Here is a 46,533-nt window from a genome sequence, read left to right on the forward strand (position 1 = left end):
AACGGACCGAGGCGGCGCGCCACGAGCTGCGAGTCGCCGAGCTCGCCGCTGCGAATCGCCACGTCCACGCCCTCGGCGATCACATCGACCAGCCGGTCGTTGAAGTCCAGGTCGAGCTCGATCTCGGGAAAGCGCGCCTTGAAGGCCGGCAGGATCGGCAACAGGAAGCGGTAGCCGATGGTTGGGAGGCTGACGCGCAGGCGCCCGCGCGGGGCTGCGACCGCGTCCTGCATCATGGCCCGCGCATCGTCGAGCTCATCGAGGATGCGGCGGCAGCGCTCGTGGAACATCGCGCCTTCTTGCGTGAGCCGCACATGGCGCGTGGTGCGGTTGAAGAGCCGCAGGCCCAACTGCTGCTCGAGCCGCGCGACGTTCTTGCCCACGGCCGAGGCCGAGATGCCCAGCAACCGCCCGGCCTTGGCGAAGCTCAACAGGTCGGCCGCCCGCACGAAGGATTCGAGTCCGCTGAAGCTGTCCATGGATTAACAACCTTGGGTTGGGAGTGTGAGGATCGAAGGCGCCATTTTCATTCGATTGATTCCTTTCTATCTTCTGTGCTTTCTTCTATCCCCTGCTCGAAAGCATTCCATGTCCTCCCCCTCCAACCAGAAGAACTGGCTGCTGGCCGCCGTCTGCCTCGCGGCGCTGGGCATGCCGCTGAGCTTCACCGGCCCGGCGGTGGTGCTGCCCGCGATCCGCGCGGCGCTGGGCGGCAGCCCGGTGCAGCTGAACTGGGTGACTAACGCCTTCATGCTGAGCTTTGGCGCAACGCTGATGGCGGCCGGCGCGCTCGCCGACGCCTACGGCCGCAAGCGCGTCTTCCTGATGGGGCTCGCGGTGGTCGCGCTCAGCAGTTCGCTGCTGACGCTCGCGCCCGGCATCGTCGCTTTCGATCTCGCGCGCGCCTTGCAGGGGCTGGGTTCGGCGGCGGCGTTCGCAGCGGGCACGGCGGCGCTGGCGCAGGTGTTCGACGGCGCGGCGCGCACGCGGGCGTTCAGCTTCATCGGCACCTCGTTCGGCGTGGGGCTGTCGTGCGGCTCGATCCTTTCGGGCTGGCTCGCCGAAAGCTTCGGCTGGCAGTCGGTGATGCTGAGCCCGGGGGCGATCAGCCTCGCGGCGCTCTGCATCGCCTCGCCGAGCATGCGCGAGTCGAGCAACCCGCATGCGATGAGGCTCGACATGCCGGGCACCGTCACCTTCACCGCCGCGCTGACGCTGCTCACGCTCGGCGTGCTGCAGGCGCCCGACAGCGGCTGGGGCAGCCCGTGGGTGATCGGTGCGCTCGCCGGTGCGGCGCTGATGGGCGCCGCCTTCATTGCCATCGAGCGGCGCGTGGCGCATCCGATGCTCGACCTGTCGCTGTTCCGCTTTCCGCGCTTCGTCGGCGTGCAACTGCTGGCCGCAGCGCCGGCCTATGGCTTTGTCGTGCTGCTGGTGCTGCTGCCGATCCGTTTCATCGGGCTGGAAGGGCGCAGCGCGATGGAGGCGGGCGTGTTCATGTTCGCGCTCTCGGGGCCGATCCTCGTGGTGCCGACGCTCGCTGCTTCGCTGGCGCACCGGTTCTCGGCGGGCGTGATCTCAGCGGTGGGACTGCTGGTGTGCGCAGTGGGCTTGCTCTGGCTCAGCTACTGCGCGCCGGGCACGCCGCTGCAGGCGATCGTGTGGCCGCTGCTCTTGATCGGCGCGGGCATCGGCCTGCCCTGGGGGCTGATGGACGGGCTCGCGGTGAGCGTGGTGCCGCGCGAGCGGGCGGGCATGGCGTCGGGCATCTTCAACACGGTGCGGGTGGCGGGCGAGGGCATTGCGCTCGCGCTGGTCGGGGCGGGGCTGACGGCGCTGGTCGCGCTGCAACTGGGGCGGTTGCCCGCGCATCCCGGTGCGACATCGCAGGCGGCGCAGCGGGTGACGACGGGCGACATGTCGCAGGCGCTCGCGCTGTTGCCGGGCGTGGATCGCGCGTCGCTGCTGCACGCCTACGGCGCGGCGTTCGGCACGCTGCTGTGCGTGCTGGCGGGTGTGACCGTGGTGACGGCGCTGGTGGTGTTCTTGTTCCTGCGGGGAGAGACGCACGCCGAAGCGGGCGCGGCGGCGTTGGAATCCTCAGCCTGTTGAATGCACATCTTGCTCCTTCCCCTCCCGGGGGAAGGCTGGGATGGGGGCACGCGGCCCGTTGCAACATCGCCGGTGCGTGATGCGCCGCTTGCCCTCACCCCGGCTCTCCCCCAGCGGGGGAGGGAGCCGATCCGGAGTCAGGGCTCCGCCGCCTCGAAGATGTCGCGCAGCCACTGCGTGAACACGCGCACGCGCGACGACAGCTGGCGGTTCTGCGAATAGAGCACCGACACCGGCATCGGCGGCGGCGCGAAATCGGGCATCAGCACCTTCAGCTTCCCATCCGCGAGCTCGGACGCCACGCGGTAGCGCGGCACCTGCACCAGCCCGAGGCCGGCGACAGAAGAGCCCGTGTAGAGATCGGTGCCGGTCACCGAGACGGTGGCGGGCAGGTCCACGGTCGTCACCCGGCCGTCGACCGTGAATTCGAGCGGCACCACCTTGCCCGTGCCGCTGGAGATGTAGTTGACTGCGCGATGCGAGGCCAGCGCTTCGATGCTGTCGGGCTCCCCGTAGCGCGCCAGGTAGTCGGGGCTCGCGACCGTCACCTGCGGCAGCAGCGCGACGCGGCGCCCGACCATCGACGAGTCCTGCAGCGTGCCCGCGCGCAGCACGCAGTCGACGCCTTCGCGCACCAGGTCGACGAGCCGGTCGTCCTCGCCGATGTGCAGTTGCAGCTCGGGGTAGCGCGCCAGAAAGCCGGGCAGGGCCGGCACTACGAAATGCCGCGCGAGCGTGCCCTGCAGGTTCACGCGCAAGAGGCCCTTGGGCGCCTCGTTGCGGAACGACCCCTCGGCCTCTTCCATGTCGGCCAAGAGGCGCACGCACCGGCGGTAGTAGGCCTCGCCGTCCTGCGTGAGGCGCACGGTGCGGGTGGTGCGCTCCAGGAGGCGCGTGCCGATGCGCTCTTCCATGCGCTTGATGAGCGTGGTGACGGTGGCGCGCGGGATCTGCAGGTCCTCGGAGGCCTGCGTGAAGCTCTGGCGCTCGGCGATGCGCACGAAGGCCTGCATTTCCTGGAAGCGGTCCATGGGCGTGAGTGCTGGATATTGTTTAAGTAAATGGAATTGTATTGACGAAGAGCGGGTGATTATCTTTTGGGCGGAACGATCGATCATTCGTTTCACCAACCAACCACTGCAAAGGAATCGCACCATGACCACCACCAGCAACACCGCCCGCATCGCCCGGGTCGCCATCGTCACCGGCGCATCGCGCGGCATCGGCGCCGCCGTCGCGCAGCGCCTCTCGAAGGACGGCTTCGCCGTCGCCGTCAACTACGCCTCGGGCGCCGCGCAGGCCGACGCACTGGTCGCCGAACTCACTGCGGCCGGCGGCAAGGCCATCGCGGTCAAGGCCGACGTGGCCAGCGCCGACGAAGTGCGCGCCATGTTCGACACCGTCGAAGCGCAGCTCGGCAAGGTCGACGTGCTGGTCAACAACGCCGGCGTGCTCAAGACCGTGCCGCTGGCCGACCACACCGACGCGCTCTACGACCAGACCTTCGACATCAACGTGCGCGGCACCTTCAACACGCTGCGCGAAGCCGCCACGCGGCTGAACGAAGGCGGGCGCATCGTCAATTTCTCGAGCACCACGCTCGCGCTGAACATGCCCGGCTACGCGATCTACAACGCCACCAAGGCGGCGGTCGAGGCCTTCACGCATGTGTTCGCCAAGGAGCTGCGCGGCCGCAACGTCACGGTGAACGCCGTGGCGCCGGGCCCGATCGCCACTTCGCTGTTCCTCGACGGCAAGACCGACGAGCAGATCCAGGCCTTCGCCAAGATGCCGCCCCTGCAGCGCCTGGGCCAGCCCGAGGACATCGCCTCGGTGGTGGCCTTCCTCACCGGTCCCGACGCGGGCTGGGTCAACGGCCAGATCCTGCGCGCCAACGGCGGCGTCGCCTGAATTCCCTTCCATCCATCCACGAACTCAATCCAGTCTTTCGGAGAAACACCATGCAAAAGCAAATCGTCCTGGTCACCGGCGCAGGCACCGGCATCGGCAAGCTCAGCGCCCAATCCCTGGCCGAGGCGGGCCACGTGGTCTACGCGTCGATGCGCGACATCGCGGGCCGCAACAGCGGCCGCGCCGCCGAAATGCGCAGCTACGCCGCCGCCAAGGGCCTGCAACTGCATCCGCTCGAACTCGACGTGCTCTCGCAGGAGTCCGCCGATGCGGCCGCGGCCACCATCGTTCGCGAGCAGGGCCACATCGACGTGGTGATGCAGAACGCCGGCCACCTCGTGGTCGGGCCGACCGAAGCCTTCACGCCCGAGGAAATTGCCCGGGTGTTCGACACCAACGTGCTCGGCGCCCAGCGCGTGAACCGCGCGGTGCTGCCGTACCTTCGCAAGCAGGAGTCCGGCCTGATGCTGTGGATCAGCAGCAGCACCACCAAGGGCGGCTTCCCGCCGTTTATGGGCCCCTACGGTGCGGCCAAGGCCGCGATGGATTCGCTGGCCGTCACGCTGGCCTACGAGATCGCGCGCTTCGGCATCGAGACCTCGATCATGGTGCCCGGCGCCTTCACCAAGGGCACCGACCATTTCCCGAGCGCCGGCAAGCCCGCCGACGCCGACACCACGGCCGCCTATGGCCGCTACGACGGTGTGATGGACCGGATCGGCCAGAGCCTCTCGGCGCTCACGCCCGACGACGCCGACCCGCAGGCCGTGGCCGACGAGATCGTGCGCATCGTGGGCCTGCCGGCCGGGCAGCGCCCGATGCGTTCGGTGATCGACTTCGTGGGCGATGGCGCCAGGGAAGTGTTCGAGGTGTCGGAGCGCGTGCGCATCGACTTCGCGCACCGCATCGGCATGGGTGACCTGCTCGAAGCGAAGATCAAGCGCTGAGCGGGATGTCACAAGGAACCGGTAGATCTTCCTGTCCAATAGCGGCATGGACTATCCACCGAACGAGCTCGCGGAGCGCCTCACCGAACTCGAGATCAAGTCGAGCTACGCCGACGACCTGCTGGAACAGCTGAACATGACGATCTACCGGCAACAGCAGCAGATCGACAGCCTGATCCAGCAGGTGGCGCATCTGCGGCAGCAGAGCCAGAACGCAGGACAGGACGGAGCGGCGCGCAATCTTCGCGACGAGCTACCGCCGCATTACTGACTCGATCGTTCGAGGAACGCCTTGGAGCCGGCTTTGCCGGGCCACTGGTCTTGCCCCGGCGAGGGGGTTGGCGAAGCGACACGAAGTGCGCGAAGCCTGGGGGAGTTACCCATGAGAATGCCAGAGCACGGCGAAGAAATGGCAGGTGCTGCCGGCCAGCACGAACAGGTGCCACACCGAATGCGCAAAGCGGATCCGGTTGTCGAACAGGAAGACGACGGCACCCGCCGTATAGAAGAGTCCGCCGGCCACGAGCCAGCCCAGCCCCGCCGGTGACATGCGCTCGTAGAGCGGCACCGCGGCCATCAGCGCCATCCATCCCATCGCCACATAGAGCCCGGTGGACCACAGCGGGTGCTGCAACCGGTTGAACAGCTTGGCGCCCACGCCCAACGCGGCCGCGGCGCAGATGGCGCCGAACAGGGTCCATCCCCAAGGCCCGCGCAGCACGCCGAACAGGAAGGGCATGTAGCTGCCCGCAATGAAGAGATAGATGGCCGCGTGGTCCAGCCGGTTGAACCAGGCCTTGGCTCGGCCGATGGGCAGCGCGTGGTACAGCGTGGAGATCAGGTACAGCACGATGGCCGTGCCGGCGAAGAGCGAGGCGCCGACCACGCTCGCGGCCTGGCCCTTCTGCGCGGCGCTGTAGATCAGGATCGGCAGCGAGGCGATCGCCAGCACGAGGCCGAGGCCGTGGCTCAGGGCATTGAAGAGCTCTTCCATCCCCGTCTGGTCTCGCGCCGCGGACACCGGCTTCTTCGGATCTGGGGAGAGGGGCTGCGGCTGCAGGAGCGGGCTATTCGTCATCAGGAACAGAACCTCACGAATCGGGTTTGGTTCCGCACTTACGCGAAACCGGCAGATCATGTTACTTGACCTGCTGTTTGCCGAGTTTGCGCGCCAATGTGCGCCGATGCATCCCGAGGCGCCGCGCGGTCTCGGAGATGTTGAAGCCGGTCTCTGCCAGCATCTCGTGGATGCGCTCCCATTCGAGGGTCTTGATCGAGGTCGAGCGGTTGGTCAGCTCCACCTCGGTGGTACCGGTCGCGCGGCCGAAGGCGGCCTCGATGTCGTCGGTGTTCGAAGGCTTGGCCAGGTAATGGCAGGCGCCCAGCTTGATGGCCTCCACCGCGGTGGCGATGCTGGCAAAACCCGTGAGCACCACGATCAGCATCTTTGGGTTGTGCTGGTGCAGCATCTGCACGCACGCCAGGCCCGAGGCCTCGCCGTTGAGCTTGAGGTCGACCACCGCATAACCGGGCGACTGGTCGGGCGAGCGGGTCTCCAGCAGCGCCTGCACCTCGTCGGCATTGCTCGCGTGCATCACCGCATAGCCGCGGCGCTCGAAGGAGCGGCTGAGCGTGCGCGCGAAGGCGCCGTCGTCCTCGACGATGAGCAACTGGCGCTGGGGTTCGGCGACTTCGGTCATGGCTTTGCTGTGGCGATGGGCTCGGCGCCCGCAATCTCCGCGTCGTCGCCTTCCTCTTCTTCCAGCACGATGGCTGCGAGCGGCAGCGTGACCGTGACGATGGCGCCGCCCTCGGGCCGGTTGCGGGCCGCAACGCGGCCGCCCAGGGTGCGCGCCACGTTGGCGACGAGGAAAAGCCCGAGCCCGCCGCCCGGGCGGCCCTTGCTCGACTGGTAGGGCTTGCCGAATTCCTTGAGGATCGCCGGCAGGAACCCGGGGCCTGCATCGGTGACCGTGATCGTGAGGTCGTCGGCGTCGTGCGCCGCTTCGAGGCGCAGCCAGTGCGGCGAGGCCTCCAGGGCGTTGTCGAGCACGTTGCAGATCATCTGCTTGAGCGCCGAGTCGGAGACCATCGGGAGGTCGTGCCCGAACCGGTTGTCGTAGTCGAACTCTTCCACCGGGCGCGTGGTGCGCCACTCTTGCACGAGGTCGTCGAGGAAGGTGCTCACGGTGGTTTCTTCGGACGACTCGCCGCGCGCCTCGCCGGCCGACAGCAGGATGCCGCTCACGATGCTCTTGCAGCGCTGGATCTGCAGCTCCATCTCGGCCACCTCGGTGAGCAGTTCGGGGTCGGAGCTGAAGTGCGGCAGCCGGCGCCAGTCGCCCAGGATCACCGCCAGCGTGGCGAGCGGCGTGCCCAGCTCGTGCGCGGCGCCCGAGGCGAGCAGGCCCATACGCACGATGTGTTCTTCTTCCGAGGCGCGCTGGCGCAGGTCGGCCAGCCGCGCGTCGCGCGCGCGCAGGTTGCGGCTGATGCGGGTGATGAAGATCACCAGCAGCGCCGCATTGAGCGCAAAGCACACCAGCATGCCCTGGATGTACGGGCTCCAGAGGCCACGGTCGTGGTCCAGCGGCAGCGCGAGCGGGCGCGAGAAAAGCGCCAGCCCGGCGAAGCACAGGCTGGTGATGACCACGATGGTCCAGGTCGACCAGGCCTTCAGCAGCACCGCGCCCAGGATCACCTGCAGCAGGTAGAGAAAGACGAACGGGTTGGTCGCGCCGCCGCTCAGGTAGAGCTGGGCCGTGAGCGTCGCCACGTCGACCAGGAGCGCCAGGAACAGCTCGCCGTTGGTCACCCGGCGGTGGGTGCGCGAGCGCAGCAGGCTCACCATGTTGAAGAGCGCGAGACAGGTGAGCACCTGCAGCATGTTGTCCAGCGGGAGCCGGATGCCGAAGCCGTAGTGCACCACCAGGATGGTGGCCACCTGTCCGACCACCGCGAACCAGCGCAGCTGGATCAGCTGCTGCATGTTCTTGTGGCCGGTGGCGTTGTCCAGGCTCGCCACGCCGGCGCGGAGGGCTTGCAGCTCGCCTGCGACCGCGGCCACGGCGTCAGTCGCGATGCGCATCGGGGCGGGGGCGGAGCTCGGCATGTGCCGCATTTTCACCGCTGCCGCCGGCTGGCCCTGCGGCGCGCCTGCGTCCGTCGCGCCAGACGAACCACGCAGCGCCCAGCACCATCAGCGCGAGGCCGTACCAGGTGAGGGCGTAGACGAGGTGGCTGTTGGGGAACGCGATGACCGTGAGGCCGCGCACCGGGTAGTCGGCTGTCTCGGCGGAGATCGACGGATCGGCCTCGGCATCGACGAAGTAGGGCGCCACGTCAGCCAGCCCTTTGGCCGCGCCGATGGCCTGCACGTCGCGCGAGAACCAGCGGTCTGCGGCAGGCTCGTTCTTGCGAAGGAACCCGCCCTTGGGTTCGGTGATGCGCAGGAGGCCGGCCACGGTGACTTCGCCCTTCGCCTCGGTGGCCGCGCGGCTTGCGCGTTCGCGCGCTTCGGGCGGCACGAAGCCGCGATTGACCAGCACGACGGTGCCGTCGGCCGCACGCAGCGGCGTCAGCACCCAGAAACCTGCGCCGAGCCGGGTGCTGGCCTGGGTCAGGGTTTCCTTGTCGTGCAGGAAGGTGCCGGTGACGCGCACATGGCGGTATTCGTCGTTGGCCGCGTTCACCTGGGGCCAGTCGGCGCGCGCGGGGGGATCGGCTGCCGGGGCGTGCACGCGCTGGTCGACGCGGGCGATGAGATCGAGCTTCCAGGCCCTGCGCTCGACCTGCCAGGTGCCGAGCGCGAAGAAGCCGGCAAAGGCCAGCAATGCAAAGGCTGCCAGCGCGAACCGTTTCACGATGCGAGTCCTTCGGTCTCCACCACCCGTTCGGGCTGAGCTTGCCGAAGCCTCGCGCCCGCCGGAAGCAGCCCTTCGACAGGCTCAGGGCGAGCGGTTTTCATCACGTCAAGGCATGTTCTTCATGTCGTGCACCGACATCGGCATCATGTTGGTGTTCATGTGATACATGACCCAGAGCGATCCGGCCAGCGTGATGACGACGAGCACGATCGTGAAGATCAGCGCCAGCATGTTCCAGCCGCTTTCCGACTTGGCGTCCATGTGCAGGAAATAGATCATGTGCACCACGATCTGCACGGCCGCGAAGCCCAGGATGATGAGCGACGTGGTGTTGGTGCTTGCGAAAACCTTGCCCATCACGAGCCAGAACGGAATCGCGGTGAGCACCACGGCCAGCACGAATCCGGTCATGTAGCCCTTGAAGGTGCTGTGGCTCACGGGGCCATCGTCGTGATGGTCGTCGTGCGCGTCGTGTGCGCCATGGCCGTGCGCGGCGGTGTCGGTGTGGGCGCTCATGCCATCGATCCCATCAAATACACGAAAGTGAAGACGCCGATCCAGACGACGTCCAGGAAGTGCCAGAACATCGACAGGCACATGAGGCGGCGGCGGTTCGCGGCGGTGAAGCCGTGCTTGGGCAGCTGGATCATCAGGACGATCAGCCAGATGATGCCGAAGCTCACGTGCAGGCCGTGGGTGCCGACCAGTGCGAAGAACGACGAGAGGAACGCGCTGCGCTGCGGGCCTGCGCCTTCGTGCAGCAGGTGCGCGAATTCGTAGAGTTCCAGGCCGATGAAGCCCGCGCCCAGCAGGCCCGTGATGGCCAGCCACACGAGCACGCCGCCCATGCGCTTTTTCTGCATCTCGAGCATCGCGAAGCCGTAAGTGATCGACGACAGCAGCAGCAGCGAGGTGTTGATCGCCACCAGCGGCAGGTCGAACAGGTCGGCGCCCGAGGGGCCCGCCGCGTAGCTGCGGCCCAACACGCCGTACACCGCAAACAGACACGCGAAGATGAGGCAGTCGCTCATCAGGTAGAGCCAGAAGCCCAGCAGCGTGCCGTTTTCCGGGTGGTGGTCGTTGCCGACGTGGAACAGCTCGAACACGGGCGGCTTGCCCGTCTGGTCGCTATGGGGGTGCGAAGACCCCGGTGGGTGGAGAGCGGTGGTATCAGACATGGGCGGCTCCCGAAACTCCCAGGAGGCGGGTGCGATCGCCTTCGGTGCGAACCACATCCTCAGCGGGGATGTAGTAGTCGCGCTTGTAGTTGAAGGTATGGATGATCACGGCAGCCAGCATGGCGACGAAGCCGACGCCCGCCACGAGCCACATCTGCCAGATCAACGCGAAGCCGCAGAGCGCTGCGAGGGCCGCGATGATGAAGCCGGCGCTGGTGTTCTTGGGCATGTGGATCGGGGTGAAGCCCTCGAGCGGACGCTCGTAGCCGCGGCGCTTCATGTCGGTCCAGGCATCGTTGTCGTGGATGCGCGGGGTGAACGCGAAGTTGTAGGCCGGCGGCGGCGAGGAGGTCGACCATTCGAGCGTGCGGCCGTTCCACGGATCGCCCGTGGTGTCGCGCAGCGACTCGCGGCGGATGTAGCTCACCACCAGCTGGATGATGAATGAGGCGATGCCCAGCGCGATCAGCACGGCGCCGAAGGCCGCGATCTGGAACCAGATCTGCAGCGACATGTCCTGGAAGTGGCTCATGCGGCGGGTGACGCCCATCAGGCCCAGGATGTACAGCGGCATGAAGGCGAACCAGAAGCCCACGATCCAGAACCAGAACGAGCACTTGCCCCAGAACGGATCGAGCTTGTAGCCGAAGGCCTTCGGGTACCAGTAGGTGATGCCCGCCAGCATGCCGAACAACACGCCGCCGATGATCACGTTGTGGAAGTGGGCGATCAGGAACAGGCTGTTGTGCAGCACGAAGTCGGCCGGGGGAACGGCCAGCAGCACGCCGGTCATGCCGCCGATCACGAAGGTGATCATGAAGCCGATGGTCCACATCATGGGCAGCTCGTAGCGGATACGGCCGCGGTACATGGTGAAGAGCCAGTTGAAGATCTTCGCGCCCGTCGGGATCGAGATGATCATCGTCGTGATGCCGAAGAACGAATTTACGCTGGCACCCGAGCCCATCGTGAAGAAGTGGTGCAGCCACACGAGGTACGAGAGGATCGTGATCACGACCGTGGCGTACACCATCGAGGCGTAGCCGAACAGGCGCTTGCCCGAGAAGGTGGAGACCACTTCCGAGAAGATGCCGAAGGCCGGCAGGATCAGGATGTACACCTCGGGGTGGCCCCAGATCCAGATCAGGTTCACGTACATCATGGCGTTGCCGCCCAGGTCGTTCGTGAAGAAGTTGGTGCCGACGTAGCGGTCGAGCGACAGCAGGGCCAGCACGGCGGTCAGCACCGGGAAGGCGGCGACGATCAGCACGTTGGTGCACAGAGCCGTCCAGGTGAAGACGGGCATCTTCATCATCGTCATGCCGGGCGCGCGCATCTTCACGATGGTGGCCAGCAGGTTGACGCCAGAGAGCAAGGTGCCTACCCCCGCTATCTGCAATGACCATATGTAGTAGTCGACCCCCACGTCGGGGCTGAAGAGAATGCCCGACAGCGGCGGGTAGGCGAGCCACCCGGTCTTGGCGAACTCGCCGACGAACAGCGACGCCATCACCAAGCCCGCGCCGAAGGTGGTCATCCAGAAGCTGAAGTTGTTCAGGAACGGGAAGGCCACGTCGCGCGCGCCGATCTGCAGCGGCACCACGAAGTTCATGAGGCCCGTGACCAGCGGCATCGCCACGAAGAAGATCATGATCACGCCGTGGGCGGTGAAGACCTGGTCGTAGTGGTGCGGCGGCAAGAAGCCCGCGTTGTCGCCGAAGGCGAAGGCCTGCTGGGCCCGCATCATGATGGCGTCGGAGAAGCCGCGCAGCAGCATCACCAGGCCCAGGATGATGTACATGATGCCGATCTTCTTGTGGTCGATGCTGGTGATCCAGTCGCGCCACAGCACGCCCCACACCTTGAAGTAGGTGATGGCGCCGAGCAGCGCGATGCCGCCCAGGACAACCGCAATGAAGGTGCCGATCAGGATCGGCTCGTGGTAGGGAATCGCCTCCCACGTGAGGCGGCCGAAGACGAGCTTCGTCAGGTCAAGGTTCGCGAGCATCGTCATTCTTCGGTGGTGCACATCGCCGTGACGTATTTACGCTTGGGCGAGTTGAGGGTGTCGGGTTGCCAGTTCTCAAGGGTGGCGACGTTGAAGGCGCCGGGCTTGCCCATGCCGCCGTCGGCGTCGATGGCCATCATCTGCTTCATGCACATCTTGTTGCGGTCCACGCAGCGGTTGAGGATGGCGTCGTACAGGTCGGAGGCCACGGTGGCGTAGTGGCGCACCGGTTCGCGCTCGCTCGGAACTTCGAGCTTCATGTAGCCCTCGCGGGTGAGCTCGCCTTCCTTGGAAGCCTTGGCCTTTTCGACCCACTGGTCGAAGTCGCCCTTGCTCAGGCCGTGAAACTTGAAGCGCATGCCCGAGAAGCCCGCGCCGCTGTAGTTGGCCGAGAAGCCTTCGAATTCGCCCGGCTTGTTGATGACCGCGTGCAGCTTGGTCTCCATGCCCGGCATCGCGTAGATCTGGCCGGCCAGCGCGGGGATGAAGAAGGAGTTCATCACCGAGGAGGCGGTGATCTTGAAGCTGATCGGCACGTCCACCGGCGCGGCCAGTTCATTCACCGTGGCGATGCCCTGCTCGGGGTAGATGAAGAGCCATTTCCAGTCCAGCGCCACCACTTCGACCACCAGCGGCTTCGTCTCGGGCGAGATCTGGCGCTTGGCATCGAGGCGGGTGAGGGGCCGGTACGGGTCCAGCGTGTGGGTGCTGATCCAGGTGATCGCGCCCAGCGCGATGATGATCAGCAGCGGCGCCGCCCAGATCGCCAGCTCGAGCTGCGTGGAGTGGTCCCAGTCGGGGCTGTAGGTGGCCTCCTTGTTCGACTGGCGGTAGCGCCAGGCGAAGAAGATGGTCAGCGCGATCACCGGGATGATGATGATCAGCATCAGCACCGTGGAGACGACGATCAGGCGTCCCTGCTGGTTGGCGATGTCGCCGGAGGGGTTCATGAGCACCGTGTTGCAGCCCGCCAGGAAGGCGAGGGGAAGCAAGACGAGCCATCGGCGAAGGGAGTGGAGGGTGGGCATGCCGAAGAGAAAGAAAGAGGTGCGTGGGCTGCGCAAAGACTCCACAATCTACGACCAAAGGTTCCCGCCGCCTATTGGACGTTTTGTCCTATGGCGGGAATCCCCGTTCGATGAGACGCTTGGAGCCTCTGTTCAATGGTCTACCTTTGTCACTGCCGGTGACACCCGAATTACAAAACGCAATGACGACGACGTCCAGCATCAGTCCGCAAGGCGCACAGCCTGTGCCGAACACGTCCGGAAACGGCGCCAGCCTGAGCCAGAGCGGCGACGCCGATCACTCGCACATCGCCCCCGGCGAGATCGCGGTCGGCGTGGTCATCGGCCGCGCTTCCGAGTATTTCGACTTCTTCGTCTACGGCATCGCCTCGGTGCTGGTGTTCCCGTACGTATTCTTCCCGTTCGAGCAGCGCCTGGAGGGAATCCTTTACGCGTTCGTGGTCTTCTCGTTCGCCTTCATTGCGCGGCCGTTCGGAACTGTCATCTCGATGGCGATCCAGCGACGATTCGGACGCGAAACCAAGCTGACGATCGCGCTGTTCCTGCTGGGCACTTCCACGGCCGGCATCGCGTTCCTCCCGGGCTACGAGAGCATCGGCTTCACGGCGATCGTGCTCCTGTCGGTGTTCCGCTTCTGCCAGGGCCTGGCACTGGGCGGCTCGTGGGACGGCCTGCCGTCGCTTCTGGCGCTGAACGCGCCGCCAAACCGCCGCGGCTGGTACGCCATGCTGGGCCAGCTGGGCGCGCCTATCGGCTTCTTCATCGCCAGCGCGCTGTTCGCCTACCTCTACGCGAGCCTCTCGATCAAGGAATTCCTCGACTGGGGCTGGCGCTACACCTTCTACGTGGCGTTCGCGATCAACGTGGTGGCGCTGTTCGCGCGCCTGCGCCTCGTGGCGACCGAAGAGTATTCGCGCCTGCTCGAAGAGCGCGAGCTGCAGCCCACGAGCGTGGTCGAACTGACCCGCTCGCAGGGTGCCAATTTGCTGATCGGCGCGTTCGCTGCGCTGGCGAGCTATGCGCTCTTCCACCTGATCACGGTGTTCCCGCTGTCGTGGATCACGCTGTACTCCGACCAGTCGATCACCGAGTTCCTGGTGGTGCAGATGATCGGCGCGGTGTTCTGCGCCGGCGGCATCGTGGCCTCGGGCCTGATCGCCGACCGCGTGGGCCGCCGTTTCACCCTGGGCGGCCTGGCCGCGATGATCGCGGTGTTCAGCGGTTTCGCCCCCACGCTGCTCGACGGCGGCCGCATCGGGCAAGACGTTTTCATCCTGCTGGGCTTCGTGCTGCTGGGTCTCTCTTACGGCCAGGCCGCAGGTGCCGTGACCTCGAATTTCGAGCCCAAGTACCGCTACACCGGCGCGGCCCTCACGGCCGACCTGGCCTGGCTGATCGGCGCTGCGTTCGCTCCGCTGGTGGCACTGGGGCTGTCGGCGAACTTCGGCTTGGCGTACGTCAGCGTCTACCTGCTCTCGGGCGCGGCTGGCACGCTGGCGGCGCTGGGGCTGAACCGGGCGCTGGTGCGCGACTGAGCGCACAACCCGCGTTTCTCGCAAAGGGGCCTTCGGGCCCCTTGTTCTTTTCCGATGCTGCCGCGCATGCTGGCTTAGGATTCGCCCATGTTCGCCGCCGCCATCTTCGACATGGACGGGCTGCTCATCGACTCGGAGCGGCCCATCATGGCCGCCTGGATCGAGGCGGCCCGCACGCTCGACATCGAGCTTTCCCACGCGCAATACCTGCAGGTCGTGGGCTTGGCCACCGTGGAGTCCGAGGTGATCCTCGGCACGCTGCTCGGCGGGCCGGAGGCCTACCGCCACGCGATCGCGCATGTGCGAAAACAGCTGCAACTGGAGCGCTCGGACGGCACGCCTCTCTTTCCCATCAAGCCAGGCGCGGCCGAGTTCCTCGCTGCGTTGCGCCAGCGCGGCACGCGCTGCGCGGTGGCGTCGTCGTCGACCAGCGGGCAGATCCAGGCTTGCCTCGGAAGCCTCGACGTGCTCCATCACTTCGATGCCTTCGCGGGCGGCGACGAGGTGGCGCGCGCCAAGCCCGATCCGGCGCTCTACCTGCTCGCTGCCTCGCGCCTGGGCGTGGACCCGGCCGAGTGCATCGCCTTCGAGGACAGCGAGAACGGCGCCAAGGCCGCGCTGGCGGCCGGCCTTCGGGTCGTGATCGTTCCGGACCTCAAGCACCCGCCCGCGTCGATCATCGAGCGGGCCTTCCACGTGCTCGAGTCGCTGCACGACGCGACGGCGCACCTGCCGCGCTGGTTTCCGGGCGAGATGGTGCGGCCATGATCAAGATCGGCACCCTGTGCCACGTCGTCGACAGCTGCCTCGCATCGCCGATGACCGAGCGCGCGGTCGGCCGCATCGTTGAGGTGGTCTCGGCACCCTACGAAGCGCCCAGCGAGCGCTACCTGCCCGGCACCTACTACGACGTGCTGTTCGAAGGCTGGACCTTCTACTGCCGCAGCGACAAGCTCATGCCCATCTCCGACCCCGGTGCCGATGTCGGCCGCTGGGAGGACGAATTCATCGACGTCCCGGCGAGCCCGATTCAGAGCACTTCGTCGCGCAGTTGCGGAAACACCTTCGAGACTTTCGCGAGCAGGTAGTCGCCGTAGCGGCCGCTGAAGGCGTGCACGTTGGCGCGGTCCCAGCGCTCGGCGCTGTCGTCGAGCGCCTCTGCGCCTGCAAGGCCCTCTATGCGCTGCACGCGCGCCTCGAAATTCGGATCGAAGAACAGCGGAAACGACAGCCGGTCGCTCCCCGAGGTGTTGCGCTTGACGCGGTGCGGCGTCGACTTGTAGAGCCCGCCGGTCATGCGGTCGAGCATGTCGCCGATGTTGCAGACGAAGGAGCCGGCGATCGGCGGCGCGTCGATCCAGCCGCCGGGCGTGTGCACCGCGAGGCCGCCCACGGCGTCCTGGTGCAGCACGGTGAGGAGGCCATAGTCGGTGTGCTCGCCCACGCCCCATTGCACGTCGAGCCCTTCGGGCACGGGTTGCGAGGGATAGTTGAAGAGGCGAAAGAGGATCAGCGGATCGGCGGTGTAACGCTCGGCGAAGTACATGGCGGGCAGGCCCAGGCTCAGCGCGATGCCTTCCATCAGGCGATGGCCGAGCTGCGTCACCGCGGCCATGTAGTCGAGGATGGTTTCGCGGAACCCCGGCACGTCGGGGAAGAGGTTCGGCCCGTGCACCGGCGTCTTGGCCCGCACCAGCGGGTGCGTGGCCGGCAACTCGGTGCCGAGGTAGAGCCCTTCCTTCCAGTCGGGCCGGCCCGAAGTCAGCTCGCCGCCGAGCGGAAAGAAGCCGCGCCACGCACGCCCGCCAAGGGCCATGCGCCACCGCATCTTGGTTTCCTCGGGCAGGTCGAAGAACTGGTGGCTCAGGGTTTCGAGCCGCTGCACCAGCGCTGCATCGACGCCGTGGCCCGTGACGTAGAAGAAGCCGTGCGCGCGGCAGGCGGCGCCGATCTGCGCGGCCACGTCGTCGCGACCGGCTGTGCCAGCCACGAGCGGCGCGACGTCGATGAGGGGAAGGGATGCGTCGGTCATGCGTCTCTCGAAAAAGGCGAGCGGATGTCGGACAGGAACTGCTGCGCACGCGGATGCTGCGGCCGGTTGAAGAAGTCGTCGGGCGTCGCGCGCTCGAGCACCTTGCCTTCGTCCATGAAGATCACGCGGTCGGCCACCTCGCGCGCGAAGCCCATCTCGTGCGTGACGCAGACCATGGTCATGCCGTCGCGCGTGAGGTCGCGCATCACCAGGAGCACCTCGCCGACCATCTCGGGGTCGAGCGCGCTGGTGGGCTCGTCGAACAGCATCAGCGGCGGCTGCATCGCGAGCGCGCGTGCGATCGCCACGCGCTGCTGCTGACCGCCCGAAAGCTCGCTCGGCCACGCATTGGCCTTGTTGGCGAGGCCCACGCGGTGCAGCAGCGCCATCGCGCGCTCGTCGGCGTCCTTGCGCGTGAGGCCGCGCAGCTGCATCGGCGCCATCGTGCAGTTCTGCAGCACCGTGAGGTGCGGGAACAGGTTGAACTGCTGGAACACGAAGCCGATGCGCGAGCGGAATGCGTTCACGTCGGTGCCGGGCGCGTGGATGTCCTGGCCCTCGAAGAGGATGCGGCCCGACTGGATCGGCTCCAGCCGGTTGAAGGTGCGGATCAGCGTCGACTTGCCCGAGCCCGAAGGCCCGCACACCACGACGACTTCGCCCTTGTGGATGGTCTCGTTGATATCGACCAGGGCCTGGTAGCTGCCGTACCACTTGTTGACGTTCTGCAGTTCGATCATGCGGACACCTTGGGGGCCGAAGCGGAAGTGGAGCCAATGGTGGACATGCCGCGGCGCGCGAGCCGGCGCTCCAGCCAGTAGGCGAAGCGCGAGAGGCCGAAGCAAAGAATGAAGTACGTGCCGCCCAGGATCAGATAGATCTGCGCCGGCTTGGTGAACACCTGCGTGTTGATCTGCGTCGCGATGAACGACACCTCCGCCAGGCCGATGATGTACCCGAGCGAGGTCTCCTTGATGGTCGAGACGAACTGGTTCACGAGGGACGGCAGCATGCTGCGCAGAGCCTGCGGCAGCACCACCAGGCGCATCGCGCGGAAGTAGCTCAGGCCGAGCGCGCGCGCGGTTTCCATCTGCCCGCGCGGCAGGCCCTGGATGCCCGCGCGCACGATCTCGGCGAGGTAGGCGGCATCAAAGATCACGAGCGCGATCAGCATGGTGGTGAACTGGTCGGTCTTCACGCCCGTCACGCTGGGCAGGAAGAAGTAGGCCCAGAAGATCACCATCAACAGCGGCAGTCCGCGCACCACGAACACGAAGCCCGTCACCGGCCAGCGCAGCCACCGCCAAGGGCTCACGCGCGCAAGACCCAGCACGATGCCCAGCGGCAGCGCGAGCACCAGCCCGCAGGAGGCCAGCAGCAGCGTGAGCACCAGTCCGCCGAGCGGGCCGTTCGGGTACTGCCCGATGAGGAAGTAGACCCAGTAGTCGTTGATGATCTGCAGCATCAGCGCTCCACCCCGCGATCGCCCATTGCGCGATGCATGGACCTGACACGGCGAAGGCCAGAAACACCGCGGAACCGGCTCTGCCGGGCCGCCGGTGTTGCCCCCGGCGAGGGGGGAGGAGAAGCGACACGAAGTGCGCGAAGCCTGGGGGAGAACTTCATATCGTCCGCACCGGGAAGCGGTGGTGATACCAGGTGGCCAGGCCCGTGATGGCCAGCGACACCGTCAGGTAGGCCGCGCTCGCGAACGCGAACGACTCGAAGCTGCGGAAGGTCGCGCTCTCGACCTGCCCGGCCTGGTACATGAGCTCGGCCACGCCGATGACTGTGGCGATCGAGGTGTTCTTCCAGAGGCTCAGCGTCTGCGAGATCAGCGGCGGCACCGTGATGCGCAGCGCCTGCGGCAGCACCACGCGGCGCATGGTGTCCAGGAAGCCGAAGCCCAGCGCGCGCCCGGCTTCGAACTGCACGGTGGGAATCGCGCGGATGCCGCTGCGGATGTCTTCCGCCATGAAGGCGGCCGTGTAGAGCGCAAGCGCGACGATGGCGCTGTAGGCCTCGATGTGCCCCGCATAGAGCCACTGCTTGATGCCGTCGGGCAGCAGTTCGGGCGCGCCGAAGTACCAGAAGAGCATGTGCGCGAGCAGGGGAATGTTGCGGATCGATTCCACGTACGCGAAGCCCAGCCAGCGCAGCGGCGCGATGGGCGACAGGCGAAAGAGCGCGACCACCAGCGCGATGGGGAGCGCCAGCACGAGCGAGGCCGCCAGCAGCTGCAGCGAGAGCAGGAGGCCCGCAACGAGCATGTCGTGGTACTTGCCGGTCAGCAGCAAGGAATAGTCGAACAGGGGCATGGGGGGCGACAGTATCACCGTCGCGACAGGATTGACTCCCTCGCCTTCCGGGGGAGGGTTGGGGTGAGGGCTCGACGGCGATAAATGCGCCGCGGCTTGTTCAAACGCCGCAGGCCCCCATCCCGGCCTTCCCCCGGAAGGGGAAGGAGAAATGCAAAGGCAGGATCAGTCGATCTTGTCCGAGTCGAGCTTGAAGTCGCGCGTCTGGAAGCCCGATGCGGTGTCCGGGCCGTACCACTTCACGAAGATCTTCTGGGCTTCGCCCGACTTCTCGAGCTCGCGCAGCGTGTCGTCCACCACGGCTTTCAGGCCGCTCTCGCCCTTCTTGATGCCGATGGCCAGCGCCTCGGTGCTCAGGTTCTGCTTGAGCACCACGTACTGCGCCTTCGCCGGGCCGAGCTTGGCGTAGCTGCGCAGCAGCGCGGCCTCGTCGTCCACGTAGCCCACGCCCTTGCCTTGCTGCAGGGCCTGGAAAGCCTGCTGGCTCGTGTCGAAGGTCACGACCTCGGCAGTGGGCACGGCCTTGCGGATGTTGGGTTCCTGCGTGCCGCCGCGGATGGTCAGCACCTTCTTGCCGCCCAGCTGCGGGATGTCGGCGATGCCGCTGTCCTTCTTCACGATGGCCTTCTGGCCAGTCACGAAGGTGGTGAGCGAGAAGTCGATCTGCGCCTCGCGCTCCTTGTTGTGCGTAAGGCCCGCGGCCACCAGGTCCACGTGGCCCTGCTGCAGTTCGGGAATGCGCGCGGCCACGGCGATTTGCTTGAGCACCGGCTTCACGCCGATCTTCTTGGCGATGGCGTTCACCAGGTCGACTTCGTAGCCGACGATCTGGCGCGTCTTGGGGTCGACGAAGGTGGCGGGCTCGTCGGTGCCGAGCACGCCGACCACGAGCTCGCCCTTTTTCTTGATGTCGGCGAGTTGGTCCGCATGGGCGACGGTGCCCAGGAGGAAGGTGGAGGCGGCAAGGGCCGCGGCGAGCAGGGTGTGGCGCATGGTTGTTCTCTCTCCGGTTGGAAATTCAGGGCCGAACCATATCAATAAAACCTCAGATTATTAAATCGTCAATCGACATATGCATATGGCGGGTATGGGATGCCGAATCGATCGGCTGGGTTAAATTCACGGGCTTCCCCGGCATCTCATCCAGCGAGGTCTTCATGATCATCAAACCGCGCGTGCGCGGCTTCATTTGCGTCACGACCCATCCCACGGGCTGCGAAGCCAACGTGCGGCAGCAGATCGAGCATGTGCTGGCCCAGGGCCGGATCGCGCAAGGACCGAAGAAGGTGCTCGTCATCGGCGCATCGACTGGCTACGGCCTGGCCGCACGCATCACTGCGGCCTTCGGCAGCGGCGCAGACACGCTCGGCGTGTTCTTCGAGCGGCCCGGCAGCGAGACCAAGCCCGCCTCGCCCGGCTGGTACAACACCGCAGCCTTCCATCGCGCGGCCGCGGAAGAAGGCCTCTACGCCAAGAGCATCAACGGCGACGGTTTCTCCGATGACGTGAAGCAGAAGACCATCGACGCGATCCGTTCGGATCTCGGCCAGGTCGACCTCGTCGTCTACAGCCTGGCCGCGCCGCGGCGCACGCATCCGAAGACCGGCCAGGTCTTCAACTCCACGCTCAAGCCCATCGGCAAGGCCGTGACGCTGCGCGGCCTGGACACCGACAACGAGGTCGTCAAGGAAACCATGCTGGAGCCCGCCACGCAGGAAGAAATCGACAACACCGTGGCCGTGATGGGGGGCGAGGACTGGCAGATGTGGATCGACGCGCTGCAATCCGCCGGCGTGCTGGCCGATGGCGCCAGGACCACCGCCTTCACCTACCTGGGCGAGCAGATCACGCACGACATCTACTGGAACGGCTCCATCGGCGCCGCCAAGAAAGACCTCGACCAGAAGGTGCTTGGCATTCGCGCCGGCCTGGCCGCGAAGGGCGGGGATGCGCGCGTCTCGGTGCTCAAGGCGGTCGTGACGCAGGCGAGTTCGGCCATTCCGATGATGCCGCTGTACCTGTCGCTGCTGTTCAAGGTGATGAAGGAAAAGGGCACGCACGAAGGCTGCATCGAGCAGGTGTACGGCCTCTTTGCCGAGAGCCTCTACGGCAGCACGCCGCACCTGGACGCCGAAGGGCGCCTGCGCGCGGACTACAAGGAGTTGGCCCCCGACGTGCAGGCGCGCGTGGTCGAGCTATGGCCCCAGGTCACGAGCGAGAACATCCACGAACTCACCGACTTCGCGGGCTACAAGACCGAGTTCCTGCGGCTCTTCGGCTTCGCGGTCGAAGGCGTGGACTACGAGGCCGACGTGAGCCCCGATGTGGGCATTCCGAACCTCGTGCAGGCCTAGGAAACACCCAGAGGGATACTCCCGCCCATGCAGATTCAAGAAAAACCGCCCGCCGGCACGCCCTTCGAATGGATCGGCGGCGAGCCGAAGGTGGAGGCGCTGGTCGAGCGCTTCTACGACCTGATGGACCTCGAACCCGCCTATGCGCAACTGCGCGCGGTGCACGGCACCAGCCTGGGCAACGCGCGCCAGCGCCTCTTCTGGTTCCTGTGCGGCTGGCTCGGCGGACCGCAGCACTACACCGACCGCTTCGGCCATCCGATGCTGCGCGCGCGCCACCTGCCGCAAAGCATCGGCGGCCACAGCATCGGCATCAAGGAGCGCGACCAGTGGCTCGCCTGCATGGACCAGGCGATGGGCGAGACCGGCGTGCCTGAAGACTTGCGCGCGCGTTTGCGGACCTCGTTCTTCCAGACAGCCGACTGGATGCGAAACCGTGGCGAATAGCGGCGAACAGGAACAGACACCGACTCCGAAAGACTTTCCCTCATGAATCCCATCGTCATCATCGGCGGCGGCCACGCCGCGGCCCAGCTTTGCGCGGGCCTTGCCGAAGCCGGGCAGGGCGCGCGTGTGCACCTGGTCTGCGAAGAGGCCTGCGAGCCGTACCACCGGCCGCCACTGTCGAAGGCCTTCCTCAAGAGCGCCGAGGAAACCACGCAGCCGCACAAGGCCGCCGACTGGTACCGCGAAGCGGGCATCACGCTGCACCTGGGCGACGCGGCCGTGGCCATCGACCGCGAGGCGCACACCGTCACGCTGCGCTCGGGCGCAGTGCTGCCGTGGGAGCGGCTGGTGCTCGCGACCGGCACGCGTGCACGCCAGATGCCCGACCTGAAGCAAGGGCTCGAGAACGTCGCGAGCCTGCGCGCCGCCGACGAGGCGCATCGCCTGCGCGAGCGGCTTGCGAATGCGGAGCAAGTCACGGTGCTGGGTGGCGGCTTCATCGGGCTCGAAGTGGCGGCCACCGCCAAGGCGCTCGGCAAGAACGTGCAGGTGATCGAGAGCGCGCCGCGCCTCCTGGGCCGCGCCGTGTCGCCAGAGCTGTCGGCACACGTGCTCGCGACGCATCGCGCAGCGGGCATCGACATCGTGCTCGGCGCGCAGACCGGCGCGTTCGAGGTCGAGGGCGATCGGCTGGTGTCGGTCCAGGTCAACGGCGTGAAGCAGCCGGTCGACCTGCTGCTGCTGGGCATCGGCGCCGTGCCGGAAACCGCACTCGCGCAAGCCGCGGGCATCGAGTGCGCCGACGGCATCGTGGTCGACGGCCACATGCAGACCAGCGCGGCCGATGTGCTCGCCGTGGGCGACTGCACGCGCTTTCCCGATCGCCGGGCGGGCCGCGCGCTGCGGCTCGAATCGGTGCAGAACGCGAACGACCAGGCACGCACCGCAGTCGCCACGCTGACCGGCGCGCCGCGCCCGCACGACGCGGTCGCGTGGTTCTGGTCCGACCAGGGCAGCATGCGCCTGCAGATGGTCGGCCTGATGCCGGCCGAAGGCACGCCGGGCCTCGCCAGCGTGCGCCGGGCCGGTCCCAAGCCCGAGGCGTTCTCGCTCTTCCACTACGTCGATGGGCAGCTCGTGTGCGTCGAATCGGTCAATGCGCCGGTCGATCACATGATGAGCCGCAAGCTCCTCGAAGCGGGCCGCAGCCCCGACCCGGTAGCGATTGCGGATACGTCGATACCGCTCAAGAACCACCTGGCATAGCCGCACTGCCCGGGCGCGCGCACCGTCAGTGGCGCGCGCGGAGTCGCTTCAGCGCCGCGCCGGTGCCAGCAGCACCACCAGCGCGCCCGCGCCGCCCTCGGCCGGCTTCGCCTGCACGAACGCGATCACCTCGTTCTTCTGGATCAGCCAGCGCTGCGTCTTGGTCTTGAGCACCGGCTGCTTGCCGGGCGAACCCAGCCCCTTGCCGTGCACCACGCGCACGCAGCGCAGGCCCTGCTTGTGCGATGCGCGGATGAAACCGCCGAGCGCCTCGCGTGCCTCGTCGCTGCGCAGGCCGTGCAGGTCGACCTGCGCCTGGATCGACCAGTCGCCCTTGCGCAGCCGTGCCGTCACGTCGGTGCCGATGCCGGGGCGGCGAAAGCTCATGGCGTCGTCCACGTCCAGCAGCGTGGTCACGTCGAACTCGTCGGACAGAGATTCGCGCAGCACGCGCTGCTCGTCGAGCTGGTGCTGCACCGGAATCGGCGCGGGCGGCTCGGGCGCGAGCGGCACCGCGGCCTTGCGGCGCAGCGGCTCGGTGGCGCCGATGGCGCGCGCGAACAGGTCTTTCTCGGCCGCGCGCTTGCGCTCGGTGGCGGCCTTGGCAGCTGCCTCGGCCGCTTCGCGCTCGCGCGTCTCGGCCAGCACGCGCTGCACCTGCTTGAGGTCGGCGAGGTTCTTCAGGGAGGGGGGACGAGAGGCCATCAGAGCAATCCTTTTTCGGCCATCGAGAAGCTCTGGCCCGGGCTCACGATGACGTGGTCGATCACGCGCACGTCCACCAGCGAAAGCGCGGCCCGGAGCGTTTGCGTGAGCGATTCGTCGGCCCGCGATGGCTCGATGCTGCCGCTGGGGTGGTTGTGCGCGAGCACCACGGCCGCGGCCTGGTGGTGCAGGGCGCGCATGACGACTTCGCGCGGGTAGACGCTGGCCTGGGTGAGGGTTCCGCGAAACAGTTCTTCCAGCACGATCAGCCGGTGCTGCACGTCGAGGAACAATACCGCGAACACCTCGTGCGGCCGCGAGCCGATGTGCAGCTGCACGTACTGCTTGACCGCCTCGGGCGAGTCGAACACCGTGCGCTCCTTGAGTTGCTCGGCCATGGCGCGGCGCGCCAGTTCTAGCACCGCGATGAGCTCGGCGCGCTTGGCGTCGCCACCCATGCCCTTGACGATCTTGAGGTCCTCGGGACCGGTGTGCAGCAGGCCCGAGAGCCCCCCGAAGCGCTCGAGCAGTTCCTGCGCCATCTGCAGCACGTTCTTGCCCGGCACGCCGGTGCGCAGCAGCAGCGCCAGCAGCTCGGCGTCCGCCAGTGCGGCGGCGCCACGTGCGATGAGTTTTTCGCGCGGGCGGGCATTGGCGGGGAGATCCTTGAAAGCCATCGGAACCTGGGGGGAAATCTGGGGGAAACCTTGGATGGAACGGGTGGAAGCCCCCCGTCCGTAAAATGCAGTCCAGTTTATCGGGACACCCACCTTGTCTTTGCCTACCTCCGTTGCTCTCATGTCCCACGTCGTGACTTCCGGCTCCTTCCTGACCCTGCATTACCGGCTTGCCGGTCCGGCGGGCGACATCATCAACACCTTCGCCGACAAGCCCGCGACCCTGTCGCTCGGTACCGGCGAACTTTCGCCTGCCATGGAGCAACGCCTGCTGGGCCTGGAAGAGGGCACGCACGCCACCTTCGACCTGCCCGCCGGCGAGGCCTTCGGCGACCGCAATCCCGAGATGCAGCAATGGGTGGCCAGGAAGCTGCTCGCGCAAATGGGCGATCCCGACGAGAAATACGCGGTCGGCGACGTGGTGCAGTTCCCCACGCCCGACGGCACCGGGAGCTACGCGGGCGCGGTGATCGAGTCGAGCGAGACCGCGGTGCGCTTCGATTTCAACCATCCCTTGGCCGGCCAACCCGTGACTTTCGAGGTCCGGCTGATCGGAGTGCTATGAGCCGACGGGCCGCTCCCAAGGCGAATGCCGCAGCGCGAAGCGCGGAGGTTGCCATGAGCCGCCGGGCCGCTCCCAAGGCGAATACCGCAGCGCGAAGCGCGGAGGTTGCCAAATGAATCCCGGGATCGAGGAAGTCATCCTCGCCGAGCCGCGCGGCTTTTGCGCGGGCGTGGACCGCGCCATCGAGATCGTCGAGCGCGCCATCGCCAAGTTCGGCGCGCCGATCTACGTGCGCCACGAGATCGTGCACAACACCTACGTGGTGAACGAACTCAAGGCCAAGGGCGCGATCTTCATCGAGGAGCTGTCCGATGTGCCGCCCGGCGCCACGCTGGTGTTCAGTGCGCACGGCGTGAGCAAGGCGGTGGAGCAGGAGGCGCGCGACCGCGGCTTCGAGATCTTCGATGCCACCTGCCCGCTGGTGACCAAGGTGCACGTCGAGGTGGCCAAGCTCGCGAAGGAGGGCTACGAATTCATCATGATCGGCCACAAGGGACATCCCGAGGTCGAAGGCACGATGGGCCAGCTCTCCAGCGGCATCCACCTCGTGGAAGACGTGGCCGACGTCGCGAAGGTCGCGCCCTCGCAGACCGAGAAGCTTGCGGTCGTCACGCAGACCACGCTCAGCGTGGACGACGCCGCCGAGATCGCTGCAGCGGTGCGCGCGCGTTTCCCTAAGGTGCGTGAGCCCAAGCAGCAGGACATTTGCTACGCCACCCAGAACCGCCAGGACGCGGTGAAGATCATGAGCCCGCAGGTCGACCTCGTCATCGTGGTCGGCAGCCCTACCAGTTCCAACAGCAACCGGCTGCGCGAACTGGCCCAGCGCCTCGGCACCGAGAGCTACATGGTCGATTCGGCCGACGAGCTCAAGCCCGAGTGGTTCGAGGGCAAGGGCCGCATCGGCCTCACGGCCGGCGCCTCGGCGCCCGAGGTGCTTGTGCGCGAGGTGATCGATCGCGTGCGGGCCTTCGGCGCGGTGTCGGTGCGCAAGATGGACGGCATCGAGGAAACCATCAAGTTTCCGCTCCCCAAGGGCCTCAAGCTCGACGACATTCCGCCTCCAGGACACATCTCTTGAACCAGCAAACGACGAACTGGCGCTCTGAAATAGAGAGCGCCTCCCGCAGGCTGCACGAACGCGCCGGCGATTTCCTGCGCGAGACACCGCTCTGGAAGCTGCCCGCATCGGCCTTCGGCCTCGAGGTGGCCGGCGTGCAGGTGTGGCTCAAGCTCGAGCACATGCAGGTGAGCGGCAGTTTCAAGGCCCGCGGCATGATGAACCGGCTGCTGGCCAACGACATTCCCGAGAGCGGCGTGGTCGTGGCGTCCGGCGGCAATGCCGGCATCGCGACCGCCGCCGCGGCCAAGGCGCTGGGCGTGCGCTGCCAGGTGTTCCTGCCCGGCGTGTCGCCCGAAGCCAAGCGTGCGCGCCTGCGTGCGCTCGGCGCCGAGGTGGTCGTGGTCGGCGAGCTCTATCCCGATGCGCTCGCCGCCTGCCTCGCGCGGCAGAAGGAAACCGGCGCGTTGCTCACGCATGCCTACGACCAGCCTGAAGTGGTGGCCGGCGCAGGCACGCTGGGCCACGAGATCGAAGCACAGGGCGGCTTGCCCGACTCGGTGCTGGTGAGCGTGGGCGGCGGCGGCCTGATCGGTGGCCTCGCCGGCTGGTTCGAGCAGCGCGCCCGCGTGGTGGCACTGGAGCCCGAGAAGGCTCCGACGTTGTTCCGTGCACGGGAAGCCGGCGAGCCGGTCGATGTCGATGTGGGCGGCATCGCGGCCGATTCGCTCGGTGCGCGACGCATCGGCGCGATTTCCTGGGAGATCACGCAGCAGCAGGTGCAGGACGCGCTGCTGCTGTCCGACGAATCCATCCGCGCCGCGCAGCAGTGGCTGTGGAAGGAACTGAAGCTCGCCGTGGAGCCGGCCGCCGCGCTGCCGCTGGCGGCGCTGCAGACCGGCGCCTACCTGCCGCGCGAGGGCGAAAAGGTGTGCCTGATCGTCTGCGGCGCGAACGTCGATCCGGCCACCGTCGCCTGAGGTACGCGGGCGGGGGGCAGGGCGCATGCATCGCGCCCACCTAAAATCCTCCCATGCTCGACATCACCCTGCTCCGAAAAGACCTGGCCTCCGCTGTGGCCGGCCTCGAAAAACGCAAGAAGAACCAGCCTTACCTCGACGTGTCGGCGTTCACCGCGCTCGAGGCCGAGCGCAAGACGCTGCAGACCCGCACCGAGGAAATCCAGGCGCGCCGCAACACGCTGAACAAGCAGATCGGCCCGCTCAAGGCCAAGGGCGAATCGACCGATGCGCTGATGGCCGAAGTCAACGCGCTCAAGGCCGAGCAGGAATCGCAGTCCAAGCGCCTCGAAGAGATCCAGCCCGAGCTGCAGGCCCTGCTGCTCGCCGTGCCCAACCTGCCGCACGCCAGTGTGCCGCTGGGCGAAGACGAAACCGGCAACGTCGAAATGCGCCGCTGGAGCCCGCAAGGCGGTGCCGGCGGCAACGCCGTGCCGCTCCCCTTCACGGCGAAAGACCATGTGGACCTCGGCGCGCCGCTGGGGCTCGATTTCGAGATGGGCGCCAAGCTCGCCGGTTCGCGCTTCACCGTGATGAAGGGGCCGATCGCCCGGCTGCACCGCGCGCTTGCGCAGTTCATGCTCGACATCCAGACCGAAAAGCACGGCTATGCCGAGTGCTACGTGCCCTACATCGTCAACGCCGCCACGCTGAGCGGCACCGGCCAGTTGCCCAAGTTCGAAGGCGACTTGTTCGCCGCGAAGAAGGGTGGCCAGGACGGCGAGCCCGCGCCCGACCATTCGGCGCTCTACCTCATTCCGACCAGCGAAGTGCCGCTGACCAACTTCGTTCGCGACGAGGTGGTGCCCGAGGCGCAATTGCCGATCAAGCTCACGGCCCATACGCCGTGCTTCCGCTCCGAGGCGGGCAGCGCGGGGCGCGACACGCGCGGCATGATCCGCCAGCACCAGTTCGACAAGGTCGAGATGGTGCAGGTCGTGCACCCTGAGAAGAGCTACGACGCGCTCGAGCAGATGACCGGCCATGCCGAGGCGGTGCTCCAGGCACTCGAACTGCCGTACCGCGTGGTGCTCCTGTGCACCGGCGACATGGGCTTCGGTGCCACCAAGACTTATGACCTTGAAGTCTGGCTGCCGGCGCAGGACACCTACCGCGAGATCAGCTCGGTCTCGAACTGCGAAGCCTTCCAGGCGCGCCGCCTGCAGGCGCGCTTCAAGAATGCGCAGGGCAAGAACGAACTCGTGCACACGCTCAACGGCTCGGGCCTGGCGGTGGGGCGCACGCTGGTGGCGGTGCTTGAAAACCACCAGAACGAAGACGGCTCGATCAACGTGCCGGCCGCGCTGCGGCCGTATCTGGGCGGACTGGAACTGTTGCGCGGTTGAGGCCAGGGGTTCAAAAGCCCTGTTTTTATCCGCTATAATCGCAGGCTCGACAGCACCGGAGAGGTGGCAGAGTGGTCGAATGTACCTGACTCGAAATCAGGCGTACTAGCGATAGTACCGAGGGTTCGAATCCCTCCCTCTCCTCCAAGAATGGCCCCGCAAGGGGCTATTTTTTTGCCTATTTCGCACCGAATCCAGCGTGGAAGCTCGGCGCAGTCATTGCTGTGCCGCTGCATCCCGGTCGATGAGCTTGCTCCCCGAGTGCCTCACCGGTCAGCCGGTCGTGTTGTCAAGGCGCAGGCCCGGCAACGATGTCCGGCATGCGGGCGGCACGCGTCCGGTTGAAAGCTCGCGGTTGCCCAGCTGCGGTGTCTGACGCCGATGTCGGTTCCGAATGCGCGGTTTCATCGACCACGTCCAGCCGATAGCCGAAGCTGCGCAGCGCCACCAGCATGAAGCCGTTCGACGGCCGCAGATCGAGCTTTACCCTCACGCGGGACAGGTGCGTGTCGAGCGAGCGCGAGAGCACTTCGAAGCCTGAGCCCCAGATCTCCTTGTAGAGGTGCTCGCGCGACAACAGGCGCCCGATGTTCCGGAAGAGAAACAGCGCGAGATCGTATTCGCGGTGTCGCAGTTCGACGCGCCGGCCCCGGACCTTGACGGTGCGCAAGGCCGGAAGGAACTGGTAGGGCCCGAAGACCAGCTGGGGTTCGTGCAGCGCGGGGTTGGACCGGCGAAGCAGCCCCCCGATGCGCGCTTCGAGTTCGGCGATGGAGACGGGCGCGACCAGAAAGTCGTCGGCGCCGGCATGAAGGCTCACGGCCATGTCCGCGGCGTCGGCTCGGTGCGTCGTGAAGAGAATCGGAAGGCGGTTGGCGGCGGCGTGCCGTGTCGCTTTCACCAGCGCCGGGCTGTCGATTCCGGATTGGCGCCAGTGGAAGATCAAGAGATCGAAACCCTGCGTCCGTATCGCCTCGAGCAGCGTGGCTTCGTCTGTGTATTCATGACACTCGTGTCCGAGGCTCGTTGCGGTGTGACTGACCAGTCGCGCCTGATCCCGCTCGTTGTCGAGTATTGCGATGCGCATTCCGTCCCCTTGCTTTCACACGCTGCTCCTTGCGGAGGCGTGGCTCATCTTGGACGAAGCGATGCGGCTCGGCAATGCTTTGGCGCGTAAAAGAGAGCAATAGCCGCTCTGCGGCCGGGAGCTGATGGGTGTTGGCGACCGTATGAAACGCGATTCCATCGACAGGCGCGGCCAAGGCTCTTGCAGGCCTTCGCCGCGTGGCTTCAGAGCCAGTTGCCACTCTGCGGCATCTGGACCTTCTCGGCCGGATCGTCGCTGGTGACGAACGAACCGATGACGATGCTCAGGAGCGAGATGAAGATGCTCGCGAAGAGCGCGGTCCAGAAGCCCGAGACCTTGAAGCCCTTCACGACCGCGGCCACCAGCAGGATCATCAGCGCGTTGATGACCAGCAGGAACAGCCCGAAGGTCAACAGCGTCAGCGGCAGCGTGAGCACGATGAGCAGCGGCTTCACGACCGCGTTGGCCAGCCCGAGCAGCAGCGCCGAAACGACCAGCGCGCCGGTGCTGTCGAACTTGAGTCCGCGAAACAGGTGGCTGGCCACCCAGAGGGAGACGCCGGTGATGGCCCAGTGGACGAGAAAAGGAGTGAGGTTGTTCAGCATGTCGATGGCGTGTTGGATGAGGTGTGGCAGCACACGCGGAGCTTGCTTCCGTCCGGATCGCGGAAGTACGCGCCATGGTAGTCCGCCAGCGCGGCCCTGTGGCCGTCGAACGGCGTGCCGACCAGGAAGAGCGGACGCGGCATATCAGTGCCTCGCCAGCCGGCCCACGGCTTGGCGTCGTCGCGAAACCGGAGCTTCAGGTGCGGTTCGCCCATGAGCGCGGCGCAGAAACCGAAGTCACGCTCGAAGTAGGTCACGCCGACAAAAACATGGGACAGCATGCGGGTGGGTTCGTTCTTGTTCGGTGAATTCACGGATACCTGCGGATTATGTCGACCGGTCTTCTGCGTTTACCTTGAGAAACAATGGCTGGCCGCCCGTTAATATCGCCATCTCTCGGTGCCTCAGCATGGGGCCCATCTTCAATTGCCGGACAAGAACAAGGGGCCTGTGCCATATGGCCAATCCGTCGATCGCGAGCTTGACACCGGTACCGGCCTCGGCCGACGAGGCCGAATCGTGGGTGCGCGGCGAGCTGATCCGCAGCCTGATGCGCTCTGCGCGCGGCTCCTACATCGTGTCCGCGGCGCTGATGCCGGCCATGGTCGGCCTGAACTGGGCCTATGTGCCTCGCTGGGAACTGCTCACATGGCTGCTGGCCGGCTTCATCGCCACGGCCTGCCGCGCCTGGGGTGCGCGCGTCTACGCGGTGCGCTACGCCGGCCGCAGTTCCGCGGCGCAACAGCAGTTCACCGAACGCTACGGCTTCATCTGGAGCACCAGCGCGGTAGTGTGGGGGTTGTCGATCCTGCTGTTCTTCGAGCGCACGCCCCAGGTCAACCAGTTCATGAGCTGGCTGATCGTGGCTGGCGTGGGCACCTTTCCGCTCAACGGGCTCGCGCTGCATCCGCCGCTGCTCAAGCGCTACGTCAACACGCTGTTCATCACGATGCTGGGAGCGGTGCTGATTCGCCTCGTCACCATGAACTTGCACCAGCCGCATTTCCAGTACGGCTACCTGATGCCGATCCTGCCGACCCTGCACTGGTTTTTGCTGCTGCGGGCGGGGCGGCACATCCACGAGACGGCGCGCAACAGCCTGGAGCTGCTGTTCCACAACCACATCCTGATCAAGTCGCTCACGCAGCAGCGGCAGGCGGCGGTGTCGGCGGTGGCGATGAAGAACCGTTTCCTGGCCAGCGCCGCGCATGACATGCGCCAGCCGGTGCTGGCGCTTTCGCTGTACGCCGACTGGCTGCGCAACGAGCCCGAGCTGGTGCTCGAACTGGCGCCGAAGATCGTGCGCGCCACGCACGCGGTGAATGCGTTGTTCGACTCGATGTTCGACCTCGCACGCATCGACTCGGGGCAGGTGCGCCTGCACATCGAGCGCGTCGACGTGCCCGAGCTGCTGCACGACCTCGAGCTGCAATACCGCCCGGTGGCCGAGAGCCGCGGCCTGGACTTCCGCGTGCACGTGACCGAGGGCTCCTTCCTCACCGACCCGATCCGCGTGCGCCGCATGATCGGCAACCTGCTGGCCAACGCCATCAAGTACACGACCGAAGGCGGCGTGCTCCTGGCCGCGCGGCAGACGCGCGACGGCATGCGCGTGGAGGTGTGGGACACGGGCATCGGCATCGCGCCCGAGCACCTGCGCGACGTGTTCCTGGAGTTCTACAAGGTGGCCGACCATGCGGGCACGTCCGACGGCTTCGGCCTCGGCCTGGCCATCGTGGCGCGGCTCTCGCATGTGCTGGGGCACCCGGTCAGCGTGCGTTCGCGGCTGGGCAGCGGCAGCGTGTTCCGCGTGGCGCTGCACGACGCCGACGAAGCCGTGGCCCAGGCGCGCGTGAGCGCCTCGGGCGGCTGAGCCGAAAAAAAACCGCGCACAAAGGCGCGGATCCATTCGAGGAACACCGCGGAACCGGCTCTGCCGGGCCGCAGGTGTTGCCCCCGGTAGGGGGTTGGCGAAGCGACACGAAGTGCGCGCAGCCTGGGGGCGAACCTGTTCAGCCCGAGAGCAAGCCGTTGGTGCGTGCGTAGTGCAGCGCCTGCGTGCGGCTCTTCACACCGAGCCGGCGGAACAGGCGCCACAGGTGAACCTTCACCGTGTGCTCGCTGATTTCCAGGTCGGTCGCGATGTCGCGATTGCTCATGCCCTTGTCGAGCATGGCGATCAGCTGCGTCTGGCGCTTGGAGAGCTTGCTGTTGCTTGCGAGCGGCGGCTCGTCGGCTTCTTCCGAGCCCGCCATCAGCAGGCCGCGCAGCGCGGCTGCCAGTTCGTTGGAGCTGGCGGACTTCTCGATGTAGGTGTCGGCACCCGCCTCGATGCAGGCGTCTTCCATGTCCGCGGCCGGCGCCGCCGAATACACGGCGATCGGCACATTGGGATAGACCTGCTTGACCGCGATCACGCCCGAGACGCCGTTCGTGTCCGGAAGCTTCAGGTCCAGGCAGAAAAGGGTGGGCGCGCCACGCTGCTGCACGGAGCTTGCGAGCTTGTCGAGCCGCTCGAGCTCGACGATGTTCTCGGCCGGTCGCAGGCGTCGCAGCACCATCACGATCGCGTCGCGCATCAGGGGGTGGTCGTCGATGACATAAATGCTCATGTTTTCTTCCTTTGTGATCGCACCGTCTTCTCTCGTCTCGCTCACCGGCGGATAAGCCGATGGGCCCTTGCCGGTTCAACTTCCATCTGTCGTGGTCGCTGCGTCCGCCAATGCCTCCAGCGCCTCAGTCACGGCGCGTGATTGTTCTGTGTCGATGGGCTCGAGCTGCGCGGCCAACGTGGCCAGCGCCGCACCGCGCTCGGCCTGCAAGAGCGCGATGGTACGGCCGGCTTCCTGCGGCGAGGCAAATCCACGGCTCTGCAGCAGGGTTTCGCCGCGCGCATCGAGCAGCTTGAAATAGAAAAGCCCGTCGCCGCGCTCGCGGTACTGCTTGAAGCTGGGCTTGGCGACCTTGGCCGCCTTCGCGCTGCCCTTGTCGCGGCCCGCCGCGAGGTTGCGCAGGCCCACCGCGTGGCGCAGACGCGTCATGAAGGGCTGCGACAGGGCGCTGGCCTTCTCCGCGCCGATGAGCAGGATGCGCTCGATCTCGGCCGGGTCGCTCATCAGCGCCTCGTAGCGCTTTCGCAGCGGTGCCACCTCGACTTCGATCCGCTCGAACAGCAGCTGCTTGGCATCGCCCCAACCGATGCCGTCGGCGTACGCCTTGCGCAGCATCTCGGTCTCGTCGGCGTCGGCAAAGGCCTGGTAGATCTGGAAGAGCGCGGAGCCCTCCGTCTCCTTGGGCTCGCCGGGCGCGCGCGAGTCGGTCACGATGCTGGCGATCTGCTTTTGCAGGTACGCGCGAGGCGCGAACAGCGGGATCGTGTTGCCGTAGCTCTTGCTCATCTTGCGGCCGTCGAGGCCGGGCAGGGTGGCGACGGCGTCGTCGATCTCGGCTTCGGGCAGCGTGAAGTGCTCGCCGTACTGGTGGTTGAAGCGCTGCGCCATGTCGCGCGCCATCTCGATGTGCTGCACCTGGTCGCGGCCCACGGGCACCTTGTGGGCATTGAACATCAGGATGTCCGCGCCCATCAGCACCGGGTACATGAAGAGGCCGGCCGTCACGTCGGCGTCGGGGTCCTCGCCCTTGGCAATGTTCTTGTCCAGCTGCGCCTTGTAGGCATGCGCGCGGTTGAGCACGCCCTTGCCGGTGACGCAGGTGAGGAACCAGGTGAGCTCGGGGATCGCGGCGATGTCCGACTGGCGGTAGAAGGTCACGCGTTCCGGGTCGAGCCCGCAGGCCAGCCAGCTCGCGGCGATCTCGAGCGTGGAGCGCTGGATGAGCGCCGGGTCCTGCACCTTGATGAGTGCGTGGTAGTCGGCCAGGAAGAAGAAGCTCTCGACACCGGGCGCGACGCTCTGCCGCACCGAATGGCGGATCGAGCCGACGTAGTTGCCGAGGTGGGGCGTGCCCGACGGGGTGATCCCGGTCAGGACGCGCAGCGGAGCGGAGGAAGACGAGGCCATGGGACGGACAGACTTAGAGCAGCAATGCCTTGAGCGGCGTGATGAGCAGGTTGATGACGAAGTAGCCGACGTCCATCAGCGGGCGCAGCCAGAAGGTGCTGACGATGCCGGCGAGCACGAGCGCCATCACGATGAAGAAACCGTAGGGCTCGATGCGAGCGAGGAAATTCTGTGCGGCCCCGCTGGGCAGCAGCCCGGCCAGCACGCGGCCGCCGTCGAGCGGGGGCAGTGGAAACAGGTTGAAGGCCCACATCACGAGGTTGACCAGGATGCCGCCCTGCGCCATCTTGATGAAAAAGGTTTCATCGACGCCGGCCGCGACCAGCCCCACCAGCACGAGGGCCCAGAGGATGGCCTGGATGAAGTTCGACACCGGGCCCGCCAGCGCCACCCAGATCATGTCGCGCTTGGGATGGCGCAGCCGCCCGAAGTTCACCGGGACCGGCTTCGCATAGCCGAAGAGAAACGCGCCCGAAGTCGCGAAATACAGCATCAGCGGCATCAGGATGGTCCCGATGGGGTCGATGTGCTTCATCGGATTGAGGGTGACCCGGCCCATCGACTCGGCGGTGTTGTCGCCGAAGTGGCGCGCCACATAGCCATGGGCCGCTTCGTGCACGGTAATCGCGAAGATCACGGGCAGTGCGTAGATCAGTACGGTCTGTATGAGGTTGGAAATATCCACTGGGCGATTGTGTCAGACGAGCATTAGTTATCGGTTCCAACTTCTTTCTACAGACCGAGCACGGCGAGCGCCCCGCGTCCCTGCCGCACCACGACCGGATCGTCGCCTGTGCCCATGGGCGTGAGGTCCACCACGGTGGTCGGCTGCGAAGGGCAGGCGCCGGCGTCGATGACCGCGCCGATCTGCTTTTCGAAGCGTTCGCGAATGGTTTGTGCGTCGTTCAGCGCCTCGGTCTCGCCGGGCGCGATCAGCGTCGTGGCCAGGAGCGGCGCGCCGTGCAGGGCGAGCAGCTCCAGCAGCACCTTGTGGTCGGGCACGCGCAGGCCGATGGTCTTGCGCTGCGGATGGCTCACGCGGCGTGGCACTTCCTTGGTGGCTTCGAGCAGGAAGGTGTAGGGGCCCGGCGTGGCGGCCTTCAGCAGGCGGTACTGCTTGTTGTCGACGCGCGCGTAGTTGGCCAGCTCGCTCAGGTCGCGGCACAGCAGCGTGAGGTGGTGCTTCTCGTCGACCTGGCGGATGCGGCGCAGTTGGTCGACCGCGTCCCTGTCGTCCAGGTGGCAGGCCAGCGCGTAGCTGGAGTCGGTGGGCACGGCCACGATCTCGCCGCGCGCGAGCAGCGTGGCGGCCTGCTTGAGCAGACGCTGCTGCGGGTTCTCGGGATGGACTTCGAAGTACTGGGCCATAGAGCTATCTCCTGATCAGGATTCCGCCGGTTCGATGGGCACGCGGCGCTCGCGCACCGTGAGCCACGCGCCGGCCGCGCCGCAGACCGCGATCATCGAAATGCCGATGAGCGAATAGCGGTCGGGCACGTGGGAAAAAACGAGCCAGCCGCCCAGCATGGCAAAGGCGATCTGCGCATAGAGGTACGGCGTGAGCGTGGATGCCGGCGCGCGCTGGTAGGCGAGGATCAGTATGAAGTGGCCCACCGTCCCCATGAACCCCATGAGGCACAGCAGCGCCCACCACTCCCACGAGGGCAGGGCGGTCCACACGAAGGGCAGCGCCAGCGAGGCGATGAGTGCGCCGACCCAGCCGGTATAGAAGTGCATCGTGAGGGGGTTCTCGGTTTGCGCGAGCTTGCTCGTGAGCACCTGGAACCAGGCGTTGGTCAGCACCAGGCCGATGGGCAGAAGAATCGCCCAGCTGAACGCATCGCCGCCCGGCCGCAGGATCACCAGCGTGCCGATGAAGCCGCCCGCCACCAGCGCCCAGCGCAGCGGCGAGACATACTCCTTGAGCGTGGTCGCCGCGAGCAGGGTGATCACCAGCGGCGCGATCAGCACGATCGAGGTGAACTCGGCCAGCGGCATGTAGCGCAGGCTCAGGAAGGCCAGCGTGCTCGACACCAAGAGCAGCGCGCCGCGCAGCAACTGGTAGCGCGGGTGCTGGGTGCGCAGCAGCGCCGTGCCGCGCAGCGGCAGCAATACCGCGGTGGTGGCCACTGCCTGGAACGCATAGCGGAACCACACGCCCATCAAGATCGGCACACCGGCCGTCGATGCCTTGGTGGCCGTGTCGAGCGTGGCGAAGCAGGCCACGGCCACGATCACCATGCCGATGCCCGCGAGGATGCGTTCGGATTCCTTGCTGCGGCTCATCAGCTGCGCGGCGCGTGCATTCGACAGCGCAGCGCTGGCCGCGCTGTCGATGCCGGGCCCGGGGCTCTGGCTCACTGCTGGATGCGATGGCCGAGCAGTTCCCACACCGGCGTCAACGCGCCAGGCAACGGTGGCAGCTTGCCGAGATCGCAGTGGCTCTCGTCGGGGCTGTGGAAATCGCTGCCGCGGGATGCGGCGAAATCGAACTCGAGCGCCTTGTCGGCGTACTCGACATATTCGGCCGGGGTGTGGCTGCCGGTGACGACCTCGATCGCCTGGCCGCCATGCGCCTTGAATTCGAGGAACAGCGCGTATTCCTCGTTGGCCGAGAACTTGTAGCGGCCCGGGTGCGCGATCACGGCCATGCCCTTGGCGGCGGTGATCCAGTGCACCGCGTCCTTGAGCGACGCCCAGCGGTGCGGCACGTAGCCGGGCTTGCCTTCGGTAAGGTACTTGCGGAACACCTCGGACGTGTCCCGGCAGTGCCCCTGCTCGACCAGGAAGCGCGCGAAGTGCGTGCGCGAGATGAGTTCGGGGTTGCCGACGAATTTGAGCGCGCCTTCGTACGCGCCATGGATGCCGACCTTGGCCAGCCCTTCGGACATTTCCTGTGCGCGCTTTCCGCGGCCGCCGCGCGTGTCGTAGAGGCCCTGCGTCATCGCCGCGTCGTCGGGGTCGAAGCCCAGGCCGACGATGTGCACGGTTTCGTTCGCGAAGGTCACCGAGATCTCGGTACCGGTGAGGTAGCGCATGCCGTTCGCGCGCGCTGCAGCCGCTGCGCGGTGCTGGCCGCCGACTTCGTCGTGATCGGTGAGCGCCCAGAGCTCGACCCCGTTGGCGGCTGCGCGTGCAGCCAGTTCTTCGGGCGTCAATGTGCCGTCGGAGACCACGGAGTGGCAGTGAAGATCGGCATTGAGGATGGAGGACACCCCGCCATTCTAGGGGGTCTGGAACGCCGATGCGGGCGCATGGATGCTATGTAAGACGCTACTAAATAAATAGCATTAACGTGACACGGGATGCGGGCTCAGCGCTTCTTGCGGAATGCGGCCCATGCGGCCACCGCCGTGAAGCTCGCCACGATCGCCACCACGATCCAGAACCCGTGCTTGTGCTCGGCGAGCGGAATGCCACCCACGTTCATGCCGAACAGGCCCGCCAGGATGTTGATCGGCAGCGCCAGCACCGTCACCACCGTCAGCACGAAGAGGCTGCGGTTGTTGTCCTCGTTGACGTTGGCGGCGATCTCTTCCTGCAGCAGCTTGATGCGCTCCTGCAGCGCCTGCATATCGCGCAGCACCACCGAAAACTCCTCGGTCGAGCCGCGCAGCTCCTGCGCATCGGGCTCCGACATCCACGAGGGCGGGCCCTGCAAGAGGCGGAACAGCGCGGCGGGTTCGGGCGCCAGCAGCCGCTGCAGCCGCACCAGCAGGCGCCGCAGCACACCGAGACGCGCGCGCTTGTGGTCGAGCCGGCCGGCGAGCAGCTCGTCTTCGATGCGGTCGATGCGCGTGGTGACGCCGCGCACGATCTTCACCAGCACGTCGGCCTGCGCGCGCAGCAGGTGCTCGAGCAGTTCGGTGCTCGAGCGCGGCGCATCGCCCGCCTTCACCGCCGTGCGCAGCGCGTCGACCGAGCGCAGCGGCTTCGCGCGCGCCGTGACCACCAGGCGCGGGCCGACGCTGATCCACAGCGTGGAGATGTCCGAAGGCTCGAAGCTGAACTCGAAGTGCACGTCGTTGATGACCGCGATCAGCGAGTCGTCGGCACGCTCGATGCGCGTGGAGGGCAGCCCGTCGTGCAGCGTCTCGTAGAAGGTGTCGGAGAGCTTCGCGTGCCGCAGGAGCCAGCGCTCGGCCTGCGCGTGGCTCAAGTTGAAGTGCAGCCACACGTAGGCGCGGTTGCCGTCATCGACAACTGTGTCTTCGGGCTGCGCGCCGAGCCATGCCGCCGCCTGCGCCGAATCGATGGCGCGCGCGGGCTCGAGCGCCGCGGCGTCGAAGAGGTAGCCGCAGATCAGCCCGGCTTCGTCGCCGCCATAGGACCGGGCGGCGAGGTCATGGAATGCCGACAAGGTGCGTGATCAGAAAAGACGTGTCAGAAAAGACGGGTGAAGAGCCAGTAGAGCGAGCCCGACAGCAGCATGGCCACCGGCAGCGTCAGCACCCAGGCGAGAGCCAGGTTGCGCAGCGTGGACATCTGCAGGCCCGAGCCGCTGGCCGTCATGGTGCCGGCCACGCCGGAGGAGAGCACGTGCGTGGTCGAGACCGGCAGGCCATACATGTCGGCCGCGCCGATGGTGAGCATGGCCACCACTTCGGCCGATGCGCCCTGTGCGTAGCTCAGGTGCGTCTTGCCGATCTTCTCGCCCACGGTGACCACGATGCGCTTCCAGCCGATCATCGTGCCGAGGCCGAGCGCGATGGCCACCGCGATCTTGACCCACAGCGGAATGAAGCGCGTCGCATCGTCCAGTTCCTGGCGGAAGGCGTTGACCCGCAGCTTGGTCTCGTCGTCGAACTTGGCAGCGCCGCTCTTGTCGAGGTGGCGGATGGCTTCGGAGGCCAGGTACATGTCGTTGCGCACGTTGGCGACGGCCTCGGCCGGCACCGCGGCGAGCGAGCCGTGCTGGCGCACCTGCTGGCCGATGCTGCCGGCGGTCGCCGCCAGTGCGGGCACGACCTTGTCGTCGAACTCGCGGGTGCGCACATAGGTGGATAGCGTGTCGCGCGCCGCGGCGGGCGGCAGCGCGGGCAGCGAGGTCGGCACGTTGCGGTTGAGCGCGTTCTGCGCCATCTCGGCCACGGCGACGAACTTCACCGTCTCGTTGGCGGGCATCGCGCGGTTCAGCGCATAGGCCATCGGCACCGTGCCGACCAGGATCAGCATGATCAGCCCCATGCCCTTCTGCCCGTCATTGGAGCCGTGCGCGAACGACACGCCGGTGCAGGTCAGGATCAGCAGGCCGCGAATCCACCACGGCGGCGGCTCGCTGCCCTTGGGCTCTTCATACAGCGCGCGGTTCTTCACGAAGGCGCGCAATGCGAGCAGCAGCAGCGCGGCGCAGCCGAAGCCCACCATCGGGGAGAGCAGCAGCGAATAGCCCACCTTGGTGGCCTGCGCCCAGTCGACGCCGCTGGTGCCGTCGCGCCCATGCATCAGCGCGTTGGCAACGCCCACGCCGATGATCGAGCCGATGAGCGTGTGCGACGAAGACGCCGGCAGCCCCAGCCACCAGGTGCCCAGGTTCCAGATGATCGCGGCGATCAGGAGCGCGAACACCATCGCGAAGCCCGCGCCCGAGCCCACCTGCAGGATCAGCTCCACTGGCAGGAGCGCGATGATGCCGAAGGCCACCGCGCCGCTGGACACCAGCACGCCCAGGAAATTGAAGAAGCCCGACCACACGACCGCGAAGTTGGGCGGCAGCGAGTGCGTGTAGATCACCGTGGCCACCGCATTGGCCGTGTCGTGGAAGCCGTTGACGAACTCGAACCCCAGCGCGATCAAAAGCGCCACGCCCAGGAGGATGTAGGGCACCCAGGTCGTCATGGGCGCGCCCGAGGCCGTGACGTCGCCCACCAGGCTCCATGCCGTGAAGAGCAGCCCCGCGGCCAAGAGGCCTACGAAGGTGATCAGCGTGACCGGACCGGGCTTGGCGTCCAGCTTGGGCCGGTGCGCCGCAGAGGGCGCGGCCGGCATCTCCGTATTCGGTGCGGCAAGCGTGTTCATGGGCGTTTTCTAGGTGTTGGAGTGGCTGCACATGGTGTTCGCGCCATGTGACAACGGCGTGTCGGCCTACGAAAAGCCGCCGCCAAACCGTCACGCCGCAGTCATGTGAGGCGTGCAGCATGCTTTTTTCTTCCCCCACTCCGTCCTTTGATCACCATGCCGACGAGCGCACTTCCAGACCACGAAGACCTGATGCAACGCATCGCCCGCGACCTGATCGACAGCTACGACGAAGAACTCGAGCTGGAGATCGAAGACCGCAACATCGACGGCCTGGACCCGTCGGCCTCCGCGGTGACCGACAAGGCGGCGCGCCAGGCCTATTTCAAGGAGCTGTTCCGCCTGCAGGGCGAACTGGTCAAGCTGCAGGACTGGGTGCAGCACAGCAAGCAGAAGGTCGTCATCCTGTTCGAAGGCCGCGACGCGGCGGGCAAGGGCGGCGTCATCAAGCGGATCACCCAGCGCCTGAACCCGCGCGTGGCCCGCGTGGCCGCGCTGCCGGCGCCCAACGACCGCGAACGCACGCAGTGGTATTTCCAGCGCTATGCCGCGCACCTGCCGGCCGCCGGCGAGATGGTGCTCTTCGACCGCAGCTGGTACAACCGCGCCGGCGTCGAGCGCGTGATGGGCTTTTGCAGCGACGACGAGTACGAGGAGTTCTTCCGCACCGTGCCCGAGTTCGAGAAGATGCTCGTGCGCTCGGGCATCAAGCTCATCAAGTACTGGTTCTCCATCACCGACGACGAGCAGCACATGCGCTTCCTCGGCCGCATCCACGATCCGCTCAAGCAGTGGAAGCTGAGCCCCATGGACCTGGAGAGCCGCCGTCGCTGGGAGGAATACACCAAGGCCAAGGAAATCATGCTGGAGCGCACCCACATCCCCGAGGCGCCGTGGTGGGTGGTGCAGGCGGTCGACAAGAAGAAAGCGCGCCTGAACTGCATCAGCCACCTGCTGGGCCAGTTGCCCTACCAGGAAGTGGCGCATCCGCCGGTCGAACTGCCGGCGCGCGTGCGGCACGACGATTACCTGCGCCAGCCGGTGCCGGCCAACATGATCGTCCCCGAGATCTATTGAGGGCTTTGCGGTCGTTTGGCCGCCCGGCGCTTTGCCTTCACACTGCGCCATGGCCCGCCGCTCCACCGCTTCCGTCTTCGCCCGCGCTTACGAGCGCAACCTGAAGGCGTTGACCAAGATCACGCTGAGCAACAGCAAGCGCGTGGCGGGCCAGGTGCAGCGCGCGACCGCCAAGCGCCTGAAGCCGCCGCCCGGCAAGGGCGATTGGCTCAGCGGCATGGCGATCGGTGCGGGCGGGGCGCGGGGCTATCACCTGTTCCGCCCGGCGGGCCTGCAACTCAAACCCGGCGAGAAGCTGCCGCTCATGGTCATGCTGCACGGCTGCGGGCAGACCGGGCGCGACTTCGCGGCCAGCACGCGCATGAACGCGCTGGCCGCGCGCCAGCGCTTCCTGGTGCTCTACCCCGAGCAGGACCGGCTGGCACACCCCCAAGGCTGCTGGAACTGGTACGAGCGCCGCTCCGGCAAGGCCGACGCCGAAGCCGCGACGCTGATGGCCGCGGTCGACCAGGCCTGCGTGCTCTACCCGGTGGACCGCGATCGCATCGCTCTGGCCGGCCTCTCGGCAGGCGCCAGCATGGCGGCGCTGGTGGCCACGCGCTACCCGCAGCGCTTTCGTGCCGTCGTCATGCATTCGGGGGTGGCGCCCGGCGCCGCCAAATCGTCGGCCACCGCGCTCGGCGCGATGCGCGGCCAGAACGTGCCGCCGATGCCCGTCACCGCCGTCGGCAAGGCAATGGGCGCCGCGGCGGTCTTCGCGACCCTGCCGCCGATGCTCGTGCTGCACGGCGATGCCGATGCCGTGGTCGCGCCCAGCAATGCCGTCAACAGCGCCGCCGTGTGGGGCACGGCCATGGGCGCGCGGCCCGGGTTGCCGCGCGACGTGCAGCGCGGCAAGCGCCGTCCGATGCGCGTGACCGACTTCAAGCGCAAGGGCCGCACGGTGGTGTCGCTCTGCGAGATCGCGGGGCTGGGGCATGCGTGGAGCGGTGGCGCGTCCAGGCTGCTGTTCAGCGATGCGGCCGGGCCCGATGCCACGCGCATGACGTGGGCGTTTGCGACCACGCAGTTCAGGCACGCGGCCAAGGCCTGACTTCGAGCGACGGCCATCGATGACCAGGCGGCAATGACCTCCGAGGTCATTGCCGCACCGCGGGCCGGGGTGAACACTGGCGCGCACCATGTCCTCGTCCTGCCTCGCTGCCGCTGCAGCACCGTCTTCTTCCATCGCGCGTCCCGGCCCGCTGGGACTGTGCGTCATGCTCAGCGGCACCTTCCTGGTGGTGCTGGACTTCTTCATCGTCAACGTCGCGTTGCCCTCGATGCAGCGCGAGCTGCTCGCGAGCACCGCGACCTTGCAGCTGGTGGTGGCCGGCTACGGCCTGGCCACCGCGGCAGGCCTGATCACCGGCGGGCGGCTCGGCGATCTCTTCGGCCGCCGCCGCATGTTCATGCTCGGCCTGCTGCTGTTCACCCTGGCCTCGGCCGCCTGCGGTGTCGCGCCGAATGCCGAGTTGCTGGTGGCCGCCCGCGTGCTGCAGGGGCTTGCCGGTGCGTTGCTGCAACCGCAGGTGCTGGCGATGATCGGCCTGGCCTACACCGGCGAAGACCGTGCGCGTGCCTTCGCGGCCTACGGGCTCACGCTGGGGCTCGGTGCCACGCTGGGCCAGCTGGCAGGCGGGGTGCTGATCCATGCCGACCTGGCCGGACTCGGCTGGCGCAGCTGCTTCCTCATCAACGTGCCCATCGGCCTCCTTGCCCTGGCGCTGGCGCCGCGTGTCATTCCTCCGCTCAGGAACAGCAGCACGAGCAGGCTCGACCTGGCCGGCATGCTGCTGGTGGCGGCCGGCTCCGTCGCGGTGGTGCTGCCGCTCGTGGAAGGGCGCGAGCAGGGCTGGCCCCTGTGGAGCTGGCTGTGCCTCGCGTGCGCGCTGCCGCTTTTGGCCGCGTTCGGGTTCCAGCAGCGCCGGCTCGCCGCACGCGGCGGCGCGCCGCTGGTGGCACCCGCGCTGCTCGCGAACCGCCGCTTCGTCATGGGGCTCTTCACCACGCTGGCCTTCTACGTGGGCAACGCGTCGCTGTACTTCGTGCTGGCGCTCTACCTGCAGCAGGGCCTCGCGCTGGACCCGCTGACCTCCGGCATCGTCTTCACGTCATTGGCGCTCGGCTTCTTCGCAACATCGATGGCCGGCGCGCGCCTGGCACGCCGCTTTGGCGGCAAGCCGCCCATTGCGCTCGGCGCCCTCGTGCTGGCGGCAGGGCATGCGCTGCAGTTCGTCAACGTTGCCGGATGGCCCAGCCACGCGCATGTGGTCGCATGGATGGTGCCGTTGCTGCTGGTCCAGGGCGCGGGGCTCGGCATGGTGATGGCGCCGCTTGTGTCCACCGTGCTGGCCGGGCTGCCGCCGCAGCATGCGGGCGTGGCGTCGGGCGTGCTGTCGATGGTGCAGCAGGCGAGCAACGCGCTGGGCGTGGCGCTGATCGGCATCCTCTTCTACGGACGGCTGGGCCTTGCGCCGGATGCGGCCGGCTATGCCAGCGCGTTCGGTTTGGCGCTGGTGTACCTGATGGTGTCGGCGCTGGTGGTGGCTGTGTTGCATCGGCGAGGTGCGGGCAAGGCCGACTCGTAGAGGCAAGCGGCAATCTGCTGCGCACCTTGCCCAAATTGGGTGGGTTCATACCCAATTTGGGCTTCTTGACGCGTGCCACACTCGTTTCCGCACTACAGGAACGATACGCATGGCAACCGACTTGCAAAGGCTGATTCAGGATCTCCGCGATTTCGCCGAGATAAGAGACTGGGAGCAGTTCCACTCGCCGAAGAACCTCGCCTCGGCGCTCTCGGTCGAAGCGGCTGAACTGCTCGAGCATTTCCAGTGGCTCACCGAAGCACAGAGCCGATCGCTCGGCCCCGAGAAGCGCGCGGAGGTCGGCACCGAGATTGCGGATGTGTTCCTCTATCTGCTGCAGCTCGCCGACAAGCTCGGCATCGATCTGATCGATGCGGCCCGAAGCAAGATGCTCGTCAACGCGCAGAAGTATCCGGCCGACAAGACACACGGCCTCTAGGACCTGGGGCTTCCTGGCGTGTCCGCCGGGTATCGCGTGGCGATGCTTTCCTGAATTAACGGCTTGTGCCGCAAGGCGCTCGCTAGTCTGCCCCGTCCTTTCATCAAGAACGAACAGGGAGACTCGAATGAAACGTCTTTGGATCGCCATCGCAGCCTCGTTGCTGCTCACCGCCGCTGCCGCATCCGCCGACCCGCTGCCGACCAACCAGCTGCCGATGTACGGCGGCCGCGCGAAAACAGAAGCGATGAAGAGCGCGGATGCCGATTTCATCGCATCGATGGAGAAACAGGGCCTCTCGCGCGCCGAGGGTGCCAGGCAAATGCTCAAGTTGGGCTGGACGGCCTGGGCCAAAAGAGACATGGCGACTGCCATGGCGCGCTTCAACCAGGCGTGGTTGCTGGACCCGGAGAACGGCAACGTGTATCACGGCTTCGCGCTAGTGGGCGCTGTCCGGGGCGATGTGCCATCCGACGTGGAGCCTCTGTTCCGGTTGGCAACGTCGAAGCGGAGGGTCGATGCCGAGGCCTTTGTCGACTACGGCTATTTCCTTGCATCGGAGAGTCGCCTCGACGCCAGCCTGCTGCAGTTGAACAAGGCACTCGAGGTCTCGGCGACGGCCCGCAACGCGCGCTCCAACATCGCGTTCGTGTACTACCTGAAGAACGACTTTGCCAGTTCCTGCGTCTGGGTTCAAAGGGCCGCGGCCAACGGCGACAGGATGGAAGCAGCGTTTCCTGAAGATATCTGCGCCCGCGCCGACAAGCCGCTGGACAGGAAGACAAGCGACGGCGCCAGCCCGCCCGCCTGAGTACCTCCGTGTACGCCACCCGGCGTATTTCCCCTTGTTGGTGCATTCCGCAGACTCCTCTCCATCGCCAGCCATGTGCTGGCGACAAGGTTCAACCCCACCGGAGCAGGAGTCCACATGCAACGTCGTTTCACTCTCAAGGCGCTCACCGCCGCCGTCGCGCTCGCCAGCATTTCTGCTGCGCCCGCATTCGCTGCCGACACCATCAAGGTCGGCGTGCTGCACTCGCTGTCGGGCACGATGGCCATCTCGGAAACCGTGCTGAAAGACACGGTGCTGATGGCCATCGACGACATCAACAAGAAGGGCGGCGTGCTGGGCAAGCAGCTCGAGCCCGTGGTGGTCGACCCGGCCTCCAACTGGCCGCTGTTCGCTGAAAAGACCAAGCAGCTGCTCGGCCAGGACAAGGTCTCGGTGATCTTCGGCTGCTGGACCTCGGTGTCGCGCAAGTCGGTGCTGCCCGTCGTCGAGGAAATGAACGGCCTGCTGTTCTACCCCGTGCAGTACGAAGGCGAAGAGCTCTCCAAGAACGTGTTCTACACGGGCGCCGCGCCCAACCAGCAAGCCATTCCGGCGGTCGACTACCTGATGAGCAAGGAAGGCGGCGGCGCCAAGCGCTGGGTGCTGCTGGGCACCGACTACGTCTACCCCCGCACGACCAACAAGATCCTGCGCGCCTACCTCAAGAGCAAGGGCGTGAAGGACACCGACATCGACGAGAAGTACACCCCCTTCGGCCACAGCGACTACCAGACCATCGTTGCCGACATCAAGAAGTTCTCGGCCGGCGGCAAGACGGCGGTGGTCTCCACCATCAACGGCGACTCCAACGTGCCCTTCTACAAGGAACTGGGCAACGCGGGCCTGAAGGCCAAGGACGTGCCGGTCGTCGCCTTCTCGGTGGGCGAGGAAGAACTGCGCGGCGTGGACACCAAGCCGCTGGTGGGCCACCTCGCGGCATGGAACTACTTCATGTCGATCAAGAACCCGACCAACACCGCGTTCATCAAGCAGTGGAGCGACTACGCCAAGGCCAAGAACATCGCCGGCCACAAGGACAAGCCGCTCACCAACGACCCGATGGAAGCCACCTGGATCGGCATCCACATGTGGAAGCAGGCGGTCGAGAAGGCCAAGTCGACCGACACCGACAAGGTGATCGCAGCGATGGCCGGCCAGACCTTCACGGCACCGTCGGGCATCGTCTCGAAGATGGACGAGAAGAACCATCACCTGCACAAGAGCGTGTTCATCGGCGAGATCAAGGCCGACGGGCAGTTCAGCGTGGTGTGGAAGACGCCGGGTCCGGTGAAGGCGAAGCCTTGGAGCCCGTACATCGAAGGCAACGACAAGAAGCCGGATCAGCCTGCTGGCAAGTCGATGTAAGTGTGTTTCTCCCTCCCCCGCTGGGGGAGGGCAGGGGTGGGGGCTGACGGCGGTCGATTCGAGCACTGCGCTTGTCCGAGCGCCGCG

General features: G+C 66.8%; 49 protein-coding genes and 1 tRNA gene (1 of these 50 only partly in view). 22 read left to right on the top strand and 28 right to left on the bottom strand.

Going from position 1 to position 46,533, the window contains the following annotated elements:
• Positions 1-479, bottom strand: partial view of a LysR family transcriptional regulator gene (locus RT97_RS20005; RefSeq protein ID WP_042580569.1) — the 5' portion only. The gene continues 418 nt to the left of window position 1, outside the view; only the first 479 of its 897 coding nucleotides appear in the window; its start codon is at positions 477-479; the stop codon falls past the left edge of the window.
• Positions 480-588: 109 nt separating this feature from the next.
• Here RT97_RS20005 and RT97_RS20010 point away from each other — a divergent pair, with 109 nt between their 5' ends.
• The gene (locus RT97_RS20010) at positions 589-2,112 is read left to right on the top strand and encodes an MFS transporter (RefSeq protein ID WP_080898370.1); all 1,524 of its coding nucleotides are present in this window, start codon (positions 589-591) and stop codon (positions 2,110-2,112) included.
• Between the two features lie 137 nt (positions 2,113-2,249).
• Here RT97_RS20010 and RT97_RS20015 read toward each other — a convergent pair whose 3' ends face one another.
• Positions 2,250-3,143 carry a LysR family transcriptional regulator gene (locus RT97_RS20015; RefSeq protein ID WP_042580570.1) on the bottom strand — a complete coding sequence of 298 codons (894 nt, stop codon included), beginning with the start codon at positions 3,141-3,143 and terminating at the stop codon, positions 2,250-2,252.
• 124 nt (positions 3,144-3,267) lie between these two features.
• Here RT97_RS20015 and RT97_RS20020 point away from each other — a divergent pair, with 124 nt between their 5' ends.
• Genes RT97_RS20020 through RT97_RS20030 form a run of 3 tightly spaced genes read left to right on the top strand, consistent with a single transcriptional unit; the run spans position 3,268 to position 5,241 of the window.
• The gene (locus RT97_RS20020) at positions 3,268-4,023 is read left to right on the top strand and encodes an SDR family oxidoreductase (RefSeq protein WP_042580571.1); all 756 of its coding nucleotides are present in this window, start codon (positions 3,268-3,270) and stop codon (positions 4,021-4,023) included.
• A gap of 50 nt (positions 4,024-4,073) precedes the next feature.
• The gene (locus RT97_RS20025; RefSeq protein ID WP_042580572.1) at positions 4,074-4,970 is read left to right on the top strand and encodes an SDR family oxidoreductase; all 897 of its coding nucleotides are present in this window, start codon (positions 4,074-4,076) and stop codon (positions 4,968-4,970) included.
• A gap of 46 nt (positions 4,971-5,016) precedes the next feature.
• Positions 5,017-5,241: a SlyX family protein gene (locus tag RT97_RS20030; RefSeq protein WP_042580573.1), complete on the top strand. Its 225-nt coding sequence runs from the start codon at positions 5,017-5,019 to the stop codon at positions 5,239-5,241.
• 105 nt (positions 5,242-5,346) lie between these two features.
• Here RT97_RS20030 and trhA read toward each other — a convergent pair whose 3' ends face one another.
• The 8 genes from trhA to cyoA form a co-directional block, all read right to left on the bottom strand.
• Positions 5,347-6,048 (bottom strand): PAQR family membrane homeostasis protein TrhA, encoded by a 702-nt coding sequence (trhA, locus tag RT97_RS20035; RefSeq protein WP_080898371.1) that lies wholly within the window; start codon positions 6,046-6,048, stop codon positions 5,347-5,349.
• Between the two features lie 61 nt (positions 6,049-6,109).
• Positions 6,110-6,670: a response regulator transcription factor gene (locus tag RT97_RS20040; RefSeq protein ID WP_042580575.1), complete on the bottom strand. Its 561-nt coding sequence runs from the start codon at positions 6,668-6,670 to the stop codon at positions 6,110-6,112.
• A complete protein-coding gene (locus RT97_RS20045) occupies positions 6,667-8,058 on the bottom strand; it encodes an ATP-binding protein (protein WP_042580576.1) in 1,392 nt (463 codons plus the stop codon). The genes RT97_RS20040 and RT97_RS20045 overlap by 4 nt, the downstream gene beginning before the upstream one ends.
• Positions 8,042-8,833, bottom strand: coding sequence for an SURF1 family protein (locus tag RT97_RS20050; protein WP_216595184.1), 792 nt, complete (start codon positions 8,831-8,833; stop codon positions 8,042-8,044). The genes RT97_RS20045 and RT97_RS20050 overlap by 17 nt, the downstream gene beginning before the upstream one ends.
• Positions 8,834-8,941: 108 nt before the next feature.
• Positions 8,942-9,352 (bottom strand): cytochrome o ubiquinol oxidase subunit IV, encoded by a 411-nt coding sequence (gene cyoD, locus RT97_RS20055; RefSeq protein ID WP_042580578.1) that lies wholly within the window; start codon positions 9,350-9,352, stop codon positions 8,942-8,944.
• A complete protein-coding gene (gene cyoC / locus RT97_RS20060; RefSeq protein ID WP_042580579.1) occupies positions 9,349-10,014 on the bottom strand; it encodes a cytochrome o ubiquinol oxidase subunit III in 666 nt (221 codons plus the stop codon). The genes cyoD and cyoC overlap by 4 nt, the downstream gene beginning before the upstream one ends.
• The gene (cyoB, locus tag RT97_RS20065) at positions 10,007-12,028 is read right to left on the bottom strand and encodes a cytochrome o ubiquinol oxidase subunit I (RefSeq protein ID WP_042580580.1); all 2,022 of its coding nucleotides are present in this window, start codon (positions 12,026-12,028) and stop codon (positions 10,007-10,009) included. Before cyoB ends, cyoC begins: the two co-directional genes overlap by 8 nt.
• On the bottom strand, positions 12,025-13,050 hold the full coding sequence (gene cyoA, locus RT97_RS20070) for a ubiquinol oxidase subunit II (protein WP_042580618.1): 1,026 nt from the start codon (positions 13,048-13,050) through the stop codon (positions 12,025-12,027). Before cyoA ends, cyoB begins: the two co-directional genes overlap by 4 nt.
• Before the next feature lie 182 nt (positions 13,051-13,232).
• On the opposite strand from cyoA, the gene RT97_RS20075 reads away from it, so the two are divergent.
• The 3 genes from RT97_RS20075 (at position 13,233) to RT97_RS20085 (ending at position 15,673) form a co-directional block, all read left to right on the top strand.
• A complete protein-coding gene (locus RT97_RS20075; RefSeq protein ID WP_042580581.1) occupies positions 13,233-14,585 on the top strand; it encodes an MFS transporter in 1,353 nt (450 codons plus the stop codon).
• Between the two features lie 87 nt (positions 14,586-14,672).
• Complete coding sequence (locus RT97_RS20080) at positions 14,673-15,353, top strand: HAD family hydrolase (RefSeq protein ID WP_042580582.1); 681 nt, start codon at positions 14,673-14,675, stop codon at positions 15,351-15,353.
• Entirely contained in the window at positions 15,350-15,673 is a 324-nt protein-coding gene (locus tag RT97_RS20085; RefSeq protein ID WP_042580583.1) for a hypothetical protein, read from the top strand. The genes RT97_RS20080 and RT97_RS20085 overlap by 4 nt, the downstream gene beginning before the upstream one ends.
• Here the strand turns inward: RT97_RS20085 and RT97_RS20090 are convergent.
• The 5 genes from RT97_RS20090 to RT97_RS20110 form a co-directional block, all read right to left on the bottom strand.
• On the bottom strand, positions 15,616-16,617 hold the full coding sequence (locus RT97_RS20090; RefSeq protein ID WP_042580584.1) for an isopenicillin N synthase family dioxygenase: 1,002 nt from the start codon (positions 16,615-16,617) through the stop codon (positions 15,616-15,618). The genes RT97_RS20085 and RT97_RS20090 overlap by 58 nt on opposite strands.
• Positions 16,614-17,357 (bottom strand): amino acid ABC transporter ATP-binding protein, encoded by a 744-nt coding sequence (locus tag RT97_RS20095; protein ID WP_042580585.1) that lies wholly within the window; start codon positions 17,355-17,357, stop codon positions 16,614-16,616. The genes RT97_RS20090 and RT97_RS20095 overlap by 4 nt, the downstream gene beginning before the upstream one ends.
• A complete protein-coding gene (locus RT97_RS20100; RefSeq protein ID WP_042580586.1) occupies positions 17,354-18,082 on the bottom strand; it encodes an amino acid ABC transporter permease in 729 nt (242 codons plus the stop codon). The genes RT97_RS20095 and RT97_RS20100 overlap by 4 nt, the downstream gene beginning before the upstream one ends.
• 157 nt (positions 18,083-18,239) lie before the next feature.
• Positions 18,240-18,935: an amino acid ABC transporter permease gene (locus RT97_RS20105; RefSeq protein WP_042580587.1), complete on the bottom strand. Its 696-nt coding sequence runs from the start codon at positions 18,933-18,935 to the stop codon at positions 18,240-18,242.
• A gap of 165 nt (positions 18,936-19,100) precedes the next feature.
• Complete coding sequence (locus RT97_RS20110) at positions 19,101-19,928, bottom strand: ABC transporter substrate-binding protein (RefSeq protein ID WP_042580588.1); 828 nt, start codon at positions 19,926-19,928, stop codon at positions 19,101-19,103.
• A 164-nt stretch (positions 19,929-20,092) separates the two neighbouring features.
• On the opposite strand from RT97_RS20110, the gene fabV reads away from it, so the two are divergent.
• The 3 genes from fabV to RT97_RS20125 are packed head-to-tail and all read left to right on the top strand — an operon-like array spanning position 20,093 to position 23,002.
• Positions 20,093-21,289 (top strand): enoyl-ACP reductase FabV, encoded by a 1,197-nt coding sequence (gene fabV, locus RT97_RS20115; RefSeq protein WP_042580589.1) that lies wholly within the window; start codon positions 20,093-20,095, stop codon positions 21,287-21,289.
• Positions 21,290-21,316: 27 nt separating this feature from the next.
• Positions 21,317-21,736, top strand: coding sequence for a group II truncated hemoglobin (locus RT97_RS20120; protein ID WP_042580590.1), 420 nt, complete (start codon positions 21,317-21,319; stop codon positions 21,734-21,736).
• Positions 21,737-21,778: 42 nt separating this feature from the next.
• On the top strand, positions 21,779-23,002 hold the full coding sequence (locus tag RT97_RS20125) for an NAD(P)/FAD-dependent oxidoreductase (RefSeq protein WP_042580591.1): 1,224 nt from the start codon (positions 21,779-21,781) through the stop codon (positions 23,000-23,002).
• A 48-nt stretch (positions 23,003-23,050) separates the two neighbouring features.
• Here the strand turns inward: RT97_RS20125 and RT97_RS20130 are convergent, their stop codons facing one another.
• Both RT97_RS20130 and radC read right to left on the bottom strand, forming a co-directional pair.
• Positions 23,051-23,707 carry a Smr/MutS family protein gene (locus RT97_RS20130; RefSeq protein ID WP_042580592.1) on the bottom strand — a complete coding sequence of 219 codons (657 nt, stop codon included), beginning with the start codon at positions 23,705-23,707 and terminating at the stop codon, positions 23,051-23,053.
• Positions 23,707-24,384, bottom strand: coding sequence for a RadC family protein (gene radC, locus RT97_RS20135; RefSeq protein WP_042580593.1), 678 nt, complete (start codon positions 24,382-24,384; stop codon positions 23,707-23,709). Before radC ends, RT97_RS20130 begins: the two co-directional genes overlap by 1 nt.
• Positions 24,385-24,505: 121 nt before the next feature.
• On the opposite strand from radC, the gene RT97_RS20140 reads away from it, so the two are divergent.
• The 5 genes from RT97_RS20140 (at position 24,506) to RT97_RS20160 (ending at position 28,521) form a co-directional block, all read left to right on the top strand.
• Positions 24,506-24,949: an FKBP-type peptidyl-prolyl cis-trans isomerase gene (locus tag RT97_RS20140; RefSeq protein WP_042580594.1), complete on the top strand. Its 444-nt coding sequence runs from the start codon at positions 24,506-24,508 to the stop codon at positions 24,947-24,949.
• A gap of 112 nt (positions 24,950-25,061) precedes the next feature.
• Positions 25,062-26,030, top strand: a complete 969-nt coding sequence (gene ispH, locus RT97_RS20145) for a 4-hydroxy-3-methylbut-2-enyl diphosphate reductase (RefSeq protein ID WP_042580595.1) — start codon at positions 25,062-25,064, stop codon at positions 26,028-26,030.
• The gene (locus RT97_RS20150) at positions 26,027-26,989 is read left to right on the top strand and encodes a threonine/serine dehydratase (protein WP_042580596.1); all 963 of its coding nucleotides are present in this window, start codon (positions 26,027-26,029) and stop codon (positions 26,987-26,989) included. Before ispH ends, RT97_RS20150 begins: the two co-directional genes overlap by 4 nt.
• A gap of 53 nt (positions 26,990-27,042) precedes the next feature.
• Positions 27,043-28,374 carry a serine--tRNA ligase gene (serS, locus tag RT97_RS20155; RefSeq protein ID WP_042580597.1) on the top strand — a complete coding sequence of 444 codons (1,332 nt, stop codon included), beginning with the start codon at positions 27,043-27,045 and terminating at the stop codon, positions 28,372-28,374.
• A 57-nt stretch (positions 28,375-28,431) separates the two neighbouring features.
• Positions 28,432-28,521: transfer RNA gene (locus tag RT97_RS20160), tRNA-Ser, on the top strand.
• A gap of 142 nt (positions 28,522-28,663) precedes the next feature.
• On the opposite strand, the gene RT97_RS20165 is transcribed toward RT97_RS20160, so the two are convergent.
• The 3 genes from RT97_RS20165 to RT97_RS20175 form a co-directional block, all read right to left on the bottom strand.
• Complete coding sequence (locus tag RT97_RS20165; RefSeq protein WP_080898372.1) at positions 28,664-29,461, bottom strand: response regulator transcription factor; 798 nt, start codon at positions 29,459-29,461, stop codon at positions 28,664-28,666.
• Between the two features lie 203 nt (positions 29,462-29,664).
• Positions 29,665-30,066 (bottom strand): phage holin family protein, encoded by a 402-nt coding sequence (locus tag RT97_RS20170; protein ID WP_042580598.1) that lies wholly within the window; start codon positions 30,064-30,066, stop codon positions 29,665-29,667.
• Complete coding sequence (locus tag RT97_RS20175) at positions 30,060-30,380, bottom strand: hypothetical protein (RefSeq protein ID WP_437184103.1); 321 nt, start codon at positions 30,378-30,380, stop codon at positions 30,060-30,062. Before RT97_RS20175 ends, RT97_RS20170 begins: the two co-directional genes overlap by 7 nt.
• 143 nt (positions 30,381-30,523) lie before the next feature.
• On the opposite strand from RT97_RS20175, the gene shkS reads away from it, so the two are divergent.
• Complete coding sequence (shkS, locus tag RT97_RS20180; protein WP_042580600.1) at positions 30,524-31,939, top strand: surface-behavior sensor histidine kinase ShkS; 1,416 nt, start codon at positions 30,524-30,526, stop codon at positions 31,937-31,939.
• Between the two features lie 139 nt (positions 31,940-32,078).
• Here shkS and RT97_RS20185 read toward each other — a convergent pair whose 3' ends face one another.
• From RT97_RS20185 to RT97_RS20220, 8 genes are all read right to left on the bottom strand, one after another.
• The gene (locus RT97_RS20185) at positions 32,079-32,678 is read right to left on the bottom strand and encodes a LuxR C-terminal-related transcriptional regulator (RefSeq protein ID WP_042580601.1); all 600 of its coding nucleotides are present in this window, start codon (positions 32,676-32,678) and stop codon (positions 32,079-32,081) included.
• A 75-nt stretch (positions 32,679-32,753) separates the two neighbouring features.
• The gene (locus tag RT97_RS20190; RefSeq protein ID WP_042580602.1) at positions 32,754-34,085 is read right to left on the bottom strand and encodes a tryptophan--tRNA ligase; all 1,332 of its coding nucleotides are present in this window, start codon (positions 34,083-34,085) and stop codon (positions 32,754-32,756) included.
• A 13-nt stretch (positions 34,086-34,098) separates the two neighbouring features.
• Entirely contained in the window at positions 34,099-34,770 is a 672-nt protein-coding gene (locus RT97_RS20195; protein ID WP_042580603.1) for a site-2 protease family protein, read from the bottom strand.
• Between the two features lie 47 nt (positions 34,771-34,817).
• Entirely contained in the window at positions 34,818-35,453 is a 636-nt protein-coding gene (locus RT97_RS20200) for an L-threonylcarbamoyladenylate synthase (RefSeq protein ID WP_042580604.1), read from the bottom strand.
• 15 nt (positions 35,454-35,468) lie between these two features.
• The gene (locus RT97_RS20205) at positions 35,469-36,446 is read right to left on the bottom strand and encodes a DMT family transporter (protein ID WP_042580605.1); all 978 of its coding nucleotides are present in this window, start codon (positions 36,444-36,446) and stop codon (positions 35,469-35,471) included.
• The gene (locus tag RT97_RS20210) at positions 36,443-37,300 is read right to left on the bottom strand and encodes a 3',5'-nucleoside bisphosphate phosphatase (protein WP_042580606.1); all 858 of its coding nucleotides are present in this window, start codon (positions 37,298-37,300) and stop codon (positions 36,443-36,445) included. The genes RT97_RS20205 and RT97_RS20210 overlap by 4 nt, the downstream gene beginning before the upstream one ends.
• Positions 37,301-37,398: 98 nt before the next feature.
• A complete protein-coding gene (locus RT97_RS20215; protein ID WP_042580607.1) occupies positions 37,399-38,445 on the bottom strand; it encodes a transporter in 1,047 nt (348 codons plus the stop codon).
• Positions 38,446-38,468: 23 nt separating this feature from the next.
• A complete protein-coding gene (locus RT97_RS20220; RefSeq protein ID WP_042580608.1) occupies positions 38,469-40,103 on the bottom strand; it encodes an inorganic phosphate transporter in 1,635 nt (544 codons plus the stop codon).
• Between the two features lie 156 nt (positions 40,104-40,259).
• Here RT97_RS20220 and ppk2 point away from each other — a divergent pair, with 156 nt between their 5' ends.
• The 6 genes from ppk2 (at position 40,260) to urtA (ending at position 46,446) form a co-directional block, all read left to right on the top strand.
• Entirely contained in the window at positions 40,260-41,180 is a 921-nt protein-coding gene (gene ppk2, locus RT97_RS20225; protein WP_042580620.1) for a polyphosphate kinase 2, read from the top strand.
• Positions 41,181-41,229: 49 nt separating this feature from the next.
• On the top strand, positions 41,230-42,273 hold the full coding sequence (locus tag RT97_RS20230; protein WP_042580609.1) for an extracellular catalytic domain type 1 short-chain-length polyhydroxyalkanoate depolymerase: 1,044 nt from the start codon (positions 41,230-41,232) through the stop codon (positions 42,271-42,273).
• Positions 42,274-42,361: 88 nt separating this feature from the next.
• A complete protein-coding gene (locus RT97_RS20235; RefSeq protein ID WP_080898373.1) occupies positions 42,362-43,810 on the top strand; it encodes an MFS transporter in 1,449 nt (482 codons plus the stop codon).
• A gap of 109 nt (positions 43,811-43,919) precedes the next feature.
• A complete protein-coding gene (locus RT97_RS20240; protein WP_042580611.1) occupies positions 43,920-44,249 on the top strand; it encodes a nucleotide pyrophosphohydrolase in 330 nt (109 codons plus the stop codon).
• A 127-nt stretch (positions 44,250-44,376) separates the two neighbouring features.
• The gene (locus RT97_RS20245) at positions 44,377-45,060 is read left to right on the top strand and encodes a tetratricopeptide repeat protein (protein WP_042580612.1); all 684 of its coding nucleotides are present in this window, start codon (positions 44,377-44,379) and stop codon (positions 45,058-45,060) included.
• A 117-nt stretch (positions 45,061-45,177) separates the two neighbouring features.
• On the top strand, positions 45,178-46,446 hold the full coding sequence (gene urtA / locus RT97_RS20250) for an urea ABC transporter substrate-binding protein (protein ID WP_042580613.1): 1,269 nt from the start codon (positions 45,178-45,180) through the stop codon (positions 46,444-46,446).
• The last annotated feature ends 87 nt before the right edge of the window (positions 46,447-46,533 follow it).

Origin of the sequence: Variovorax paradoxus (genome assembly GCF_000834655.1) — a bacterium.
GTDB lineage: Bacteria > Pseudomonadota > Gammaproteobacteria > Burkholderiales > Burkholderiaceae_C > Variovorax > Variovorax paradoxus_F.

Coding starts and splice junctions, on each gene's coding strand:
- RT97_RS20125 (WP_042580591.1), top strand. CDS start 21,779: ATGAATCCCATCGTCATCATCGGCGGCGGCCACGCCGCGGCCCAGCTT.
- RT97_RS20190 (WP_042580602.1), bottom strand. CDS start 34,085: ATGGCCTCGTCTTCCTCCGCTCCGCTGCGCGTCCTGACCGGGATCACC.
- RT97_RS20080 (WP_042580582.1), top strand. CDS start 14,673: ATGTTCGCCGCCGCCATCTTCGACATGGACGGGCTGCTCATCGACTCG.
- RT97_RS20235 (WP_080898373.1), top strand. CDS start 42,362: ATGTCCTCGTCCTGCCTCGCTGCCGCTGCAGCACCGTCTTCTTCCATC.
- RT97_RS20100 (WP_042580586.1), bottom strand. CDS start 18,082: ATGCTGCAGATCATCAACGACTACTGGGTCTACTTCCTCATCGGGCAG.
- RT97_RS20130 (WP_042580592.1), bottom strand. CDS start 23,707: ATGGCCTCTCGTCCCCCCTCCCTGAAGAACCTCGCCGACCTCAAGCAG.
- RT97_RS20045 (WP_042580576.1), bottom strand. CDS start 8,058: ATGCGCATCGCGACTGACGCCGTGGCCGCGGTCGCAGGCGAGCTGCAA.
- RT97_RS20105 (WP_042580587.1), bottom strand. CDS start 18,935: ATGCCCCTGTTCGACTATTCCTTGCTGCTGACCGGCAAGTACCACGAC.
- fabV (WP_042580589.1), top strand. CDS start 20,093: ATGATCATCAAACCGCGCGTGCGCGGCTTCATTTGCGTCACGACCCAT.
- RT97_RS20025 (WP_042580572.1), top strand. CDS start 4,074: ATGCAAAAGCAAATCGTCCTGGTCACCGGCGCAGGCACCGGCATCGGC.
- ppk2 (WP_042580620.1), top strand. CDS start 40,260: ATGCCGACGAGCGCACTTCCAGACCACGAAGACCTGATGCAACGCATC.
- RT97_RS20120 (WP_042580590.1), top strand. CDS start 21,317: ATGCAGATTCAAGAAAAACCGCCCGCCGGCACGCCCTTCGAATGGATC.
- RT97_RS20240 (WP_042580611.1), top strand. CDS start 43,920: ATGGCAACCGACTTGCAAAGGCTGATTCAGGATCTCCGCGATTTCGCC.
- RT97_RS20245 (WP_042580612.1), top strand. CDS start 44,377: ATGAAACGTCTTTGGATCGCCATCGCAGCCTCGTTGCTGCTCACCGCC.
- RT97_RS20110 (WP_042580588.1), bottom strand. CDS start 19,928: ATGCGCCACACCCTGCTCGCCGCGGCCCTTGCCGCCTCCACCTTCCTC.
- serS (WP_042580597.1), top strand. CDS start 27,043: ATGCTCGACATCACCCTGCTCCGAAAAGACCTGGCCTCCGCTGTGGCC.
- RT97_RS20220 (WP_042580608.1), bottom strand. CDS start 40,103: ATGAACACGCTTGCCGCACCGAATACGGAGATGCCGGCCGCGCCCTCT.
- RT97_RS20040 (WP_042580575.1), bottom strand. CDS start 6,670: ATGACCGAAGTCGCCGAACCCCAGCGCCAGTTGCTCATCGTCGAGGAC.
- cyoA (WP_042580618.1), bottom strand. CDS start 13,050: ATGCCCACCCTCCACTCCCTTCGCCGATGGCTCGTCTTGCTTCCCCTC.
- RT97_RS20020 (WP_042580571.1), top strand. CDS start 3,268: ATGACCACCACCAGCAACACCGCCCGCATCGCCCGGGTCGCCATCGTC.
- cyoB (WP_042580580.1), bottom strand. CDS start 12,028: ATGACGATGCTCGCGAACCTTGACCTGACGAAGCTCGTCTTCGGCCGC.
- RT97_RS20140 (WP_042580594.1), top strand. CDS start 24,506: ATGTCCCACGTCGTGACTTCCGGCTCCTTCCTGACCCTGCATTACCGG.
- RT97_RS20030 (WP_042580573.1), top strand. CDS start 5,017: ATGGACTATCCACCGAACGAGCTCGCGGAGCGCCTCACCGAACTCGAG.
- RT97_RS20165 (WP_080898372.1), bottom strand. CDS start 29,461: ATGCGCATCGCAATACTCGACAACGAGCGGGATCAGGCGCGACTGGTC.
- cyoD (WP_042580578.1), bottom strand. CDS start 9,352: ATGAGCGCCCACACCGACACCGCCGCGCACGGCCATGGCGCACACGAC.
- RT97_RS20010 (WP_080898370.1), top strand. CDS start 589: ATGTCCTCCCCCTCCAACCAGAAGAACTGGCTGCTGGCCGCCGTCTGC.
- RT97_RS20075 (WP_042580581.1), top strand. CDS start 13,233: ATGACGACGACGTCCAGCATCAGTCCGCAAGGCGCACAGCCTGTGCCG.
- trhA (WP_080898371.1), bottom strand. CDS start 6,048: ATGACGAATAGCCCGCTCCTGCAGCCGCAGCCCCTCTCCCCAGATCCG.
- RT97_RS20200 (WP_042580604.1), bottom strand. CDS start 35,453: ATGGCCCAGTACTTCGAAGTCCATCCCGAGAACCCGCAGCAGCGTCTG.
- shkS (WP_042580600.1), top strand. CDS start 30,524: ATGGCCAATCCGTCGATCGCGAGCTTGACACCGGTACCGGCCTCGGCC.
- ispH (WP_042580595.1), top strand. CDS start 25,062: ATGAATCCCGGGATCGAGGAAGTCATCCTCGCCGAGCCGCGCGGCTTT.
- RT97_RS20085 (WP_042580583.1), top strand. CDS start 15,350: ATGATCAAGATCGGCACCCTGTGCCACGTCGTCGACAGCTGCCTCGCA.
- RT97_RS20090 (WP_042580584.1), bottom strand. CDS start 16,617: ATGACCGACGCATCCCTTCCCCTCATCGACGTCGCGCCGCTCGTGGCT.
- cyoC (WP_042580579.1), bottom strand. CDS start 10,014: ATGTCTGATACCACCGCTCTCCACCCACCGGGGTCTTCGCACCCCCAT.
- urtA (WP_042580613.1), top strand. CDS start 45,178: ATGCAACGTCGTTTCACTCTCAAGGCGCTCACCGCCGCCGTCGCGCTC.
- RT97_RS20170 (WP_042580598.1), bottom strand. CDS start 30,066: ATGCTGAACAACCTCACTCCTTTTCTCGTCCACTGGGCCATCACCGGC.
- RT97_RS20230 (WP_042580609.1), top strand. CDS start 41,230: ATGGCCCGCCGCTCCACCGCTTCCGTCTTCGCCCGCGCTTACGAGCGC.
- RT97_RS20095 (WP_042580585.1), bottom strand. CDS start 17,357: ATGATCGAACTGCAGAACGTCAACAAGTGGTACGGCAGCTACCAGGCC.
- RT97_RS20015 (WP_042580570.1), bottom strand. CDS start 3,143: ATGGACCGCTTCCAGGAAATGCAGGCCTTCGTGCGCATCGCCGAGCGC.
- RT97_RS20185 (WP_042580601.1), bottom strand. CDS start 32,678: ATGAGCATTTATGTCATCGACGACCACCCCCTGATGCGCGACGCGATC.
- radC (WP_042580593.1), bottom strand. CDS start 24,384: ATGGCTTTCAAGGATCTCCCCGCCAATGCCCGCCCGCGCGAAAAACTC.